The organism is Streptomyces diversicolor (genome assembly GCF_057537855.1).
Genome location: NZ_BAAJXA010000003.1, coordinates 345,615 through 389,735 on the forward strand (window position 1 = coordinate 345,615; position 44,121 = coordinate 389,735).

The following is a 44,121-nucleotide window of genomic DNA, read 5'->3' on the forward strand; positions in this document are numbered from 1 at the left end:
TGGATCCTCACGCTGCGTGACGCTGTCGTACCCGCCGTACTCGCGGACGATCGGGCCGCCCTCGCGCAAGCGGGGGTGGGCCCGGTGCCCCGCGGCGTGGTGTGTCAGCCCTGGGTCAGTACGGCGCAGGACTGGGCGGCAAGGTGCAGGATGCCGTCCGGGCCTGGGGGCCGGGTCGGGGTCCAGGCGGCCAGTACCTGGGCGCCGCGGGTGCCCAGCGGGATCGCCGCGGGGCCGGGCCCGAGGTTCACGGCGACCCGGACGTCACCGCGGCGGAAGGCGAGCCAGCGTGCCTCCTCGTCGTACGCCACCTTGGTGTCGGCGAGGTCGGGATCGGTGAGGTCCGGCTGGTCCCGGCGCAGCGCGATGAGCCGGCGGTACCAGGCCAGCACGCGCGCGTGGGGCTCGCGTTCCGGTTCCGACCAGTCCAGGCAGGAACGCTCGCGGGTCGCCGGGTCCTGCGGGTCGGGCACCTCGTCCTCGGCCCAGCCGTGCGCCGCGAACTCCCGTCGCCTGCCCCGCCGTACCGACTCCGCCAGCGCGGGATCGGTGTGGTCGGTGAAGAACTGCCACGGCGTGCCCGCTGCCCACTCCTCGCCCATGAACAGCATCGGCGTGAACGGCGCGGTCAGCGTCAGCGTGGCCGCGCAGGCCAGCAGGCCCGCGGGGAGGGCGGCCGACAGCCGGTCGCCCTGGGCCCGGTTGCCGACCTGGTCATGGGTCTGGGCGTAGCCGAGCAGCCGGTGCCCGGCCACGCGGGTGCGGTCCAGTGGCCGGCCGTGGTGCCGGCCCCGGAAGCTCGCATACGTGCCGTCGTGGAAGAAGCCACCCGTCAGGGTCTTGGCGAGGGCGGCGAACGGGGCCCGCGCGAAGTCGGCGTAGTAGCCCTGGGACTCGCCGGTCAGCGCGGTGTGCAGGGCGTGGTGGAAGTCGTCGTTCCACTGCGCGTGCACGCCGAGCCCGTGCTCCGCGCGCGGGGTGATGAGCCGCGGGTCGTTGCGGTCGGACTCGGCGATCAGGAACAGCGGCCGGCCCAGCTCGGCGGCGAGGCCGTCCACGGCCGCGGACAGCTCCTCCAGGAAGTGCAGCGCGCGCGTGTCCCGCAGCGCGTGCACCGCGTCCAGCCGCAGCCCGTCGATCCGGTAGTCGCGCAGCCAGGCCAGCGCGCTGCCCACCAGATAGCGGCGCACCTCGTCGGAGCCGGGAGCGTCGAGGTTCACGGCCGCGCCCCAGGGGGTGTGATGGGTCTCGGTGAAGTACGGACCGAACGCGGGGAGATGGTTGCCGGCCGGGCCCAGGTGGTTGTGCACGACGTCCAGGACCACGCCGAGCCCGAGTTCATGCGCCCGGTCGACGAACCGTTTCAGTGCCTCGGGGCCGCCGTACGGCTCGTGCACCGCCCACGGCGACACGCCCTCGTAACCCCAGCCGTGCCGCCCGGGGAAGGGGCACAGCGGCATCAACTCCACGTGGCTCACGCCCAGTTCCGCCAGATGTCCGAGCCGCCCGGCCGCCGCGTCCAGGGTGCCCTCCGGGGTGTACGTCCCCACGTGCAGCTCGTACAGCACGGCGCCCGGCAGCGCGCGGCCCGCCCACGGGGCTCGCCACGGGTACCGCGCGTGGTCCACGACGGCGCTCGGCCCGTCCGGTCCCTCCGGCTGGCGGCGGGAGCGGGGGTCGGGCAGCACCGGGCCGTCGTCCAGCGCGTACCCGTACCGCGCGCCGTCGTCCGCCGCCGCCTGGACCGACCACCACCCCGCCCGGTCCGGATCGCGTTCCAACGCGCGCGTTGCGCCCTCCACATGGAGCGTCACCCGGTCTGCCAGCGGTGCCCACACCTCGAACTGCACGGACGGTTCCCCTTCGTCTGCTCACCGTGATGTAGCCCGTCCATGGTGCCGTGGGCGGGGTGCATCCGCTTTTGAATCTTGGCTTTTCCAGGCGCATGTCGCCCGAAGTACGCGCGCGTGGCGGGCACTTTCCCCTCACCGGGGTCTCCTGGACACCCGGGGTTCACTGCCCGACAATCACCAGCGTGACGTCGTCCTTCGAGCACCACACGTATCCTGCGCGGCTGTCCGACGCCGAGCGCGACAAGGCGTTGAAGGTGCTCCGCGACGGTGTCGTCGCGGGCCGGCTGTCGCACGACACGTTCGTGCGCCGCATGGGACTGGCGCTCGCCGCGCGGCGGCCCGAAGAACTCGCCGTGCTCACCGCCGACCTGCCCCGGGAGGGTCGCCTCACCCGCGGCGTCCTCGGCGCCGTCGAAGCGGTCTCCGGGTTCACGGTACGGCTGCGCAGGGCCTGGCACGCGGAGCGGCTGCCCAAGCTGCTGCTGCCCCACCCGGCGGCCGGCCACCCGCTGCGCATCGGCCGTGATCCGGCCAACGGGCTGCGGCTGAACCATGAGACGGTCTCCCGGGTGCACGCCGAACTCAGCCGGCAGGGCGGCATGTGGGTGCTCAGGGATCTCGGCTCGACCAACGGTACGAGCGTGAACGGGCGCCGGGTGCTCGGCGCCGTCGTGGTCCGCGCGGGCGACCAGGTCTCATTCGGCCGGGTGGCCTTCCGGCTCACGTCGGGCTGAACGGGGCCCGGGCGGGGGCGGGCGCCCCGGGCTCCGGACGTCCTGAGCTTCACTCGCCCTGGGCTTCACATGCCCCGGCTCCAGACGTCCTGAACTTCACTCGCCTTGGGCTTCACATGCCCCGGCTTCACACGCCCCCGGCTTCACACGTCCCGGTCGCGTGCGTGGTGGGCCGCGGCCAGCACCGTGCGCGACTGGTGTTCCACCTGGTGCTCCAGGGGCACCCAGCGAGCGCGGAAACGTTTCGCGAAGGCGTCGCACCAGACCGCGACGAGCTGTTCAAGGCCGGGCGCGGCACGGTCGTCGGCGGCCCGGAGCACCCGCAGCAGCATGGCCGCGGCCCGCAGCGGCAGCCGCCGCCCGAACGCGTCGACGCTCCCGACGTACGCCATCGTCGTGTCGACCGGCGGTGTGTCGATCCAGTCCGCGGCCAGCCCCGGGATCAGCTCCAGCGCCCACCGGGCGGACCGCAGCAGCGGACCCCCGGCGCCGTCCAGCCGCGGCAGCGCCTCGGCCAGCACCCGCTCCACCTGGAGCGCGTCCCGCCGCAACCGGTGCGCCAGCCGGCGTATCGCCGCCGCCGGGGCGGGATGCGGCGCCGGGTCGTCCACCAGGTCGCTCGCCCACATCGGCACCTCCACCACGGCCGTCAGACCGCCGTACCGGTGCGCGTGGTACCAGGTGCTGCGCCGCGCGTCGTCCGGCATGCTCGGGTACGCGGCACCGGAGTCCGGTCCCGGCATCACCCGCACCCCGGGTCCCGAGGCGGGCCACCCGGCCGCGTCCGAGGCGCCCGTCTCCACCGGTATGCGCAACTCCGCGGCCGACTTCGCGAACGGCTCGGCGAGCCCGGGTACGTCCCTGGTCAACTGCACCCAGCTGCCGCCCAGATCGGTGCCGTGCAACGTCACCTGGAGGTAGGGCCGCAACTCGTCGATCACCCCGGTCAGGGTCCGGGTCTCGGGCGGCAGCCGGTCCGGCGGCAGCGCCGCGGGCGACCACTCCGGCTGCTCGGGCCCGGCGGGGCGGTAGAAGCCGAGGTGGTAGTCGAGCAGGCTGCGCGGCGCGGGCGCCACATGCAGACTGGCCCCGTCGGGGTCCGCGCACAGCAGGAAGTGCCAGGAGGTGGTGGACCGCAACTCCCGCTCGTGCAGCACCCGTTCGGCGAGGGCGAGGAGGGTGGAGCCACCGGTCGGCTCGTTGGCGTGGGCACCCGCCACCACCAGGACGGCACGTCGGGCATGCCCCACGGACAGCAGGTGCAGGGGTCTGCCCGCGCTGGAGACACCCACCTGTCGCAGCGCGCACAGGCCGGGCCGCTCCCTGGCCAACGTCCGTGCGACCGCGGTGAGTTCGGAAACGCTGGGGTAATGCAGCTCCGGCAGCAGACCCACCCCCGACTTGTCCGCCTGACTTCGCCATCCCCAGTGCCGCACGCCGGGAAGCAACTGTCAAGCAGGGCGCTGCGGAGCCACCGAGTCCGCGGTCGCCACCGCCGGCGCGGCTGCCGCACCAGGCGTGCCCCACCCGACGGGCCGCACCACCCGGCCGCCCGCCCTGAACGCGCTGCCCCGTGGAACGCCTGGCCCTGAACGCGCCCCCTGCCGAACGCGCCGCCTGGCACTGAACGCGCCGCTCGCCGTGTCGCACAGGACCACCGCACGGGGCCCGCGCCGAGGGGCCGACCCCGAGGCGAGGCTGCCCGGCCGACTGGGAGCACCCGTGTCTTCCCGTTGTCGGCGCTCGGGTCAGCCCGTCGCCGCGGCTCGCTCCAGCAGGGCCACCGGGCGGGGGGCGAACAGTTCGGTCACGCGCGCGTGGTGCTCGAACGTGCGCTCCGGGTCCAGTACGTCCACCCAGCGGCCCGGCGGGAGCGCGAGCCGCGTGTCGCGCCAGCCGCCCGCCTCCGCGAGCCGCAGCGACAGCCGCGTCACCGCGGTCACCACCTCCCCGGACCGCGCGAACGCCAGACAGTGCGCCGCGGCCGGGCCCTCCGCGGTCAGCGGCGCGTACGTCCCGGCCGCCCCGAAGACGTCCGGCCGACGTGCGCGCAGCCGCAGCGCCGCCGCCGTCACCGCGGCCTTCTCCCCGGACCGCCCCGGCTCCGGCGCCACCCCCGACCCGCCGACTGCCCCGGACCCGCCGACTGCCTCGGATCCGCCGGTCGCCCCGGATCCGTCGGCCGTCCCGGATCCGTCGGCCGCCTCGGGCGGGAACCGCACCGGTCGCCGGTTGTCCGGGTCCACCAGCGCCCGGTACTCGTCCTGCGTGCCCTGGTACAGGTCCGGCACCCCGGGCATCGTCAGATGGACCAGGGCGGCGCCGAGGACGTTGGCCCGTACGTGCGCCGCCAGCGCGTCCCGGAAGGCGGCCACGCGCTCGCCGGGCGGCCCGCACGGCCCGGCCGCGACGAACTCCGTGACCGCCTCCTCGTACGCCGTCTCCCGCTCCGTCCAGCTCGTGTGCAGGCCCGCCTCGCGCGCGTGCTTCAGCAGGGCCCGCACGACCCGCTCCGGGTCCGCCGGGCCCAGCCCGAACACCGTCTGCCAGGTCGCCCAGGCGAGCTGCGCGTCCGGCGCGACCGCGCCGTCGCGACTCACTTCGGCGAGGACGTCCGCCCAGCGCGAGGGGCACTCGGTGAGCACGGCCAGCGCGGCGCGCACGTCGGCGCTGCGCTTGGTGTCGTGGGTCGACAGCACGGTCCCGGTGCCCGGCCAGTCGCGCTGCACGCGCGCGCAGTGCGCGTGGAAGTCCTGCGGGGACACGGCCGGGCTGCCCGGGTCGCCGCCGACCTCGGTCGCGGACAGCAGCGGCACGTACCGGTAGAACGCGGTGTCCTCCACGGACTTGGCGCGCAGCGCCGACGCGGTCTGCGCGAACCGCGTCCGGAACTCCGCGAGGGCCGGTCCTGCACCGGGCGTGCCGTCCCCGTCCGGCCCCAGCAGCAGACCGCGTACGACGTCCACCGCCTCGCCCTCCTCGGGCACGGCGAAGGCCCGCCGGGCCTCGGCGGCGGCATCCTCGGTGATCACGCGGGCCGCGTCTTCGCAGGCGTACGGCCGGTACACCCGCAGCCGGACCAGCAGCTCCCGCAGCGCGGTGCGCAGCGCCCAGGGCGCGCGGTCGCGCAGGGCGGGGTCCGGCGAGGCGGCGCACAGCCGGCTCACCACCCGGGTCAGCCGGTCCGCCTCGGCGGCCAGCTCATGGGTGAGCACCTGGTGGGCGGCCCGCCGCACCGTGGCCTCCCAGTCGCCGCCCCGGTCCGCGTGCGGCGCCGCGAGGCGCCGGTAGTGGCCGAGCAGTTCCCGCGCGCCCGCCGGGTCCGTGAACACGCCGTCGATGTGCCGGAGGGCGTCGTAGCCGGTGGTGCCGGCGACGGGCCAGGCGGCGGGCAGGCGCTCCCCGTCGGCCAGGATCTTCTCGACGACGGTCCAGTGCCCGCCGGTCGCCTCGTGCAGCCGCCGCAGATAGCCGTCGGGGTCGGCGAGGCCGTCGGGGTGGTCGACGCGCAGCCCGTCGACCACGCCCTCGCGCAGCAGCTGGAGGATCTTCGCATGGGTGGCCGCGAACACCTCCGGGTCCTCCACTCGTACGCCGATGAGTTCGGAGATGCTGAAGAAGCGCCGGTAGTTGAGTTCCGTACGGGCCAGCCGCCACCACACCGGCCGGTACCACTGGGCGTCCAGCAGCAGCGGCAGCGGCAGGTCTTCCGTGCCCTCGCGCAGCGGGAAGGCGTGGTCGTGGTAGCGCAGCACGTCGCCGTCGACCACCAGGTGCTCGGCCTCAGCGCCCAGCGGACCGCCGAGGACCGGCAGCAGCAGCTGTCCGCCCTGCGCCTCCCAGTCGATGTCGAACCAGCGCGCGTACGGCGACTTGGGGCCTTTGCGCAGCACCTCCCACAGGGCGCGGTTGTGCCGCGGGGCCATCGCCATGTGGTTGGGCACGATGTCCACCACGAGCCCGAGCCCGTGCTCCCGCGCGGTGCGCGCGAGTGCCCGCAGGCCCCGCTCACCGCCCAGCTCGTCCCGTACGCGCGCGTGGTCCACCACGTCGTAGCCGTGCGTGGAGCCCGGCACGGCCTCAAGGACGGGGGACAGATGCAGGTGCGACACGCCGAGCGAGGCCAGATGGGGCACGGCGGTCTCGGCCGCCGCGAACGGGAAATCGGGCTGCACCTGGAGCCGGTAGGTGGCCGTGGGCACCACCGGCCCGGGACGCTCGTCTGCCGTGCGGACATCCGTCATGCAGACCTATGTACCCGTCCCACCCCTTTTCGTGTCACGGCCCCCCAACCCGCACCCACGCGCGCGTGGAGCCTTCGGCCTGCGGCGCCAGGTCGGGCGGGGCGTCCGCACGCACCCGCGCGCGGTCGGTGCCCGGTCAGGCCGGGCGTTGCAGCACCGTGAGGCTGCGGTCCGGGAGGGTGAGGCGGGCGCCCGCGGCCACCTTCGGGCCGGGCTGCGGCGGTACGCCGTCCGGGTGGGAGGTGTCGACGATGATCTGCCACTGCCGGCCGTGATCGACCGGCACCACGAAGTCCAGGGTGCGCGGTGAGGCGTTGAACATCAGCAGGAAGGAGTCGTCGGCGATGCGCTCCCCGCGCGGGCCCGGCTCGGAGATCGCGTTGCCGTTGAGGAACACCGTCAGCGCCGAAGCCTGTGCGAAGTCCCAGTCCTTCTGGGTCATCTCGCGGCCCTCGGGGGTGAACCAGGCGATGTCGGACAGGTCGTCGTGGGTGCCCTCGACCGGCCGGCCGTGGAAGAAGCGGCGCCTGCGGAAGACCGGGTGGTCCTTGCGCAGCCACACCATCGTCCGCATGAAGTCGAGCAGTTCGTGGCCGTCCTCGGGCCAGTGCACCCAGGACAGGTCGTTGTCCTGGCAGTAGGCGTTGTTGTTGCCGCGCTGCGTGCGCGCGAACTCGTCGCCGTGGCTGATCATCGGCACGCCCTGGGACAGCATCAGGGTGGCCGTGAAGTTGCGCATCTGGCGGGCCCGCAGTTCCCGCACGCCCGGGTCGTCGCTCTCGCCCTCCACCCCGCAGTTCCAGGACCGGTTGTGGCTCTCGCCGTCCCGGTTGTCCTCGCCGTTGGCCTCGTTGTGCTTGTGCTCGTACGACACCAGGTCGCGCAGCGTGAAACCGTCGTGGCAGGTCACGAAGTTGATCGAGGCGAGCGGGCGCCGTCCGTCGTCCTGGTACAGGTCGGACGACCCGGTCAGCCGGGAGGCGAACTCGGCGAGCGCGCGCGGCTCGCCCCGCCACAGGTCCCGCACGGTGTCGCGGTACTTGCCGTTCCACTCGGTCCACAGCGGCGGGAAGTTGCCCACCTGGTAGCCGCCCTCGCCCACGTCCCACGGCTCGGCGATCAGCTTCACCTGGGAGACCACCGGGTCCTGCTGGACCAGGTCGAAGAACGACGACAGCCGGTCCACCTCGTGGAACTGGCGCGCCAGGGTGGCCGCGAGATCGAACCGGAAGCCGTCCACGTGCATCTCGGTGACCCAGTACCGCAGCGAGTCCATGATCATCTGAAGGACGTGCGGGGACCGCATGAGCAGCGAGTTCCCGGTGCCGGTGGTGTCCGTGTAGTAGCGCGGGTCCTCGGCGAGACGGTAGTAGCTCGGGTTGTCGATGCCCCGGAAGGACAGCGTCGGACCCAGGTGATCGCCCTCCGCCGTGTGGTTGTAGACCACGTCGAGGACGACCTCGATCCCGGCCTCGTGCAGCGCGCGGACCGCCGACTTGAACTCCAGGACCTGCTGTCCCCGGTCGCCCCAGGAGGCGTACGCGTTGTGCGGGGCGAAGAAGCCGATCGTGTTGTAGCCCCAGTAGTTGCTCAGGCCCAGGTCGGCCAGGCGGTGGTCGTCGACGAACTGGTGCACCGGCATCAGCTCAAGGGCCGTCACCCCGAGCCCCGTCAGATGGTCGATCACCGCCGGGTGCGCGAGCCCCGCGTAGGTGCCGCGCAGTTCCTCGGGCAGCGCCGGGTGCCGTATGGTCAGGCCCTTGACATGGGCCTCGTAGATCACCGTGTGGTGGTACTCGGTGCGCGGCCTGCGGTCGTCGCCCCAGTCGAAGTACGGGTTGACCACCACGGACGTCATGGTGTGCGGTGCCGAGTCCAGGTCGTTGCGCTCGTCCGGCGCGCCGAAGTGGTAGCCGTAGACCTCCTCGCCCCAGTCGACGCTGCCGCTGACCGCCTTGGCGTACGGGTCGAGCAGCAGCTTCGCCGAGTTGCAGCGCAGCCCGCGCCCCGGGTCGTACGGTCCGTGCACCCGGAACCCGTACCGCTTCCCCGGCATCACGCCGGGCAGATACGCGTGCCGCACGAACGCGTCGCGCTCGCGCAGTTCCACCGCCGTCTCCGAGCCGTCGTCGTGCAGCAGACACAGCTCCACTCGGTCCGCGGCCTCGGTGAAGACCGCGAAATTGGTCCCGGCGCCGTCGTAGGTGGCGCCGAGCGGATATGCCTCTCCAGGCCAGACCTGCATGGATACGACTCTCGCAGGTGTGCCGTGCCGCCGGGGCCGCCTTGGCCCCGAGTCGCGGCACAAAGTGAGGGAACCCGCCGCCACTTGGCCCCCTCTTACCGGGCGACCAAGGCACATGAGCGACGCATGTGACGCCGTGTGCGAAACCAGTGGGGCAGACATGTACTCCCATGACCACAGGGGGAGTTGGGGGAAGAAGTGCGCGAGACAGTGCACAGACATCTGGGCAAGGTGGTGGCCGGCGCGGCCATAGCCGTGGCGGCGACCGCCGTGATGATCGGGATCACCCTGCCGGGCACGGCGGGAGCCCAGGGGACGGGGAACGGCGCGGCCGGCGACCGGACCACGGGGCAGGCCGCGCCCGGGCAGACCGCGCCCGGGCAGGACGGGGCGGTCGCGCCGGGCGTGGTCGAGCAGGCGCCCGCGCAGGGCGCGCGGGGCAGGGGAGGCGACCCGCTCACCGACGACGAGATCGCCCGGGTCGAACGGATCGCCCTGGACCGGCAGCACTTCGGCGCCGCGCAGGACGTCGAGGGCGAGCGCGGCCCGCAGCGCCTCACCGTCGACCTCGCCGACCCGGACGCCGACGAGGCCGACGACCCGGCCGCGCCGCGCCGCGCGGACGTGACGTACTACGACTACCGGGACGACACCCTCGTCACCAGGACTGTCGACCTGGACGCCGGGAAGGTGGTGCGCACCGGCGTCCAGCACGGCGTCCAGCCGCCGCTGAGCCGTGCCGAGAACGCCGAGGCGGCCCGGCTGCTGATCGCCGACCCGCTGGGCGCGGGCCTGCGCGCCGACTACCGCGACGCCACCGGCCGGGACCTCACCTCCCCGGACCAGCTGCTGCTCAACGGGGCGGTCTACCGTGCCGCGCCGGGTGCCCAGCCCGCGGCCCTGGACCGGTGCGGCGAGCACCGCTGCGTACGGCTGTTCCCGAAGGTCGTCAACGGGCCCTGGATCGACGCCCGTCACCTGGTGGTCGACCTGAGCGCGCGCAAGGTCGCCGCGCTCGACCGCGGCTGAGCCGCGGCCCGCCCGGCGCTTCGGACGCCTCCGTGAATCCCGGTACCTCCTGAATCCCGGTACCTCCCGCACTTTCCTGCAAGGGAGTCATTCCTTCATGCGTGTGAACAGAATCAGCCGTGCCCGCACACGGGCGGCCGTCGGACTGTCCGTGGCCGCGCTGGCCGCCGGCGCCACCACCGGCACGGGCCCGGCCGCCGCCCAGCCGCGCGCCGCGGCGCCGGCCGCGGCCGAGTGCAGCGCCGCCTACCGCATCGAGCAGAAACTCGCCGGCGGCACCACCTGGCGGATGTGCTGGCGCTACGACAGCAAGGCCGGGCTGGTCCTCGACGACGTCTCCTACCAGCCCAAGGGCGAGACCAAGCCGATCAAGGTGCTGAACAGCGCCCGGCTGGGACAGATCCACGTCCCCTACGACGACGGCAGCGTCGAGTACGACGACCTGACCGGCTTCGGCTTCGCGCAGGGCCTGATGAACCTGGCGCCGGGCGAATGCCCCGGCGGCACCATCAAGACCGTCAAGGTGCCGGACGCCTGGGACCCGCGGCACCCGGACGTCAAGGGCCTGTGCACCACCACCCGCACCCGCGGCCACGCCTACCGGATGCAGGGCGACAGCGCGACCAAGGTCTACCAGGCCCAGGGCAAGGACCTGCTGGTCTACACCGTCAACCAGGTCGGCTGGTACGAGTACATCTCCGAGTGGCGCTTCCAGGACGACGGCACGATCACCATGAACGTCGGCGCGACCGGCAGCCTCTCCTACGAGGACTACGACGCGGGCGACGGCCGCGGCTGGCCGATCGGCAAGGGCGCCAAGGCATACGCCACCAGCCACAGCCACAACGTCTTCTGGCGGCTGGACTTCGGCCTCGACGGCTCGTCCAAGACGAAGATCGAGCAGTACGACTCGACCGTCACCGCCCCGGCCCGCGGCCAGGAGGCCCCGACCGCGAAGACCACCCGCACCCAGGTCACCAAGGAACTCGCCGGGGACCACAAGACCTACCGCTGGTGGCGGGTGGTCAGCGCCACCGGCAAGAACAAGGACGGGCACGCGCGTTCGTACGAGATCGTCCCCGGGGCCACGACCAGGTACCCCGGGCGCAGCTACACCCGGCACGACGTCTACTTCACCCAGTACAACAAGTGCGAGCAGTTCGCCAGCAACAACACCGGCAACTGCCCCGCCGGAGCGGGCAAGTCCGTCGACAAGTGGGTCAACGGCCAGACCCTCACCCACCCCGTGGTCTGGATGAACGTGGGCTTCCACCACATAGCGCGGGACGAGGACCAGCAGCCCATGCCCGTCCACTGGCAGGGGTTCTCCCTCGCGCCCCGGGACGTCACCGCCATGAATCCGCTCACCCCCGACCAGCTCTCCTGGCAGAACGGACACTGGCAGCCTCGCAGTTGAGCAACGACCCTGTCCATCCGGCTGCACCGCCGACCGCTCCCGGAGTACCCTTCCTTGATCGTTGGGACGGGGATGCCCGGGGGAAGCGGAAGGCGGTGCACGGGTGGGCTCGGGAGGGCTGGAGCTGCCCCCTGGTGACGAGAGTCACGAGGGGAACTCCACAGACGTCCCGCCCGGCGCGGTGTCCCTGGCCCGGCCGATGGACGCGGCGGGCTCCATCGGACCGGAGCTGGACTGGGACGCCGACGCCTGGCTTGAGGTGCGCACCCGGGCCCAGCGGGCCGGCCGGGCCTACATCTGGCTGAACCTGGTCGAACAGCGGCTGCGCGCGGTCGTGGCCGCCGTCCTGCGGCCCGTCTACGAACCGGTCCACGGCGACGACTGGGTGGTCGCGGCGGCCGGTCCCGCCGGGCAGGAGTGGGTGCAGCGCGCGGTCGCCGTGCGCGAGGTCAGCCGCCGCAAGGGCTATCTGCTCGACCCGGCCGACGACAACGTGCTCAGTTTCCTCACCCTGCCGCAGCTGCGCGAGCTGATGGTCCAGCACTGGCCGTGCTTCGAGCCCTACTTCGACGAGCGCCGTGACGTCGAACTCGCGCTGGACGAGCTGGAGGTCACCCGCAACGTCGTCTCGCGCAACCGCGCGCTGTCCGAGGCCGTCCTCGGCCAGGCCGAACGGGCCTCCGCCCGGCTGCTGGAGATGCTCGGCACGGGCGGTGACATGCCCTCGGCGCGGCGGCTGCCCGTCGACGCGGTGGAGGACCTGGTCGGCGACCGGTACGCGGACGTGGTCGCCGTGCACCCCGACCGGGTGCGGCTGCTGCGCCAGTTCCCCGCCGAGGACATCTTCGGCGGCGCCCGCCGCCTGGACGCCATCGGGATCGGCCTCAACCTGCTCGTGCAGAACTTCTCCGGGCGGCGCCTGGTGCGGATGGCCGAGTCCGGCGGGCGGGTCCGGCTGCTCTTCCTGAACCCGGCCTCCAGCGCGGTCAAGCGGCGGGAGCGCGAACTGGGCATGAAACGGGGCGAGCTGAGCCGGTCGGTGGAGATGAACATCCTGCACATGCGCCGGGTGCGGTCCCGGCTGCGCGACCCGGGCGCCTTCGAGATCCAGGTGTACGACGAGACGCCGCGCTTCACGGCCTATCTCGTGGACGGCGACGGCGCGGACGGCGTCGCGGTGGTGCAGTCCTATCTGCGCGGGGCGCGGGGGATGGAGTCGCCGGTGCTGGTGCTGCGCGGCGGCAGCCGCCTGGTCAAGCCGGACGACGTGGTCGAGGCCGGGCTCTTTCCGACCTATCGCGAGGAGTTCGAGCTGGCTTGGGCGGATTCGCGCCCGGTGTCCTGAACCGTCCCCGTGCACAAGCGGAACGCGGTCCTCGGATTGTCAGTGGCGCATGCGATCGTGAGAACCACTGGGGGAACGCACCATCAGGAAGGGGGACCGCCCATGGGCCGGCACCGGGAGCCGCTGATCGGCTCCGATCTGGAGACGACCGGGAGAAAACCGCGCGAGCGGCACACCGTCACACCTGTCACAGCCGTCGTCGCCGTCAACGCGGCCTTGCGTCCGCGCGCTTCGGCAGGGCACCGGACCCTCCGGGCCGCGGCGGTGAGCGGGGTCCCGCGATGAGCTGGATCAGCGGACCGCTCATCGCCTTCGACCTGGAGACCACGGGGACCGACATCGAGACCGACCGGATCGTCACCGCCGCGGTCGTGGCCGTGGACGCGGACGGACGCCCGCCCGAGCCCCGCACCTGGCTGCTCGACCCGGGCATCACCATCCCGCACCAGGCGTCCGCCATCCACGGCATCTCCACGGAACACGCCCGCAGACACGGAGTGTCGGCGGCTCCCGCGATCGAGGAGATCACCTCGACGGTGGCCGACGTGCTCAACTCGGGAACCCCGCTGGTGGTGATGAACGCGCGGTACGACCTCTCGCTCCTGGACCGCGAATGCCGGCGCCACGGCATTCGGCCGCCCGCGGCCCGGCTGCGGGCAGGGGCGTCGCCCGTCATCGACCCCCTGGTCCTGGACAAGCACGTGGACCGTTACCGGAAGGGGTCACGCAATCTCCGTGCGCTGTGCGAGCACTACGGGGTGCCGCTCGACGACGCGCACAACGCGGTCGCGGACGCGGTGGCCGCGGCCCGCGCGGCGCGCTCCATGGGCGCCAGACACGCGGTCATAGGCACGCTGGCCCCGACGGAGCTGCATGACCTCCAGGTCCGTGCGGCGGCCGAACAGGCGGCCTCGCTCCAGAGATACCTGCGCCGCACCTCGAACCCCGCCGCGACGGTCGAGCCCGCCTGGCCGGTCGTGCCCTACGTCCACTGACACCCGCGCCGGCCGCGGCCGGGGCGAAGCCAGCTGAAGCCCGGTCGGCGGCGGCTCAGAAGGAGTGCCAGCGCACCGTTTCGTCGCCGTCGCGCAGCGACGCCACCCGGCGGCGGAACTCGGCCAGCGCCTTGGGGTTGGCCGGGGCGTGCTGGGCGACCCAGGCACAGCTGGCCGTCTCCCGGGCCCCGCGCAGCACCGAGCAGCCCTCCCAGTCGCGCACGTCCCAGCCGTACGTCTCGGTGAAGGAGTCGTAGGCGGCGGCGGGCAGGCCGTAGCGGTCGTGGGAGAGGGCCATGACCACCAGGTCGTGCTCGCGCAGGTCGGCGGAGAAGGTCTCCAGGTCGACCAGGACCGGACCCTCCGGGCCGATGTGCACATTACGGGGGAGCGCGTCACCGTGGATGGGGCCCGGCGGCAACCGGGGGGTCACCTGTGCGGCGGCCGCCGCGAAACCGTCGCGTCGTGCGCGCAGATACGCCGCGTCCGCCGGGTCGATCGTGTCGCCCGCGAACCGCAGCCAGCGCTCCACACCGGCCAGCAGCTCGCGCGGCGGCAGCTCGAAGGGAGCGGCGGGCAGGGCGTGCACCAGCCGCAACACCTCGGCCAGGTCGTGCGGTTCGGCCGGGCGCAGGGCCGCGGGCAGCCGGTGCCACACGGTGACCGGGTGCCCGTCCACCAGCCGGGCCTCGGGGTCGGCCGCGCGCACCGCCAAAACGCCCTCCTCGGCCAGCCATCCGGCGATCCGCAGCTCGCGCCGCGCCCGCTCCAGCAGGCCGGAGTCCCGGCCCACCTTGACCACCAGATCACCGGCGGCGAACACCGCGTTCTCGCCCAGGGCGAGCAGCCGCGCGCCCCGGGCCGGCTCCGGCAGCACCCCTGCCGTGGCCAGTACGTCCCGTGCGCGTGCCTCGTCCATCGTCCGCCTCCGTGTCGGTGCCAGGGGCGTCGCCCGGTGGCGCCGCCCGTCGGCCAGTCTCGCATCCGTACAGGTCGCGGCCCGTGCGCGATGCCTTGACGAGGCCCGCAGCCATCACGACCATGACGGGGCCCGCACGGGCCGCGCAGAGGGGGGAGACGCCGTGGCAGTGCTGACCGAGGCGAGAGGGCGACCGACGGCGCGGTCCGCGCGGCGGGCCGCGGGGCACGGCGCCTGGTTCCTGGTGCTGCCCGCCCTGATCCCCATCCTCGTGCTGAGCGTGGGACCGCTGCTGTACGGCGTCCTGCTGGCGTTCACCGACGCCCAGTCCGGCCGCACCGCGCCCACGCGGTGGATCGGCGGGCTCAACTTCCGGGACCTGCTCCAGGACACCCTGTTCTGGGAGTCGTTCCGGATCGGCCTCGTGTGGGCCGTCGCGGTGACCGCCGCGCAGTTCCTGCTCGCGCTGGGCCTGGCCCTGCTGCTCGACCAGGACCTGCGGCTGCGCTGGCTGGCCCGCGCGCTGGCCATCGTCCCCTGGGCCATGCCGGAGGTCGTCGTCGGCCTGATGTGGCGGCTCGTCTACAACCCGGACGCCGGCGTCCTCAACGAGACCCTGCGCGACCTGGGCCTCGGCGACGGCCGGGACTGGCTCGGCGGGCTCGGCACCGCCCTGCCCGCGGTGGTCGTCGTCGGGGTCTGGGCCGGCCTGCCGCAGACCACGGTCGCCCTGCTCGCCGGGCTGCAGAACACCCCGCGCGAACTGCACGAGGCGGCGGCCGTGGACGGCGCGGGCGCCTGGCGCCGGTTCCGCACGGTCACCTGGCCCGCCCTCAGACCGGTCGCCCTGGCCATCACCGCCCTCAACCTCATCTGGAACTTCAACTCCTTCGCCCTGGTCTATGTGCTGACCAACGGCGGCCCCGGCGGACGCACCCGGCTGCCCATGCTGTTCGCCTACGAAGAAGCCTTCCGCTACGGGCAGTTCGGCTACGCGGCGGCGATGGGATGCGTGATGGTCGCGGTGATCTCGGTGCTCCTTGCCGTCTTCCTTGCGGGCCGGCTGCGGGGAGGTGACGAGGCATGAGGACCCGTACCGGTGCGCGGCTCGGGCAGTACGCGGCGCTGCTCGGCTATCTCGCCTTCCTCGCCCTGCCGTTCCTGTGGCTGGTCTCCACCGCGTTCAAGTCGCCACGGGAGCTGGGCAGCGCGCACCCCACCTGGATCCCGAGGGACCCCACCCTGGCCAACTTCCGGCAGGCCCTCGACGAGCAGCCGCTGCTGCACGCCGCACTCAACTCCCTGCTCGCCGCGCTCGGGGCCGCGCTGATCGCCGTACTGATCGGGACGCCGATGGCGTACGTGGTCGCCCGCCGCCGCACGGCGCTGTCCCGGGCGGCCACCGGATGGGTGGTGGTCAGCCAGGCGTTCCCGTTCGTCCTGGTCGTCATCCCGCTGTTCCTGGTGCTGAAGAGCCTGCGGCTGATCGACTCCCTGGCCGGGCTGATCCTGGTCTACGTGGTGTGGGCGCTGCCGTTCGCCCTGTGGATGCTCACCGGCTATGTGCGGGCGGTGCCGGCCGAACTGGAGGAGGCCGCGGCGGTCGACGGGGCCGGGCGGCTGCGGACCCTGGTGTCGGTGACCGCGCCGCTGCTGGCGCCGGGGATCGTGGCGACGGCGCTGTTCGCGTTCGTCACCGCATGGAACGAGTTCTTCTTCGCGCTGGTGCTGCTGAAGACACCGGAGAAACAGACCCTGCCCGTCGTCCTCACCCACTTCGTCGGCGCGGAGGGCGTAGCGGACCTGGGGCCGCTGGCCGCCGCCGCGTCCCTCGCGACCCTGCCGTCCCTTCTGGTGTTCGCCCTCATCCAGCGGCGGATCACGAGCGGCATGCTCGCCGGGGCGGTGAAGAGCTGATGCGGACCCGGACGGCGACGCTGCTCGGCGCACTCCTGCTGCTCCTCGCGGGCTGCTCCTTTGCCGGAGGGGACGGCACCGGCCCGATCCGGCTGCGGTTCCAGTCCCTGGCCTGGCAACAGGAGTCCGTGGCCGCCACCAGGGAACTGGTACGGGAGTGGAACACCACGCACCCCGGTGTCCAGGTCGAGTACGTCCAGGGAAGCTGGGACAGCGTCCACGACCAGCTGCTCACCGCCTTCGAGGGCGGCGAGGCCCCGGACATCGTCCACGACGCCTCCGACGACCTCGCGGACTTCGCCTACGGCGGCCATCTCGCCGACCTCACCGGCCTGCTGTCCGACCGGCTCACCTCGGACATCCCGCAACGGAGCTGGCGGACCACCACGTTCGGGGACGGCGTCTATGGCGTGCCGTTCCTTCAGGAGCCACGGGTGCTGATCGCGAACGCGGCCTGGCTGCGGGCGTCAGGCGTGCGCATACCGACGCCCGAACGCCCCTGGAGCTGGGCCGAGTTCCGGCGGGTGACCGCGCGGCTGAGCGGAGAGGGCACGTACGGGGTGGCCTGGCCGCTCAAGGAGCCCGTCTCCGCCACGCTCAACCTGTCCCTGTCCGCGGGCGGCAGGCTCTTCCACCGGGGCGCGGACGGCCGGGTGACGGTGCGGTTCGCAGCGGGCGACGCGGTGGTGCCGCGCACGGTCCGCGACCAGGTCGCCGACCGCAGCGCGCCCGGATCGACGCTGGGCAGCGGCGGCTCGGACACGCTGCCCGGCTTCTTCGGCGGGCGGTACGCGATGGTCCCGCTGGGCTTCTCCTACCGGCAGCAGGTCGCGCAGCAGGCGCCTGAGGGCTTCGAGTGGCAGGTGCTGCCCGCACCGGCCGGCGCCGACGGGCTCACCCAGGGGGTCAGCCCGCAGACCCTGTCCATCGCCGAGGACAGCCCGCACAAGAAGGAGGCCGCCGCGTTCGTCGACTTCCTGCTGCGGCCCCGGAACATGGTGCGGCTGGCCCTCGGCGACTGGATGCTGCCCACCGGCACCCGGGCCCTGCGGGACCCGGCGCTGCACACCGCCGAGGACGGCTGGGCGGTCGGGGCTGCTCTGGCCGCTCACCTCAGCCCGGCACCCGCCCAGTCCGTGCGCGGCTACCCGGAATGGAAGGACAAGGTCGCCACCCCGGCCCTCCAGGAGTACTACAGCGGAGCCATCGACCTGGCCGAACTCCGCCACCGTCTGGAACACGACGGAAACCTGATCCTCTCCCGCTACCAACGCTGACCCGCGCCACAGGGCCACGGACCGCAGGCCGGCGGGGACGCAGGGCCGCAGGTCGCGGGCCCGTGCTCCCGCGAGCCCCGGGCTCGGGGGCGTATGTCTCGGCGCGGCGCCGCCTCGGGGCGGCCCGCGCACGCGGGGCGGTTTCGCGGGCGGTGGGCCGGCCCCCTCGGACGGGTGTCCGGCCGCGCCGGCATGCTGCCGAAGGCCCGGTGGCGCGGGGCGCCCTGGCTCGCGGCACGTACGGGCGTCCCGCGTGAGGTGCGGTGTCTTGTATCAGCGGCATCGAGCTGCCCCGCGCCACCGCCGGTGCCCCGCTGGGCATCGGTGGCGGAGCAGGGCGGCGGAAACCTCGTTGCACGAGACGTATCGTCTTGTTTAGCCTCGCGGAATGACCACTCCCGCGCATATCGCCATGTTCTCCATCGCCGCCCACGGCCATGTGAACCCCAGCCTGGAGGTGATCGGCGAACTCGTCGCGCGGGGGCACCGGGTGACCTATGCGATCCCGCCGGTCTTCGCCGAGAAGGTGGCCGCGACCGGGGCCCTGCCGGTGCGCTACACCTCCACGCTGCCCGGCCCGAACGCCGACCCCGAAGCCTGGGGGAGCACCCTGCTGGACAACGTGGAGCCGTTCCTGAACGACGCGATCCAGGCGCTGCCCCAGCTGATCGAGGCGTACGAGCACGGCGGGCACGGCGTACCCGACCTCGTCCTGCACGACATCGCCTCCTACCCGGCCAGGGTCCTCGCCCACCGGTGGGGCGTGCCCGCGATCTCCCTCTCACCGAACCTGGTCGCCTGGGACGGCTACGAGGAGGAGGTCATGGAGCCGCTGTGGGCCGAGCCGCGCAGGACCGAGCGCGGCCGGGCCTACTACGCCCGCTTCGAGTCCTGGCTCGCGCAGAACGGGATCACCCAGCACCCCGATCCCTTCGTCGGCCGCCCCGCACGCTCCGTCGTCCTGATCCCGAAGGCGCTCCAGCCGCATGCCGACCGGGTCGACGAGCGCGTCCACACGTTCGTCGGCGCCTGCCAGGGCGACCGCTGCGCCGAGGGCGACTGGCAGCGGCCGGCCGGCGCCGAGAAGGTGGCGCTGGTCTCGCTCGGCTCGGCGTTCACCAAGCAGCCCGCGTTCTACCGTGAGTGCGTCGCCGCGTTCGGGGACCTGCCCGGCTGGCACCTGGTGCTCCAGATTGGCCGGCATGTCGATCCCGGCGAGCTGGGGGTCGTACCGGCGAACGTGGAGGTGCGCAGCTGGGTTCCGCAGCTGGCGATCCTGAGGCGGGCCGACCTGTTCGTCACGCACGCCGGCGCGGGCGGCAGCCAGGAGGGACTGGCCACGGCCACGCCGATGATCGCCGTACCGCAGGCCGTGGACCAGTTCGGCAACGCCGATGTGCTCCAGGGGCTGGGGGTGGCCCGGCGCCTGGACACCGAGCAGGCGGACGCCGCGACGCTGCGGGCCACGGCCCTCGCCCTGGTCGACGACCCGGAGGTGGCCAGGCGGCTCAAGCGCATCCAGTCCGACATGGCCCAGGAGGGCGGCACCCCACGAGCGGCCGACCTCATCGAGGCCGAACTCCCCACCCACCGCCGGTGACATCTGCCCCCGCCCACCTCGACCGCGTCCCGACACGGGCTCCGGACGCTGCACGGCGGACGCAGAGTCCCTGCCGGGTCGCTGCCGGGTCCCTGCCGGGGCGCGCGTGCGCGATCCGGTGCCGGTCCGAAGAACACGCGCGGCGCAGATGCCGGTACGGCTGACCGGGTGCGGGGTCGGTGGCGCTCCGGCGGACGGTGCACGGCGGACGCCGGGTCCCTGCCGGGTCGCTGCCGGGGCGCGCGTGGGCGATCCGGTGCCGGTGCGAAGAATACGCGCGGCGCAGATGGCGGTGCGGCTGACCGGGTGCGGGGTCGGTGGCGGTCCGGCCACGGGGTGCGGGGGTCGCCGTCGGTCGTCCGCGACGGCGAAGGCGGGCGCCGCGGCGGCCATGGCGGCGCTGACTGGCGGGAGCCCGCGGTGGTCCCGCTTCGGCGCGGGCCGGGGGCCGCGGCGCCTCGCCTCGGGCGCAAGACCGGCCCGTACGGCTCACGCGGGCCCTGATGGGGGACCGCGGGTTCTCGCTCCGGGGCCGGCCCCGGCACCCCAGCGGGACGCCGCATGGATTTCCGCGACCCGGGACGGCGGCTTCGGCGACGGGGCGGGGGAGGGCCCGCTGCTCCCCCGGGGGGAACGGCGGGCCCTCGTGGAGGGGGCGGGGTGGGGTCAGACCCGTACGGGTTCGCCCTCGGCGCGGTGTGTCGGGGCCGGTGGCTCCGGGGACTCGTCGTGGGTGAGGTCGGGCAGCCGGTGCAGCCACTTCGGCAGGTACCAGTTCCGCTCGCCCAGCAGCGCCATCACGGACGGCAGCAGCACACCGCGGATCACGGTCGCGTCGATGAGCACCGCCGCCGCGAGGCCCACACCCATCTGCTTCATGGACTGCATGGACAGCGTGCCGAAGATCGCGAACACGGCGACCATGATGACCGCGGCACTGGTGACCACCCCCGCCGTGGTGACCACGCCGTGCTGGATCGCCTCCTTCGTGCCGCGCCCGCGCAGCCGTGCCTCGCGGATCCGGGAGACCACGAACACGTGGTAGTCCATGGACAGCCCGAACAGGATCACGAACAGGAACAGCGGCAGCCAGGTGACGATCGCGCCGACGCCCTCCGCGCCCACCAGCGAGGCACCCCAGCCGTGCTGGAAGACGGCGACGAGAATGCCGTAGGCCGCGCCCACCGACAGCAGGTTCAGCACGATCGACGTGATGGCGACGGTCAGCGAGCGGAACGACAGCAGCATCAGCAGGAAGGCGAAGACGACCACGAACGCGAAGACCGGGACGACGGAGCCGGCCATCTGGTCGTTGAAGTCCTTGGACCCGGCGACCTGTCCGGTGATCGGCGCCTTGAGGCCGTCGACCTTGCCGAGCGTGGCCGGCCGCACCTCGTCGCGCAGCTTCTCCAGGCTCTTGCCCGCCTTGTCCATGTCGGAGCCGCCGACCAGCGGCACGGACACCAGGGCGACGTTCTGCGCGTCGTGCAGCGTGATGTCCACCGGGCCGCGCGAGGCGCCCGAGTCGACCGCCTGCCGCTTGAAGTCGGCCAGCGCCTGCTTGACCTCGGGCGCGTTGATGTCCCGAGCCTTGACGACCACCTCGGCCGGCTCGGAGCCGCCCGGGAACGCCTCGTTGACCCGGTTGTACGTCTGCACGATGGGCAGCCCGTCCCCGAACTCCTGGTCCAGCGTGAGCTGCGAGGTCTTCATGCCGAGCGCGGGCGCCGCGAGGGCCAGCAGCGCGCCCGCCGCGACGACGACGGACACCACGGGCCGGGCGAGCACGCCGCGCAGCACGGCGGTCCAGAACCGGCTCTCGGCGGGAACGCCGCGGCTGCGCCGGCGCAGGAACGGGATCCGCCCCTTCTCGACCCGCTCGCCCAGCAGCGACAGCAGCGCGGGCAGCACCGTCACCGACCCGACCATGGCGACCGCGACGACCATCAGCGAGGCCAGGCCCATCGCCTTGAACTCGGCGATCCCGGTGAAGAGCATGCCCGCCATCGCCACGCACACCGTGACACCGGAGACGATGATCGCGCGCCCGCTGGTTGCGGCGGCGATCCTGAGCGCCGTGCCCGCGTCCCGCCCGGCGTCCCGCTCCTCGCGCTCCCGGCGCAGATAGAACAGGCAGTAGTCGACACCGACCGCCAAGCCGACCAGCAGCATCACGGAGTTGGCGGTGTCGCTCATCGGCTGGAGGTGGCTGACGAGACCCATCAGACCCATCGTCGCCATGATCGCGGTGAGTGCGAGCGCCACCGGCAGCAGCGCGGCCACCAGCGCGCCGAAGGCGATCAGCAGGATGCCGAGGGCGACCGGCACGGCGGAGTACTCGGCCTGCTGGAAGTCCGACCCGAAGGCGTCCTGGTACTGCTTGTTCATGCTGGCGCCGCCGATCTCCTCGATCCGCAGCGACCCGTGGTCCTTCTGTACGCCCTCGACGGCCTTCAGCACCGGCTCGACCCGGTCGGCGGCGGTCTCCGCGTCGCCCCGCATGTCGAACTGCACCAGCGCGCTGCGGCCGTCCTTCGAGATCGTCCCCGTGTCGTAAGGGGACGTCACATCGGTGACCTTGCCGGTGGCCCCGACCGCCTCGACGACATCGGCGACGGCTGCCTTGAACGCGGCGTCGGTGGCCTTGACCGAGCCGTCCCGGGCCTGGATCAGCACGGTCTCGCCGGCCGGCTCCTTGATGCCCGCGTCGTCGATGATCTGCGCCGCGGTGTGCGTCTCGCCCCCCATCTGATCGCTCGCGTCGACGTCGACCCGTCCCGCGGCCGAACCGAGTCCCGTGGCCAGGACGACGAACAGCACCCAGATGCCGACGGCAGCCCATCGGTGGCGCGCGCTCCAGCCGCCGGCCCGGGCGGCCAGGCCCCGCACCCGCGAATCTCCGTTCCCCATGACGGGCTTGCCCCCTCGTGTGCGGTGACGGCCCCGGCCGCCACACGTCCGCTACGTGTCGCTTCGAAGGTAGGGGCGCGATGAGCGCGTCTCGTCGTGCTGCCCGGTGAACTGCGGCCGGCCCGGCTCATTCCGTGGGACCCCGGGGGCTCATCGCCCAGGAGTACGGTTGTCCCCTACACCTGTCCGGGGCCGCGCGGAGCGGGATCAGGGTCGCCGAACGCGCCGCGTCCGATCCGGGCCGAGGACCCGCTCTGTGACCGCGCAAGCATGTCGGACACGTCCGTCGTGCCCGCCCCCACGGGGCACGACGGACGCCCGTCGCTGTCGTCGCTATCGTGTGTGGATGACGACGTACGCGGCGCTGCTGCGCGCAATCAACGTGGGCGGCAGAAAGCTCCCGATGGCCGAGCTGCGCGGGCTCCTGGAGGACCTGGGCCATGACCGCGTGCGGACCTATCTGCAGAGCGGTCAGGCGGTCTTCGCGGCGGACCACGGCGACGAGGAGTCGCTGGCCGCGGAGATCGGCCGGGCGTCGAGGGAGCGGTTCGGCTTCGCCGTGGACGTGATCGTGCGCGACCACGCCTATCTGAAGGCGGTCGTCGACGCCTGCCCGTTCCCGGCCGCCGACCTCGAAGGAAGACAGCTGCACGCCACCTACTTCTCCGCCCCCGTCGACGCGGCCCGCTACGCGGACATCGACGCGGCCGCCCACCACCCCGAGGAGTTCCGGCTCGGCGACCGCGTCCTGTACCTGTACGCGCCGGACGGCCTCGGCCGCTCCAAGCTGGCCGAGGCCCTGTCCCGGCCCCGCAGGACCAGGGACGTGATCGCCACCAGCCGCAACTGGAACACCGTCCGCAAACTCGTGGAGCTGACCGCCGCGGCCAAGTGACCCGGCGCGGCCCGAGGAACCCTCGACCCCGGGCCGAGGTCACCCCGCCGGCCGGTGGCGCTGTCGCGTTTGTTCAAGAGGCCCGCGCCGGGCGCTCCCTAGCGTGGCCGCATGACGTACGACGCCCTGTACCCGTACCTGACCGAATGCGCCGCCGAGGCGGCCCGCGTCGCGCGGGGGGTGCCCGAGGACCGGCTCGACGACCGCACCCACTGCCCCGACTGGACCGTCCGGGCCCTCGTGAACCACTGGGTCCTCTACACCTCCCACGGCCTGGAGCACCGCGCCCTGCGCAAGCCGCTGCCCGAGGAGTTGACGGCCCGCGACTTCACCGCCGACGCCGACTGGGCCGAGGCGTACGCCGCCCAGCTGGACCGCGCGGTCGCCGCCTGGGCGGACCCCTCGGTGTGGGAGGGCGAGATCGACCTCGGCCTGGCGAAGATGCCCGCCGTCGAACTCGCCGGCATGATCATCAAGGAGACGGCGGTGCACGGCTGGGACGTGGCGGTCGCCACCGGCCAGGAGTTCCGCGTCTCGGCCGGCGCCGCCCGCCTGGTCCTGGACGTGGTGGAGAAGCACGGCGACCTCTACCGGCAGTACGACGGCTTCGCCGACCCGGTGCCGGTGCCCGAGAACGCGCCCGTGTTCGAGCGGGCGCTGGCCGCGAGCGGCCGGGACCCGCGGCAGCGGGCGGTCGGCCGCTCCTCCACCGCCATGTGATCTTCCGCCCGGCACGGCGGGTTTCGTATCCTTCGACGGTCCGGACCGCCCGGACGGGGGAGGAAGCACGGACGGTGAACGAGACCACGGGCGAAGCGGGCCGGCTGGCGGCGCGTTTCGAGCAGGACCGGCCGCATCTGACGGCCGTGGCACGCCGGCTGCTCGGCTCGGCCGCCGAGGCGGACGACGCGGTGCAGGAGACCTGGCTGCGCGCGGCCCGCACCGACCTCGGCGAGGTCGAGAACCTGACCGGCTGGCTCACCACCGCGGTCAGCCGGGTGTGCCTGAACCTGCTGCGGGCACGCCGCACCCGGCGCGAGGAACCGCTCGCGGACGAGCGGCCCGACGAGCAGGCGCCGGGTGACGCGGAGGCCGCGGACCCGGCCCGGGAGGCACTGCTCGCCGACGAGGTCGGCGTGGCCCTGCTGGTGGTGCTCGACGCGCTGGGCCCGGCCGAACGGGTCGCGTTCGTGCTGCACGATCTGTTCGCGGTGCCGTTCGACGAGATCGCCCCGGTGATCGAGAAGTCGCCGGCCGCGACCCGGCAGCTCGCCAGCCGCGCCCGCCGCCGGGTCCGGGGCCGCGCCCCCGGGCCCGGCGACGACCAGGGGCGGCGCCGGGCGGCCGTCGAGGCGTTCCTGGCCGCCACCCGCGGCGGGGACTTCGCGGCGCTGTTCGCGCTGCTCGACCCTGACGTGGTGCTGCACGCCGACCGGTTCGTCGTGCCCACCCCGGAGCCGATCACGGTACGCGGCGCCGAGCCGGTCGCGCGGGGCGCGATGGCCGCCGTGGCACGCGCCCGCTTCACCGGCCTCGCCCTGCTGGACGGCACCCTCGGCCTGGTCATGGCCCCACACGCCCGCCCGCGCCTGGTCCTGACCTTCACCTTCGACGAGGCGGACCGCATCACCGAGATCCAGCTGACAGCAGACCCCCGACACCTCCAGCAGATCGAGATCACCCTGCTCCCCGAGAACCCCCCATAGCGCCGCGAGATCAGCGCCACATAGGGGCGCGGGGAACTGCGCGACAAGCCGCGACGCACCCGCACCCGACGGCCAAGGTGTTCCGCGCCCATAGGGGCGCGGGGAACTGCGCGACAAGCCCCCACGCACCCGCACTCGACAGTCGAGGCGTCGCGGCGTTCTGGCATGAAGCCGACGGCAGATCCGCGCCCTACAGTTACAGGGGCGCGGGGAACTGCGCGCCGAGCCACGACGCACCCGCACCCGCACCCGCCCCCGACAGCCGAAGCCCCGCAGGGGACCCCGCTGACCCGGCGGAGCCGTACCGCTCCAGCACGACCCGGGCCACCTCCGCCCCCGCCCCCAGCACCTCGGCCAGAACATCCGCGTCCGCGTCCCGCGCGCCCCGCGCGATCCGGTCCGGCAGAAAGCCGGGCGCGAGGACGTACGGCGCGACAGCCACCCGTGCGCAGCCCAGCCCGCGCAGCTCCCGCACCACCTCCTCGGTGGGCGGGAACCCCGCGGGCGATCCGGCGGAGGCGAACGCGGGCCGCACGGCGCGCCATCCGCTGCGCCGCCACTGCCGCGCGATGGAGGCGATCACCGCGATCGCCTCCGGGTCCGTGGACCCCGCCGAGGCCAGCACGACCCCGGTCGAGGGCTTGTCGCCGGGCGCGACCCCGGCCTCCCGCAGCCGCCGCTCCAGCGCCGCGAGCAGCAGCGGCGACGGCCCGAGCACATCGGCCTGCCGGATCCGCAGCCGCGGCGGGGCGTCCCGCAGCACCGCGGGCACGTCCGCCTTCGCGTGGAAGGCGCGGGTGAGCAGCAGCGGCAGCGCCACCACGTCCCGTACGCCCTCCGCCGCCAGGGACTCCAGCACCGCGTGCACGGACGGCGCGTCGAAGTCCAGGAAGCCGGTCGCCACCCGCAGCCCCGGCCTGAGCGACCGCACCCGCCGCACCAGGGCGTGCACGGTCGCGGCATGCCGCGGATCGCGGCTGCCGTGGGCGATCACCACGAGCGCGGGGCGGACCGGTGTGCGCATGCCACCTCTCAGCCCTTCACCAGCAGCCCGCGGCTGCGCAGCACCCACCGCTCAAGCGGACTGAAGATCAGCAGGTCGATGGCGATGCCGACGAACAGGATGAGCAGGATGGCCTCGAACACCATGGCCATGTCGCTGGCGTTGCGGCCGTTCTCCAGCAGCTGACCGAGGCCCACGCCGAGGTCCGGGAACGACGCGATGATCTCGGCGGCCATCAGCGAGCGCCAGGAGAACGCCCAGCCCTGCTTCATGCCGGCCACATAGCCGGGGAGCGCGGCGGGCAGCGTGATGTGCCAGGTGCCCTTCAGACCCGTCGCGCCCATCGTGCGGCCCGCGCGCAGGAACAGCGGCGGCACCTGGTCCACGCCGGACACCAGCCCGTTGGCGATGGACGGGACCGCGCCGAGCAGGATCACCGCGTACATCATCGAGTTGTTCAGGCCCAGCCAGATCACGGCCGGCGGCACCCACGCCACCGACGGCAGCGACTGGAGCCCGGACAGGATCGGACCGATGGCCGCGCGCACGAACCGCACCCGCGCCACCAGCAGTCCGAGCGGGGTGCCGATGAGCAGCGCGAAGCAGAAGCCGAGCAGACCCCGCGAGACGCTGGTCCAGATGTAGTCCAGCAGCGTGCCCTGCAGCCAGGCGTTCTGGATCTCGTGCCACACCGCCGTCGGGGAGGGCAGCTTGGTGGGGTCGTCGACGATGCCGAGGGATATCAGGCCCTGCCACACCAGCAGGACCACGGCGATCGCGGTGACCGGCGGCACGACCTTGTCGACGAGGGTCTTGCGCAGCGGTGTGCGGCCCGCGGTGGAGGTCTCCAGCGCGTCGAGGCCCGCCTCGATGCCGGGCAGTTCGGCGGAGTCCGCCGTCTTCGTCTCAGTGCTGGCCATGGCGGCGGATCTCCCCACGCAGTACTTCGGTGATCTCGACGGACAGTTCCGCCACGGGAGCGTCCTCGATGCGCCGCGGCTGCGGAATGCCGACGGTCCACTGCCGGGCCACCCGGCCCGGCCGGGAGGACAGCAGGACGACGCGCTGGGCGAGCCGTACGGCCTCGCGCACATTGTGCGTCACGAACAGCACGGACAGGCCGGTCTCGGCCCAGATGCGGGTCAGTTCGTCGTGCAGCACGTCCCGGGTGATGGCGTCGAGCGCCGCGAACGGCTCGTCCATCAGCAGCAGTTTGCTTTCCTGGGCGAGCGCGCGGGCCAGCGCCACACGCTGCCGCATACCGCCGGACAGTTCGTGCACGCGTTTGCCGTGCGCGCCCTTCAGACGGACGAGTTCGAGCAGTTCCTCGGCCCTGGTGCGGCGCTCGGCCTTGGCCAGGCCCCTCAGTCTGAGGGCGAGTTCGATGTTCTTGCCGGCGGTCAGCCAGGGGAAGAGGGCGTGCTCCTGGAACATCAGGGCCGGGCGGCCGTCCGTCGTGATCGCACCCGCGGTGGGCTCGTCCAGGCCCGCCACCAGGTTCAGCAGCGTGGACTTGCCGCAGCCGGAGGCCCCCAGGAGGGTGACGAACTCGCCCGGCGCGACATCGAGGCTGATGTCGTCCAGGACGAGCTGCTGCCCGCCCGGCCCCGCGAAGGACTTCGAGACATGCTCAAGGCGTGCCGCGTGCTCGACGGCCTCGGCGGCCTTGGCGTACGTCGTGGCCATGGTCGTCACCTCCTGGGAACTCGTCGGAGCGGGTCAGCTGGTGCCGAGGCCGGCGGCGTCGACGGGGCTCTCACCCGCGGCCTTGAGCACCTTGTTGAGGATCGTCAGGTCGTAGATGCCGGCCAGGTCGGGCTTGTCCAGCAGTCCGGCCTTGACCGCGTGCTCCGCCTCGGTGTCGAGCGTCGCGGCCAGCGGGTCGTCGGTGATCTGGATCGACTTCCACGCCGGGTCCAGCACCTCGGCCGGCAGCGCCTTGCCGGAGTCCCGCTCCAGCTGCTTGTTGGCCGCCGCCTTCGCCTCCTGTGGGTTCGCGTTGATCCACTTGTTGGTCTCGACGGACGCCTTCAGCACCGCCTCGACGGCCTTCGGGTGCTGAGCGAGGAACTTCTGCGACACGATGATGTTCGTGATCACGAACTTCTTGTCCGGCCACAGCGTGGCCTCGTCGAGCAGCACCTTGCCGCCCTCGGCGACCAGCTTCGACGCCGTCGGCTCCGGCACCCAGGCGCCGTCGATCGAGCCGGCCTTGAACGCGTCCGGGGTCACCTTGTTGTCGCTGCGGACGACCGTGACGTCGCCCTTGCCGCTCTGCGCGTCGACCTTCCAGCCCTGGTCCGCGATCCAGTTGAGGAACGCCACGTCCTGTGTGTTGCCGAGCTGAGGGGTGGCGATCCGCTTGCCCTTGACGTCCTTCAGGGAGGTGATCTTGTCCGGGTCGACCACGAGCTTCACCCCGCCCGAGGCCGAACCCCCGATGATCTTCAGGCTCTTGCCGTCGGACTTGGTGTAGCCGTTGATCGCCGGGGAGGGGCCGATCCAGCCGATGTCGAGGGAACCGGCGTTCAGCGCCTCGATCTCGGAGGGCCCGGCGTTGAAGGTGGCGTACTGCGCCTTGGTGGCCCCCAGCTCCTTCTGGAAGAAGCCCTTCTGGTTGCCGACCAGCGCGGTGGCGTGGGTCAGGTTCCCGAAGTAGCCGATCCGGACGGAGTCCAGGCCGTCGATCTTCTCGGCGCCCGCGGCGACCTTCTGGTCGGACGAGCTGTCCTTGGACTCGGAGCCGTAACCGCAGGCGGCGAGTGCGAGCAGGGGGAGCGCGGCGGCCACGGCGAGCCCGCGGCGGCGTGCGAAGGAGCGGTTGGCAGGCACGGGAGGTGTTCCTCTCGTTGGCCCGGCGGTCACGGTCTCTCAGGGCGTGGCCGGGAGTTCGGCAGGTCTTCGGTCAGGGGAGTGGGGGGTGAGGGCGCGCCGGCAGTGCGCGTACGTCAGCGCACACATCGCGCCACTCCGCCCTGCCCGCTGCCGAGGGCGCCGCTGCCGACACGGCCGCCCTCCTTGGCGAACGTCGAGAAGAAGTCCGTCGTGGTCATGGTCAGAAGTCCCAGCCGTCGTCCTCGTCGGCGTCCTTGACCGGCTCGGGCGCGGCGAAGGACTCGCCGACCATGCCGGCGGTGAGGGTCGTGCCGTCGCCCGGGTCGATCAGGATGAACGAGCCGGTGCGGCGCGAGTCGGCGTACGAGTCGAGCGGGAGCGGTTCGGCGGTGCGGATCTTGACCCGGCCGATGTCGTTGGCGACGAGCTGTCCCGGGTGCGGGTGCAGGGAGAGGTCGTCGAGGGTGAGCCGGGACGGGATGTCCTTGACGATCGCCTTGACGGTGCGGGTGCCGTGCCGGAGCAGCACCCGGTGGCCGACGGTCAGCGGCTGGTCGGCGACGTGGCAGACGGTCGCCTCGACGTCCTGTGTGGTGGCCGGGGCGTCCTTGCTGGGCACGATCAGGTCGCCGCGTGAGATGTCGATGTCGTCCTCCAGCAGGATCGTCACCGACTGGGTGGTCCAGGCCGTCTCGACCGGGGTGCCGAGCAGGTCGATGCCGCTGATCCTGGAGGTCAGGCCCGCGGGCAGGATCGTCACGTCGTCGCCGACGCGGAAGGTGCCGGCCGCGATCTGTCCGGCGTAGCCGCGGTAGTCGGGGTGCTCGGCGGTCTGCGGGCGGATGACGTACTGGACGGGCAGCCGGGCGTGGCAGTGCGCCAGGTCGTGGCTGACCGGGACGGTCTCCAGGTGCTCCAGGACGGTGGGGCCGCCGTACCAGTCCATGGTGGCCGAGGGCTCCACCACGTTGTCGCCGGCCAGCGCCGAGATCGGGATGGCGGTGACCTCCGGGACGCCCAGTTCCTTCGCGTACGCGGTGAACTCCTCGGCGATCGCGGCGAAGACGGGCTCGCGGTAGTCGACGAGGTCCATCTTGTTGACGGCGAGGACGACGTGGGGGACGCGGAGGAGGGCGGCGATCGCGGCGTGGCGGCGGGTCTGTTCGACGACGCCGTTGCGGGCGTCGACGAGGATGACGGTGAGTTCGGCGGTGGAGGCGCCGGTGACCATGTTGCGGGTGTACTGCACATGGCCGGGGGTGTCGGCGAGGATGAAGCGGCGGCGGGGGGTGGCGAAGTAGCGGTACGCCACGTCGATGGTGATGCCCTGTTCGCGTTCGGCGCGCAGTCCGTCGGTGAGCAGGGCGAGGTCGGGGGCGTCCTTGCCGCGGCTGAGGGAGGCGTGTTCGACGGCTTCGAGCTGGTCGGCGAGGACCGACTTGGAGTCGTGCAGCAGGCGGCCGACGAGGGTGGACTTGCCGTCGTCGACGGAGCCGGCGGTGGCGAACCGCAGCAGGGTGGTGGCTTGACGTTCCTCGGTGGTCGTCGTGGTCATCCTAGAAGTACCCCTCGCGCTTGCGGTCTTCCATCGCGGCTTCGGAGAGTTTGTCGTCGGCGCGGGTGGCGCCGCGCTCGGTGAGCCGGGAGGCGGCGATCTCGGCGATGACCTTGTCGATGGTGTCGGCGTCGGAGTCGACGGCACCGGTGCAGGACATGTCGCCGACGGTGCGGTAGCGGACCTGCCGTTTCTCCACCCGCTCGCCGTCCTTCGGCCCGCCCCACTCACCGGCCGTCAGCCACATGCCGTCGCGCTGGAAGACTTCGCGTTCGTGCGCGTAGTAGATCTGCGGCAGGCGGATGTTCTCGCGGGCGATGTACTGCCAGACGTCGAGTTCGGTCCAGTTGGACAGGGGGAAGACGCGGACGTGTTCGCCGGGTGCGTGCCGGCCGTTGTAGAGGTTCCAGAGTTCGGGGCGCTGGCGGCGGGGGTCCCACTGGGAGAAGGCGTCGCGCAGGGAGAAGACGCGCTCTTTGGCGCGGGCCTTTTCCTCGTCGCGGCGTCCGCCGCCGAAGACGGCGTCGAACTTCTGCTGCTGGATGGTCTCGGTGAGGGGGAGGGTCTGCAGGGGGTTGCGGGTGCCGTCGGGACGCTCTTTGAGCACACCGCGGTCGATGTAGTCCTGTACGGAGGCCACATGGAGGCGCAGGCCATGTGCGGCGGCCACATGGTCGCGGTAGGCGAGGACTTCGGGGAAGTTGTGTCCGGTGTCCACATGGAGGAGGGCGAAGGGCACGGGTGCGGGGGTGAAGGCTTTGAGGGCGAGGTGCAGCATGACGATGGAGTCCTTGCCGCCGGAGAAGAGGATCACCGGCCGTTCGAACTCGCCCGCGACCTCGCGGAAGATGTGCACCGCCTCGGACTCCAGGGCGTCCAGATGCGACAGCGCGTACGGCGTGCCCGTGCCCTCGCCGGCCTTCGCGACGGTCGTCATGCCAGTCCCCTCTCGCTGAGCAGGGCGTACACCGACGCCGCGGACTCCTGCACGCTCTGGTGCTGCGACTCGATCCGCAGATCGGGCGCCTCGGGCTCCTCGTACGGGTCGTCGACCCCCGTCAGGCCGGTCAGTTCGCCCGCCGCCTGCCGGGCGTACAGGCCCTTCACATCGCGCTCGGAGCACACCTCGACCGGGGTCGCCACATGCACCTCGACATACGACGTGCCGTTCTCCTCGTGACGCTTGCGGACCGCCTCGCGGCTGTCGGCGTAGGGCGCGATCACCGGGACGAGCGCCTTGACGCCGTTACGGGCCAGCAGTTCGGCGACGAAGCCGATGCGCTGCACATTGGTGTGCCGGTCCTCGCGGCTGAAGCCGAGCCCCGCCGAGATGAACTCGCGGATCTCGTCGCCGTCGAGCACCTCGACGAGGTGTCCCGCCGCGCGCAGCCGGCCGGCCAGTTCGTACGCGATGGTGGTCTTGCCGGCACTCGGCAGACCCGTGAGCCAGACGGTGGCTCCGGTCGTCACGTGCGTCTCCTGGGTCTCGGTGGTCGTCATTCGTGCAGCCCGCACTCGGTCTTGGCGCGTCCGGCCCAGCGGCCGGCGCGCGCGTCCTCGCCCGCGAGGACCCGGCGGGTGCAGGGCGCGCAGCCGATGGAGGCGTAGCCGTCCATCAGCAGCGGGTTGGTGAGTACGCCGTGCTCGGCGACGTACGCGTCCACGTCGTCCTGGGTCCAGCGGGCGATCGGGGAGACCTTGACCTTCTGCCGTTTCTCGTCCCAGCCGACGACCGGGGTGTTCGCCCGGGTCGGGGACTCGTCGCGGCGCAGCCCGGTCGCCCAGGCCAGATAGCCCTTCAGGCCCTCCTCCAGCGGCTGCACCTTGCGCAGCCGGCAGCACAGGTCGGGGTCGCGGTCGTGCAGTCTCGGGCCGTGCTCGGCGTCCTGTTCGGCGACCGACCGGCGCGGGGTGAGGGTGATGACGTTGACGTCCATCACCGCCTCGACCGCGTCCCGGGTGCCGATCGTCTCGGGGAAGTGGTAGCCGGTGTCGAGGAACACCACGTCGACGCCCTTCATGACCCGCGAGGCCAGATGGGCGACCACCGCGTCCTCCATGGAGGACGTCACACAGAAGCGGCGGCCGAACGTGTCCGCCGCCCACTGGAGGATCCGGAGCGCGGACGCGCTCTCCAGCTCATGCCCCGCCTGCTCGGCGAGCGCCCGCAACTCGTCACTCGTACGCTCTTGCTGAGCGGTCGTCATATGCGATCGTGCCCTCCGTCGTCGGCATGCCGAAGGCCGGCCGCGTCAGGGGCGTGCGCAGCAGAGCCGGGGCCGGCACTCCTGCTGACGCCCCGGGCGAGCAGCCCGAGGAACTTCAGCTGGAAGGCGCGGTTGCACGCCGCGCATTCCCAGGCGCCGTGGCTCTGCTCGCTGGGACGCAGATCCTCGTCGCCGCAGTACGGGCAGTAGAAGGGGGCGGCCCGCTCGCTCATGACAGGGCCTCCTCGTCGGCGCGGGCGGCCCAGGCGGCGAACCGCTCGCCGTCCTCGCGTTCGGCCGCGAAGCGCTTGAGGACCCGCTCCACATAGTCCGGCAGTTCCTCGGAGGTCACCTTGAGGCCGCGCACCTTGCGGCCGAACCCGGCCTCCAGGCCGAGCGCGCCGCCCAGATGCACCTGGAAGCCCTCGACCTGGTTGCCGTCGGCGTCGAGGACCAGCTGGCCCTTGAGACCGATGTCCGCGACCTGGATGCGGGCGCACGCGTTCGGGCAGCCGTTCAGATTGATGGTGATCGGCTCGTCGAAGTCGGGGAGACGGCGCTCCAGTTCGTCGATGAGCGCGCTGCCGCGCGCCTTGGTCTCGACGATCGCCAGCTTGCAGTACTCGATGCCGGTGCAGGCCATGGTGCCGCGCCGGAACGGAGACGGGCGCACCGTGAGGTCCAGCGACTCCAGGCCCGCGACCAGCGAGTCGACCTGCTCCTCGGTGACGTCCAGCACGATCATCTTCTGCTCGACGGTGGTCCGCACCCGGCCCGAGCCGTGCGCCTCGGCGAGGTCGGCGATCTTGGCCAGCGTGGCGCCGTCCACCCGGCCGACCCGCGGGGCGAAGCCGACGTAGAACCGGCCGTCCCGCTGCCGGTGCACCCCGACGTGGTCGCGCCAGCGCTCCACGGGCTGGGCGGGCGCGGGGCCGTCGGTCAACCGCCGCTTCAGGTACTCGTCCTCCAGCACCCGCCGGAACTTCTCCGCGCCCCAGTCGGCGACCAGGAACTTCAGCCGTGCCCTCGTGCGCAGGCGCCGGTAGCCGTAGTCACGGAAGATCGACAGGACGCCCTCGAAGACGTCCGGGACCTCGTCGAGCGGGACCCAGGCGCCCAGCCGCTGCCCGATCTTCGGGTTGGTGGACAGTCCGCCGCCGACCCACAGGTCGAAGCCGGGTCCGTGCTCGGGGTGTTCGACGCCGACGAACGCGACGTCGTTGATCTCGTGCGCCACGTCGAGCAGCGGCGAACCGGAGATCGCGGTCTTGAACTTGCGGGGCAGGTTCGAGAAGGCCGGGTTGCCGATGACCCGGCGGTGGATCTCCTCGATGGCCGGGGTGCCGTCGATGATCTCGTCCTCGGCGATGCCGGCGACGGGCGAGCCGATGATGACGCGGGGCGTGTCACCGCAGGCCTCGGTGGTGGACAGCCCGACGGCCTCCAGGCGGTTCCAGATCGCGGGGACGTCCTCGATCCGGATCCAGTGCAGCTGGACGTTCTGCCGGTCGGTGATGTCCGCGGTGCCCCGCGCGAACTCCTGTGAGATCTCGCCGATGACCCGCAGTTGCCGGGTGGTGAGGCGTCCGCCGTCGATCCGCACCCGGAGCATGAAGTAGGAGTCGTCCAGCTCCTCCGGCTCCAGGATCGCGGTCTTGCCGCCGTCGATCCCTGGGCGGCGCTGGGTGTACAGACCCCACCAGCGCATCCGGCCGCGCAGGTCGTTGGGGTCGATCGAGTCGAAACCGCGCTTCGCATAGATCGTCTCAATGCGCGTCCGCACATTGAGACCGTCGTCGTCCTTCTTGAACTGTTCGTTGCCGTTGAGCGGGGTGAAGTGCCCCGCGGCCCACTGACCCTCTCCGCGGTGACGGCTCACCTTGCGGCGGGGCGCGGAGGCAGCAGGGTTCGGCGGAGTGGCGGCCATGGTGAGTACGTCCTTCGGGACAGGCGGAAACGGCTCTGACCTGCGCTGCGGGCGCGTAGCGGCATGCGTGCGCATCATTGCGCACGAAGCGGGGGAAAGCGGGGGATCTCGGCTTCGCTGGGGCGCTCAGCTCGCCGGACAGATGGCGCTGGACATGCGGCCGAGGTCGACGTGCCGCCGACTCACCAAGGCGATTCCAGTTCCAGACATGACGGAAGCGTGTCACGGCGTTCTGGACACAGTCCAGCTTCGTCCGTCATGCGGACACCCTGGTCCCGACATGCGAGACGAGGGTGTCATCGGTCACACGTTCCGCGGGGACCCTTGTCGACGCAGGTCAGACAGGGTAGGCGCCGGGCCAGGGCCCGGGTGTGGGGACCTCCCGTTCCTCCTCGACCTTGGTGTCGAACAGCCGGAACCCGCGGCGCAGATAGTTGTCCATCGCGTACGCCCCGTCCTTGCTGCACGTGTGCAGCCACACCCGCTTCGTCGGGGCCCGCCCGGGCCAGCGCTCGGCGAGGTCCCAGGCCCGGCCCGCGCCGTACGACAGCAGATGGCCGCCGATCCCGCGCCCCCGGAACGCCGGGATCAGCCCGAAGTAGCCGATCTCCACGACACCGTCGTCCTGCGGGTCCAGCTCCACATAGCCGGCCGGCGTGCCCCGGTCCAGGGCGACCCAGGTCTCCACGCCCGGCCGGTCCAGGTGCTCCAGCCAGCGGGCGTGGCTCCAGCCGAGCCGGTCGGTCCAGCGGATGTCACCGCCGACCGAGGCGTACAGGAAGCGGCTGAACTCGGGGGAGGGGACCTCGGCTCGGACGATCCCGACATCGCCTTCGGGCGCGGCGGCGGGCAGCAGATCGGCCGGGGAGGTCTGTTCCAGGGACCAGGTGGTGACGGTGACGGTGCTCATGCGGGTCAGCGAATCATCTAACCCAGGGACCTGTCGATGGAGGTCAGCGGGACGGCGAAGAGCATCCGGTCGGTCACCGACCACACCTCGCCGGTCGGCTGGGCGTAGGACAGCGACCCGGCGTGCTCCGCCCAGCAGTGGTGCGCCGCGTCCGAGCCGCAGCGCGCCGCGCGCGCCCCCTCGGTGTCCTGGCGCCACAGGCTGCCGTGTCCGTCCAGGTCGCCCGGCGGGTGCCCGAGGTACCAGGCGGTGCGGGCCGCGCCCGGCGGCCGGTGGGACAGCACCCCGCGGATGCCGGCGGCCCGGGTCGTGTACGCCTCCACCGCGTCCGCGCGGCCCGCGGCATCGGTGGCGAGCAGTCCGCTGCGGGCCGGGTCGGAACTGAACGAGTAGCGCCACAGCCGGGCCCGCCGGTCGCTGCCGGCCGCGGTCTCCTCGCCGACGACCAGGCTGTCCGGCGCCGTGCCGCGGTCCAGGGAGATCGTGCCCGGACACGGGGAGCCGGTCGCGGTGCACCGCCCCGCCGGGTAGCGGTAGGCGGCGACGGCGGGCATCACATACCGGTGGCCGTCGGCCGACCAGCCGCCCGGTACGCGCCCGATCGCCGTGCCGTCGACCGTGGTGCGCTGGATCCGGTTCACGTCGTACACGTAGAGCGCTTCGGTGCTGTCGTCGTCCGTGGTGACCAGCAGCTTGTTCTGGTACCAGACCATGCCGGAGACCGGCGAGGACAGGCCGCGGTAGTCGCGACCGTCGGCGGTGGGGACCACGAGGAGCACCCAGCGGTAGGCGGGCCGTGCCCGCTCGTCGGCGTCCACGAACGCGACCCGGGCCAGGCCCCGTTCGGCGGCCGGCCCGTCCGTGGTGCTGTGCGTCGCGCCGGCGAGCAGCACGCGGTGCCGGCCCCACAGCCCGTCGTCGTCCGCGTCCGCCGAGGTGGTCACCGAGGCGGCCCGCCAGTCCGGCACGGCGGTGTCGGCGGCGTCCCAGCAGTACGCGCGCCGGGGTGCCGGCGCGACCGGCAGCGCGTCCCGCGCGCCGGCCGGGCACTCGGCCGCGGTGCGCAGCGTGCGGTCGGCGCTCCTGAGGACGGCGTCGACACCGACCGGACGGCCCATCGCCGAGGCCAGCCGGTCCAGGGTCCGGCGCGGCACCTGGCGCTCCTGGAGCCGCAGCTTCGCGGTGTCGGCGGAGGCCAGCGGCTTGAGCGCGCCCGGGTCGTCGGCGACCGTGGCCTGCGAGGCGCTGATCAGGGTGGCGGCCGCGGTGAGGGCGAGCGCGGCCCCGGCCAGGGCGGCGCGCAGCGCCTGACCCCGCCTGCGCCGGCGATGTCTGCCGCGATGCTTCATAGTTCCTCCCGAGGCGGGCCAACTGCGCCTGATGGTCCGTACGTTGACCAAGGAGCAGGTGGGGAGCCCGTAGGGGGATGCTACGGCAGGAGCGGGCCGCGGCGGCCGAAGACCCTGCAAATATGCGGAAGATACCGCCGGATGTGCCGAATCGGATGCGCCGCATATGCCACCGGCCGTACCCTTCTGATAGGTCTCATCGGGCTCATCGCTTTCACCGCCCGCGTGCCGCCGTGACCGCCGGGGCCGTCGAGTGCGGCAGCAGGTCGTGGCCGCGGTCAGGGAGCAGCATCTCGACCTCGGCGTCCTCGCAGAAACGATACGGCCGATGGCACAGGAGCGCCCCGAGATAGCGCCGTATCCGCGACAGCTCCGCGCGCACCGTCACCGTGCGGGACGGATCGCCGAACACGTCCTCGGCCAGGTCCGCCGCGCTGCGCCCGTCCCGGTGCACGGCCAGCAGATACAGCAACTCGGCGTGCCGCAGACTCAGTTCCCGCGACCAGGAGGCCGCACCCGCGGACACCGTCACCGACCGGCGGTGCGGCCGCGCCAGATCCAGCACCACCCGGGTCGCGGTGGGAGACGGCCGCCCGTCGACCGCGCGCACCAGCCAGCCACCCGCCAGCGGCTCCACCGAGCAGGCGCCGAGCCCCGGCAGCCAGCGCCGCCCCGCCGTCAGCGACTTGGGCAGCGCCACCCGCCGGGTGTACGGCATCCCCGTGACCGCCGCCGTCCAGCCGTTCCCGTCCACCACCAGGGCCCGCTCCGCCAGCCGCGCGAGCACCGGCGCCGCCACCGCGCGCAGCCGCTCCAGCGACCCGTGATGCTGCTCGCGCAGCCGTGCCTCGGCCAGCTTCGCCACCGAGGCGACCCATGCCAGCGTGGCCGGGTGCATGGTCTCCAGCGGGCCGCTGACGTCCACCACACCGAGCGGCCGGCCGTCGCGCGGATCGATGATCGGGGCGCCCGCACAGGTCCAGGAGGCGTGCGTGCGCACGAAGTGCTCGGCGCCGAACACCTGGACCGGCCGGCCCACCACCGCCGGGGTGCCCACGCCGTTGGTGCCGACGACGTCCTCCCGCCAGTCGGCACCCAGGTCGAAGCCGAGGCCGTCGGCCTTGCGCAGCACCGACGCGGACCCCTCGCGCCACAGCACCCGGCCGTCCGCGTCCGCCACCACCATGATGTGCTGGGCGGTGTCCACGGCCGAGAGCAGCCCCTCGCGCAGCACCGGCAGGATCTGCGCGAGCGGCGAGCCCTCCCGGCGGCACCGCACCTCGTCGGCGCTGAGCGGCTCCGGCTTGAAACCGCGATCCGGGTCGACGCCGCCGCGCAGCATCCGCCCCCAGGACTGCTCGATCACCGGACGGGGCGCGAGCCGCGCACGCCGGCCCGTCAGCGTGGCCTCGCGCACCTCGCTGAGTAAGCGCGCGGCCTGCGCGGCGTCCAAGGCGGCGAGCTGGGTCACATTCATCGGCGGGTTCGCCACTGGGATCCTCCCCGCGAGCGTCGAGCGGTCGTCGGCAGGTCACCCGGTCGTTCGTTTCCGGTCCGACTGCCGTTTCCCATACTGCCGGTTCGCCCGTGCCGGAGGCATACACTCCGCGCACAGCCGCCGACAAGTTGCAACCCCCTGCAACCCTGGTGGACGGCCCGAAGGTGAACAAAACTTGAGGTGCGTCGCCCAGAGTGGCGCTCGCGGCCCGAGACGGGCCCGAGACGGGGGTGGTGCCGTGTCGGCGCAGCACCACCCCCGCGATGCGTGCCCGCCGCTCAGGACGACGGCCGCGCCCGGTCCACCACCGACGCCAGGTCCAGCGAGGGCGGCAGGGTCCCGAAGGCGGAGCCCCAGTCGCCGCCCAGCCGCGACGCGCAGAACGTGTCCGCGACCTCGGGCGGCGCGTACCGGACCAGCAGCGACCCCTGGAGCACCAGCGCCATCCGCTCCACCAGCCGCCGCGCCCGGCCCTCCACGCTCTCCAGGTCGCCCAGTTCGGTCAGCAGGGCCTTCACCGCCCCGTCCAGCCGATGGTCCGCGCCGCGCGCCCGGCCGACCTCCAGCAGGAAGGCGTCCAGCGCCTGCGGTTCGCGGCGCAGCGCCCGCAGCACGTCCAGCGCCTGCACGTTCCCGGCGCCCTCCCACACGGAGTTGAGCGGCGACTCGCGCACCAGCCGGGGCAGCCCCGACTCCTCGACATAGCCGTTGCCGCCCAGGCACTCGGCCGCCTCCACCACCACCGGCGCACAGCGCTTGGTCACCCAGTACTTGGCGGCCGGCACCGCGAGCCGCAGCAGCGCCCGCTCCCGCTCGCCCCCGTCGTCACAGGCGGCGGCCAGCCGCAGCCCGAGCGCCGTCGCGGCCTCCGACTCCAGGGCGAGGTCGGCCAGCACATTGCGCATCAGCGGCTTGTCGACCAGCTTGCCGCCGAACGCCTCGCGGTGCTCGCAGTGGTGCACCGCCTGGGCCACCGCCTGCCGCATCAGCCCCGCCGAGCCCAGCACGCAGTCGATCCGGGTCGCGGCGACCATCTCGATGATCGTCGCCACCCCGCGCCCCTCCTCGCCCACCCGGCGCGCCCAGGTCCCCGCGAACTCGACCTCCGCGGACGCGTTCGAGCGGTTGCCCAGCTTGTCCTTGAGGCGCTGGAGGAGGAAGACGTTGCGGCTGCCGTCGGCCAGCACCCGCGGCACGAGGAAGCAGGTCGGACCCTGCGGGGCCTGCGCCAGCACCAGGAAGGCGTCGGACATGGGCGCCGAGCAGAACCACTTGTGCCCGGTCAGCTCGTACGTCCCGGCCTCGGCGAGCGGCCGGGCCCGTGTCGTGTTGGCCCGTACGTCGCTGCCGCCCTGCTTCTCGGTCATGCCCATGCCGAAGACGGCGCCCGGTTTCTCCCCGGCCGGCCGCAGCTCCCGCTCGTAGACCGTGGACGTCAGCCGGGGCTCCCACTCCGCCGCGAGCGCGGGATCGGCGCGCAGCGCGGGCACCGCGGCATGGGTCATGGACAGCGGACAGCAGGTGCCGGCCTCCGCCTGGGTCCAGACCAGGAACCCGGCGGCCCGCCGCACATGCCCGGCCGGACGGACCCAGGCCGTGGTCAGCCCCGCCGAGATCCCCTTGCCCAGCAGCCGGTGCCAGGCCGGGTGGAAGTCGACCTCGTCGATCCGGTGGCCGTAGCGGTCGTGCGTGCGCAGCCGCGGCGGGTTCTCGTTCGCCTGCGCCGCCCACTCCTGCACCTGGACCGAGCCGGCGGACCGGCCGAGCGCGGACAGTTCGGCGCGCACCTCGTCGAGCAGGGCGGGGTCGGTGTGCCGCTCGACCGCCTCCGCGAGGGCGCGGTCCGCGGTGAACAGGTCGTAGCCGACCAGCGGGGGAGGCTGGTTCGTCACGGTGTGGGTGGTGATGCCTGCCATGTCTGCGAACCTATCCGGGACGACGGCGGAGGGCACCACAGTGACACAAGGGCGGAGCCGGACGCCCTGCCCGGCCGTCGCCCGCCCCGGCCGCACCCCCGGAAGGTGAGGGCGGCACGGCGCGGCGGATACCTTTGGGTCGTGCAGCCAGCAAGTGAGATCCCCGAGCGGCCTTCTGGGCGCCTCCACCGGGCACGCGCCCTCTACCGGAACGTCTCCAAGCGGAGGACCGCCTGGCTGCTGCTCAAGGACACCGTCAACTCGTGCCTGGAGTACCGCATCCTGGGCCTGGCGGCCGAGGCGGCGTTCTTCACACTGCTGTCGGTGCCCCCGCTGCTGCTGAGCCTGATCGGACTGCTCGGCTACGTCGACGACTGGACCGGCGCCGACACCATCCAGAGCCTGGAGACCAATCTGCTGGACGCCTCCCGCACGGTCCTGTCGGACAAGGGCGTCAAGGAGATCGCCGAGCCGATCCTGCACGACGTGATGCGGGGCGGGCGGCCCGACGTCATCTCCATCGGCTTCCTGTTCGCGCTGTGGTCCGGCTCCCGCGCGGTGAACGTCTTCATCGACACCATCACCGTGATGTACGGCCTCGACGGCGTCCGGGGCATCGTCCGTACCCGGCTGATGGCGTTCCTGCTGTTCATCGTCGCGCTGCTGATCGGCTCGGTGGCGCTGCCGCTGATGGTGGCGGGGCCGGACGCGGTGGTGCGGATCGTGCCCTGGTCGGAGACGGTGGTGCAGGTCCTGTACTGGCCCGTCGTGATCGTGCTGTCGATCGCCTTCCTGACCACGCTGTACCACGTCTCCGTGCCGGTGCGCTCGCCGTGGATCGAGGACGTGCCCGGGGCGCTGGTGGCCCTCGCGATGTGGGTCCTCGGCAGCTTCCTGCTCCGCATCTATCTGACGCACACGATCGAGGGCGCCACCATCTACGGCTCCCTGGCCGCCGCGGTGGCGGTCCTGCTGTGGGTCGGGGTGTCGGCGTTCGCGGTGCTCGTCGGCGCCGCCGTGAACGCCGCGATCGACCGGGTCTGGCCGGCCGCCGCCACGGCCGCGGCCCGCGCCGCCAACGAGCGCCAGCGCGAGGCCCAGGTCGCCGAGTACGTGGCCCGGGCCGCCGCCGTCCGGGACCCCGACGACCCGGACGACCCCGACATGCCGTCCGAGTTCCCCGAACGCTGGTCCCGCTTCCTGCCCCCGGAAGACGTGACCGCACGGCTGCGTACCCACCCCAAGCACACCCCCCACCCCAAACCGACCGAGCCCACCTCCCCCCAGGACAAGTAGCACGCCCCCACACCGTGGACCCCAGCCCCGGAGGGCTCTGCGGCCGGGGGCCGGGGAGCCCCCGTGGCTGAGGTCGCCCCGGGTCCGGCGGTGTCGTCGGCGGTGCGCTGTTGGGGCCGCGGTTCCGGTGTTGCGGGCCGGTTCTGGATGCTTCCGCGACGGGGGCCGGGGATGCGGTGCGGCTGGGGTTTGCCCCGGGTCCGGCGGTGTCGTCGGTGGGGCGCTGTTCGGGGCCGGTCCGGGTGTCGATGAGCGGCCTCGGGCCCCCGCGACCGGGGGCCGCGACCGCTGGATGTCCTCGTGGCCGGGGCTCGGCCGGGATGGTCCTGGGACTGGGAGGGCGGCGCGTGGCCGGGTGTGCCGGCGGCGGTGGCCCCTTTCCGGGAGCGGGGCCGGCGGCGGGCGCCGGGCGGTCTACGGACACCCCGTCGCCACCGGCACGCCGCGTCAACTCCCCTGTGCCGAGGGCGGACAGCCGGTGTCGCCCGGCCGGCCGAGCGGCGCGTCTACGCTGGGCCCATGGACGCACTCGCCGGACTGCTGGAGGGCCCACGCGCGCGAGGTGCCTTTATGATCCGCGCGTGCTTCGACCCGCCGTGGGCCGTGCGGGTGGCCGACCGGGCGCCGCTGACGGTGATGCTGATGGTCCGCGGCGACGCCTGGATCACCCCGGACACCGGCGAGCCCGTGCGGCTGCGCGCCGGGGACCTGGCCATCGCCCGCGGCCCGGCCCCGTACACCTGCGCCGACGACCCGGACACCCCGCCACAGGCGCTGATCCTGCCGGGCGGCGAGTGCCACTACCCCGACGGGACCTCCCTCCAGGGCTCCATGGACCTCGGCGTCCGCACCTGGGGCGACCGCGTCGACGGGGCCGCGGTGATGCTGATCGGCACCTACCCGGTGCTCGGCGAGATCGGCGCCCGGCTGCCGGCCGCGCTGCCGCCGCTGCTCACCCTCACCGCCGACGTGTGGGAGTGCCCGCTCACCCCCTTCCTCGCACAGGAGATCGTGCGCGACGAACCGGGCCAGGAGGTCGTCCTGGACCGGCTGCTCGACCTGCTGGTCATCGCCGCGCTGCGGGCCTGGTTCGCCCGCCCGGACGCCGCGGCCCCGGCCTGGTACCGGGCGCTCGCCGACCCGGTCGTCGGCCGCGCCCTGCGGCTGCTCCAGGACGAACCGGCCCACCCCTGGACGGTCGCGTCGCTCGCCGCCAAGACCGGGGTGTCCCGGGCGGCGCTCGCCCGCCGCTTCACGGACCTGGTCGGCGAGCCCCCGATGTCCTACCTCACCGGCTGGCGGCTCGCCCTCGCCTCCGACCTGCTGCGCGACACCGACGACACCCTCGCCGCCATCGCCCGCAAGGTCGGTTACGGCAGCTCGTTCGCCCTGTCCACCGCCTTCAAACGGGTCTACGGGGTCAGCCCGCAGGCGCACCGGGAGCGGCCGGCGTAGCCTGACCGGCGTGTACGAGGAACGGGCGTCACGGCTGACCGGCGCGGTGGTGTGGCACATCGCCCCGGACGGCGCCGCCGGCCGGCCCGTGCTGCCGGACGGCTGCATGGACCTGCTGTGGAACGAGGGCCGGCTGCTGGTCGCCGGCCCGGACACCCGTGCGTACACCTCCCAGGGCCCGGCCCGCCGCTGGGCCGGCCTCCGCTTCCGGCCGGGCACCGCGCCCGCGTTCTTCGGCGTGCCCGCACACGAACTGCGCGACCAGCGGGTGGAGTTGGCCGACCTGTGGCCCGCCGCGCGGGTGCGCGGCCTGGCCGCCCGCGTCGACGCGGCGGCCGACCCGGTGACGGCGCTTGAGGACATCGCCCTGGAGCGGGCGGCGGACCTGGCGCCCCCCGAGCGCTGGGTGACCCGTCTGGTCGAGGCGCTGGAAGCGGGCCGCCCGGTGGCCGCCACCGCCGACGAACTCGGTGTCGGCGCCCGCCAGTTGCACCGCCGCAGCCGCAACGCCTTCGGCTACGGCCCGAAGACGCTGGCCCGTGTGCTGCGTCTGCAACGGGCCCTGCGGCTGGCCCGGTCCGGGGTGCCGCCGGCCGAGACCGCGATCCGGGCCGGCTACGCCGACCAGCCCCATCTGTCCCGGGACGTACGGGAGTTGGCGGGGATGCCGCTGGGGCGGCTACTCGGCGGCGGGTAGCGGCGCGAACAGGTCGACGCCGTTGCCGTCGGGATCGTGCACGGTGGCGTACCGCTGCCCCCACAAGGCGTCCCACGGCTTCAGCTCGCCGTGGTAGCCGGCGTCCACCAGGTCCTGGTACACGGCGTCCACCTCGGCCGGCGAGCCGCACCGGAAGGCGAGCGCGACCCGGCCCCCACCGGCCGGCGGGCGCCATCCGGGGTGGAAGGAGCGGATCGTCTCCTCGGTGTCCAGGGCCAAGGTCGACCCGCCGGGCAGCTCCGCCTCGACATGCGGCTGCTCCTCGGCTCCCGCGGGGAAGTCCAGGCCGAGGCGGCGGTAGAAGGCGAGCGAGGCGGCGAGGTCGGAGGCGACCACGCCGATCACGGCGAATCGTGGAGTCATGCC

Annotated in this window: 37 protein-coding genes; 15 read left to right on the forward strand and 22 right to left on the reverse strand. The window is 73.1% G+C overall.

Annotated elements, in window-relative coordinates; all coding sequences use genetic code 11:
- Nucleotides 1-104 precede the first annotated feature (104 nt).
- Entirely contained in the window at nt 105-1,850 is a 1,746-nt protein-coding gene (gene treZ / locus AC27LF_RS05215) for a malto-oligosyltrehalose trehalohydrolase (RefSeq protein WP_479659669.1), read from the reverse strand.
- A gap of 185 nt (nt 1,851-2,035) precedes the next feature.
- Between treZ and AC27LF_RS05220 the strand changes: the two genes are divergently transcribed.
- Entirely contained in the window at nt 2,036-2,587 is a 552-nt protein-coding gene (locus AC27LF_RS05220; RefSeq protein WP_479659668.1) for an FHA domain-containing protein, read from the forward strand.
- Between the two features lie 143 nt (nt 2,588-2,730).
- Here the strand turns inward: AC27LF_RS05220 and AC27LF_RS05225 are convergent, their stop codons facing one another.
- The 3 genes from AC27LF_RS05225 to glgX all read right to left on the reverse strand — a co-directional run bounded on the left by AC27LF_RS05225 (nt 2,731) and on the right by glgX (nt 9,076).
- Nucleotides 2,731-3,981, reverse strand: a complete 1,251-nt coding sequence (locus AC27LF_RS05225; RefSeq protein ID WP_479659667.1) for a M14 family zinc carboxypeptidase — start codon at nt 3,979-3,981, stop codon at nt 2,731-2,733.
- A gap of 354 nt (nt 3,982-4,335) precedes the next feature.
- Nucleotides 4,336-6,831 carry a malto-oligosyltrehalose synthase gene (gene treY / locus AC27LF_RS05230; protein ID WP_479659666.1) on the reverse strand — a complete coding sequence of 832 codons (2,496 nt, stop codon included), beginning with the start codon at nt 6,829-6,831 and terminating at the stop codon, nt 4,336-4,338.
- A 136-nt stretch (nt 6,832-6,967) separates the two neighbouring features.
- Nucleotides 6,968-9,076 carry a glycogen debranching protein GlgX gene (gene glgX, locus AC27LF_RS05235; RefSeq protein WP_479659665.1) on the reverse strand — a complete coding sequence of 703 codons (2,109 nt, stop codon included), beginning with the start codon at nt 9,074-9,076 and terminating at the stop codon, nt 6,968-6,970.
- A 198-nt stretch (nt 9,077-9,274) separates the two neighbouring features.
- Here glgX and AC27LF_RS05240 point away from each other — a divergent pair, with 198 nt between their 5' ends.
- The 4 genes from AC27LF_RS05240 to AC27LF_RS05255 all read left to right on the forward strand — a co-directional run bounded on the left by AC27LF_RS05240 (nt 9,275) and on the right by AC27LF_RS05255 (nt 13,862).
- A complete protein-coding gene (locus tag AC27LF_RS05240) occupies nt 9,275-10,105 on the forward strand; it encodes a Tat pathway signal sequence domain protein (protein WP_479659664.1) in 831 nt (276 codons plus the stop codon).
- A gap of 97 nt (nt 10,106-10,202) precedes the next feature.
- Entirely contained in the window at nt 10,203-11,522 is a 1,320-nt protein-coding gene (locus tag AC27LF_RS05245; protein WP_479659663.1) for a copper amine oxidase, read from the forward strand.
- A 103-nt stretch (nt 11,523-11,625) separates the two neighbouring features.
- Nucleotides 11,626-12,867, forward strand: coding sequence for an SAV2148 family HEPN domain-containing protein (locus AC27LF_RS05250; protein ID WP_479659662.1), 1,242 nt, complete (start codon nt 11,626-11,628; stop codon nt 12,865-12,867).
- A 281-nt stretch (nt 12,868-13,148) separates the two neighbouring features.
- Nucleotides 13,149-13,862 carry an exonuclease domain-containing protein gene (locus AC27LF_RS05255; protein ID WP_479659661.1) on the forward strand — a complete coding sequence of 238 codons (714 nt, stop codon included), beginning with the start codon at nt 13,149-13,151 and terminating at the stop codon, nt 13,860-13,862.
- 55 nt (nt 13,863-13,917) lie between these two features.
- Here AC27LF_RS05255 and AC27LF_RS05260 read toward each other — a convergent pair whose 3' ends face one another.
- Complete coding sequence (locus AC27LF_RS05260) at nt 13,918-14,781, reverse strand: phosphotransferase enzyme family protein (protein WP_479659660.1); 864 nt, start codon at nt 14,779-14,781, stop codon at nt 13,918-13,920.
- A gap of 172 nt (nt 14,782-14,953) precedes the next feature.
- Between AC27LF_RS05260 and AC27LF_RS05265 the strand changes: the two genes are divergently transcribed.
- The 4 genes from AC27LF_RS05265 to mgt all read left to right on the forward strand — a co-directional run bounded on the left by AC27LF_RS05265 (nt 14,954) and on the right by mgt (nt 19,575).
- The gene (locus AC27LF_RS05265; protein ID WP_479659742.1) at nt 14,954-15,868 is read left to right on the forward strand and encodes a carbohydrate ABC transporter permease; all 915 of its coding nucleotides are present in this window, start codon (nt 14,954-14,956) and stop codon (nt 15,866-15,868) included.
- On the forward strand, nt 15,865-16,698 hold the full coding sequence (locus AC27LF_RS05270) for a carbohydrate ABC transporter permease (protein ID WP_479659659.1): 834 nt from the start codon (nt 15,865-15,867) through the stop codon (nt 16,696-16,698). The genes AC27LF_RS05265 and AC27LF_RS05270 overlap by 4 nt, the downstream gene beginning before the upstream one ends.
- Entirely contained in the window at nt 16,698-17,975 is a 1,278-nt protein-coding gene (locus tag AC27LF_RS05275; protein WP_479659658.1) for an ABC transporter substrate-binding protein, read from the forward strand. The genes AC27LF_RS05270 and AC27LF_RS05275 overlap by 1 nt, the downstream gene beginning before the upstream one ends.
- Before the next feature lie 388 nt (nt 17,976-18,363).
- On the forward strand, nt 18,364-19,575 hold the full coding sequence (gene mgt / locus AC27LF_RS05280; protein ID WP_479659657.1) for a macrolide-inactivating glycosyltransferase: 1,212 nt from the start codon (nt 18,364-18,366) through the stop codon (nt 19,573-19,575).
- A gap of 666 nt (nt 19,576-20,241) precedes the next feature.
- On the opposite strand, the gene AC27LF_RS05285 is transcribed toward mgt, so the two are convergent.
- Nucleotides 20,242-22,485: an MMPL family transporter gene (locus AC27LF_RS05285; protein WP_479662110.1), complete on the reverse strand. Its 2,244-nt coding sequence runs from the start codon at nt 22,483-22,485 to the stop codon at nt 20,242-20,244.
- A gap of 346 nt (nt 22,486-22,831) precedes the next feature.
- On the opposite strand from AC27LF_RS05285, the gene AC27LF_RS05290 reads away from it, so the two are divergent.
- The 3 genes from AC27LF_RS05290 (at nt 22,832) to AC27LF_RS05300 (ending at nt 25,086) form a co-directional block, all read left to right on the forward strand.
- Nucleotides 22,832-23,380: a DUF1697 domain-containing protein gene (locus AC27LF_RS05290; protein ID WP_479662111.1), complete on the forward strand. Its 549-nt coding sequence runs from the start codon at nt 22,832-22,834 to the stop codon at nt 23,378-23,380.
- A 111-nt stretch (nt 23,381-23,491) separates the two neighbouring features.
- Complete coding sequence (locus AC27LF_RS05295; RefSeq protein WP_479662112.1) at nt 23,492-24,100, forward strand: TIGR03086 family metal-binding protein; 609 nt, start codon at nt 23,492-23,494, stop codon at nt 24,098-24,100.
- Nucleotides 24,101-24,174: 74 nt separating this feature from the next.
- The gene (locus AC27LF_RS05300; RefSeq protein WP_479662113.1) at nt 24,175-25,086 is read left to right on the forward strand and encodes a sigma-70 family RNA polymerase sigma factor; all 912 of its coding nucleotides are present in this window, start codon (nt 24,175-24,177) and stop codon (nt 25,084-25,086) included.
- Between the two features lie 196 nt (nt 25,087-25,282).
- Here AC27LF_RS05300 and AC27LF_RS05305 read toward each other — a convergent pair whose 3' ends face one another.
- The 15 genes from AC27LF_RS05305 to AC27LF_RS05375 form a co-directional block, all read right to left on the reverse strand.
- On the reverse strand, nt 25,283-26,110 hold the full coding sequence (locus AC27LF_RS05305) for a sirohydrochlorin chelatase (protein ID WP_479662114.1): 828 nt from the start codon (nt 26,108-26,110) through the stop codon (nt 25,283-25,285).
- Between the two features lie 8 nt (nt 26,111-26,118).
- Nucleotides 26,119-27,009: an ABC transporter permease gene (locus AC27LF_RS05310; protein ID WP_479662115.1), complete on the reverse strand. Its 891-nt coding sequence runs from the start codon at nt 27,007-27,009 to the stop codon at nt 26,119-26,121.
- Complete coding sequence (locus AC27LF_RS05315) at nt 26,996-27,775, reverse strand: ABC transporter ATP-binding protein (RefSeq protein WP_479662116.1); 780 nt, start codon at nt 27,773-27,775, stop codon at nt 26,996-26,998. The genes AC27LF_RS05310 and AC27LF_RS05315 overlap by 14 nt, the downstream gene beginning before the upstream one ends.
- Nucleotides 27,776-27,808: 33 nt before the next feature.
- On the reverse strand, nt 27,809-28,921 hold the full coding sequence (locus AC27LF_RS05320) for an aliphatic sulfonate ABC transporter substrate-binding protein (RefSeq protein WP_479662117.1): 1,113 nt from the start codon (nt 28,919-28,921) through the stop codon (nt 27,809-27,811).
- Between the two features lie 223 nt (nt 28,922-29,144).
- Nucleotides 29,145-30,479, reverse strand: a complete 1,335-nt coding sequence (locus AC27LF_RS05325; protein WP_479662118.1) for a sulfate adenylyltransferase subunit 1 — start codon at nt 30,477-30,479, stop codon at nt 29,145-29,147.
- 1 nt (nt 30,480) lies between these two features.
- Complete coding sequence (gene cysD / locus AC27LF_RS05330; RefSeq protein WP_479662119.1) at nt 30,481-31,416, reverse strand: sulfate adenylyltransferase subunit CysD; 936 nt, start codon at nt 31,414-31,416, stop codon at nt 30,481-30,483.
- Nucleotides 31,413-31,949 (reverse strand): adenylyl-sulfate kinase, encoded by a 537-nt coding sequence (gene cysC, locus AC27LF_RS05335; RefSeq protein WP_479662129.1) that lies wholly within the window; start codon nt 31,947-31,949, stop codon nt 31,413-31,415. The genes cysD and cysC overlap by 4 nt, the downstream gene beginning before the upstream one ends.
- A gap of 26 nt (nt 31,950-31,975) precedes the next feature.
- Complete coding sequence (locus AC27LF_RS05340; RefSeq protein WP_479662120.1) at nt 31,976-32,686, reverse strand: phosphoadenylyl-sulfate reductase; 711 nt, start codon at nt 32,684-32,686, stop codon at nt 31,976-31,978.
- A complete protein-coding gene (locus AC27LF_RS05345) occupies nt 32,683-32,919 on the reverse strand; it encodes a hypothetical protein (RefSeq protein WP_479662131.1) in 237 nt (78 codons plus the stop codon). Before AC27LF_RS05345 ends, AC27LF_RS05340 begins: the two co-directional genes overlap by 4 nt.
- Entirely contained in the window at nt 32,916-34,613 is a 1,698-nt protein-coding gene (locus AC27LF_RS05350; RefSeq protein ID WP_479662121.1) for a nitrite/sulfite reductase, read from the reverse strand. The genes AC27LF_RS05345 and AC27LF_RS05350 overlap by 4 nt, the downstream gene beginning before the upstream one ends.
- A 126-nt stretch (nt 34,614-34,739) precedes the next feature.
- Nucleotides 34,740-34,823 carry a putative leader peptide gene (locus tag AC27LF_RS05355; protein ID WP_309486338.1) on the reverse strand — a complete coding sequence of 28 codons (84 nt, stop codon included), beginning with the start codon at nt 34,821-34,823 and terminating at the stop codon, nt 34,740-34,742.
- Nucleotides 34,824-34,950: 127 nt separating this feature from the next.
- A complete protein-coding gene (locus tag AC27LF_RS05360) occupies nt 34,951-35,523 on the reverse strand; it encodes a GNAT family N-acetyltransferase (protein ID WP_479662122.1) in 573 nt (190 codons plus the stop codon).
- Between the two features lie 17 nt (nt 35,524-35,540).
- Complete coding sequence (locus AC27LF_RS05365) at nt 35,541-36,872, reverse strand: hypothetical protein (protein ID WP_479662123.1); 1,332 nt, start codon at nt 36,870-36,872, stop codon at nt 35,541-35,543.
- 214 nt (nt 36,873-37,086) lie between these two features.
- Complete coding sequence (locus tag AC27LF_RS05370) at nt 37,087-38,349, reverse strand: GAF domain-containing protein (protein ID WP_479662130.1); 1,263 nt, start codon at nt 38,347-38,349, stop codon at nt 37,087-37,089.
- Nucleotides 38,350-38,648: 299 nt separating this feature from the next.
- The gene (locus AC27LF_RS05375; RefSeq protein ID WP_479662124.1) at nt 38,649-40,286 is read right to left on the reverse strand and encodes an acyl-CoA dehydrogenase family protein; all 1,638 of its coding nucleotides are present in this window, start codon (nt 40,284-40,286) and stop codon (nt 38,649-38,651) included.
- Nucleotides 40,287-40,427: 141 nt separating this feature from the next.
- Between AC27LF_RS05375 and AC27LF_RS05380 the strand changes: the two genes are divergently transcribed.
- From AC27LF_RS05380 to AC27LF_RS05390, 3 genes are all read left to right on the forward strand, one after another.
- Nucleotides 40,428-41,582, forward strand: a complete 1,155-nt coding sequence (locus AC27LF_RS05380; RefSeq protein WP_479662125.1) for a YihY/virulence factor BrkB family protein — start codon at nt 40,428-40,430, stop codon at nt 41,580-41,582.
- Nucleotides 41,583-42,101: 519 nt separating this feature from the next.
- The gene (locus AC27LF_RS05385) at nt 42,102-43,037 is read left to right on the forward strand and encodes an AraC family transcriptional regulator (RefSeq protein WP_479662126.1); all 936 of its coding nucleotides are present in this window, start codon (nt 42,102-42,104) and stop codon (nt 43,035-43,037) included.
- A gap of 10 nt (nt 43,038-43,047) precedes the next feature.
- Nucleotides 43,048-43,734 carry a helix-turn-helix domain-containing protein gene (locus tag AC27LF_RS05390; protein WP_479662127.1) on the forward strand — a complete coding sequence of 229 codons (687 nt, stop codon included), beginning with the start codon at nt 43,048-43,050 and terminating at the stop codon, nt 43,732-43,734.
- On the opposite strand, the gene AC27LF_RS05395 is transcribed toward AC27LF_RS05390, so the two are convergent.
- Nucleotides 43,717-44,118: a VOC family protein gene (locus AC27LF_RS05395; protein ID WP_479664818.1), complete on the reverse strand. Its 402-nt coding sequence runs from the start codon at nt 44,116-44,118 to the stop codon at nt 43,717-43,719. The genes AC27LF_RS05390 and AC27LF_RS05395 overlap by 18 nt on opposite strands.
- Nucleotides 44,119-44,121: the final 3 nt, after the last annotated feature.

Bases quoted from the DNA above. Each gene is read 5' to 3' on its own strand.
- treY (WP_479659666.1), bottom strand. From the start codon at position 6,831: ATGACGGATGTCCGCACGGCAGACGAGCGTCCCGGGCCGGTGGTGCCC.
- glgX (WP_479659665.1), bottom strand. From the start codon at position 9,076: ATGCAGGTCTGGCCTGGAGAGGCATATCCGCTCGGCGCCACCTACGAC.
- AC27LF_RS05245 (WP_479659663.1), top strand. From the start codon at position 10,203: ATGCGTGTGAACAGAATCAGCCGTGCCCGCACACGGGCGGCCGTCGGA.
- AC27LF_RS05255 (WP_479659661.1), top strand. From the start codon at position 13,149: ATGAGCTGGATCAGCGGACCGCTCATCGCCTTCGACCTGGAGACCACG.
- AC27LF_RS05260 (WP_479659660.1), bottom strand. From the start codon at position 14,781: ATGGACGAGGCACGCGCACGGGACGTACTGGCCACGGCAGGGGTGCTG.
- AC27LF_RS05270 (WP_479659659.1), top strand. From the start codon at position 15,865: ATGAGGACCCGTACCGGTGCGCGGCTCGGGCAGTACGCGGCGCTGCTC.
- AC27LF_RS05275 (WP_479659658.1), top strand. From the start codon at position 16,698: ATGCGGACCCGGACGGCGACGCTGCTCGGCGCACTCCTGCTGCTCCTC.
- mgt (WP_479659657.1), top strand. From the start codon at position 18,364: ATGACCACTCCCGCGCATATCGCCATGTTCTCCATCGCCGCCCACGGC.
- AC27LF_RS05285 (WP_479662110.1), bottom strand. From the start codon at position 22,485: ATGGGGAACGGAGATTCGCGGGTGCGGGGCCTGGCCGCCCGGGCCGGC.
- AC27LF_RS05290 (WP_479662111.1), top strand. From the start codon at position 22,832: ATGACGACGTACGCGGCGCTGCTGCGCGCAATCAACGTGGGCGGCAGA.
- AC27LF_RS05295 (WP_479662112.1), top strand. From the start codon at position 23,492: ATGACGTACGACGCCCTGTACCCGTACCTGACCGAATGCGCCGCCGAG.
- AC27LF_RS05305 (WP_479662114.1), bottom strand. From the start codon at position 26,110: ATGCGCACACCGGTCCGCCCCGCGCTCGTGGTGATCGCCCACGGCAGC.
- AC27LF_RS05310 (WP_479662115.1), bottom strand. From the start codon at position 27,009: ATGGCCAGCACTGAGACGAAGACGGCGGACTCCGCCGAACTGCCCGGC.
- AC27LF_RS05315 (WP_479662116.1), bottom strand. From the start codon at position 27,775: ATGGCCACGACGTACGCCAAGGCCGCCGAGGCCGTCGAGCACGCGGCA.
- AC27LF_RS05325 (WP_479662118.1), bottom strand. From the start codon at position 30,479: ATGACCACGACGACCACCGAGGAACGTCAAGCCACCACCCTGCTGCGG.
- cysD (WP_479662119.1), bottom strand. From the start codon at position 31,416: ATGACGACCGTCGCGAAGGCCGGCGAGGGCACGGGCACGCCGTACGCG.
- AC27LF_RS05340 (WP_479662120.1), bottom strand. From the start codon at position 32,686: ATGACGACCGCTCAGCAAGAGCGTACGAGTGACGAGTTGCGGGCGCTC.
- AC27LF_RS05345 (WP_479662131.1), bottom strand. From the start codon at position 32,919: ATGAGCGAGCGGGCCGCCCCCTTCTACTGCCCGTACTGCGGCGACGAG.
- AC27LF_RS05350 (WP_479662121.1), bottom strand. From the start codon at position 34,613: ATGGCCGCCACTCCGCCGAACCCTGCTGCCTCCGCGCCCCGCCGCAAG.
- AC27LF_RS05355 (WP_309486338.1), bottom strand. From the start codon at position 34,823: ATGTCTGGAACTGGAATCGCCTTGGTGAGTCGGCGGCACGTCGACCTC.
- AC27LF_RS05360 (WP_479662122.1), bottom strand. From the start codon at position 35,523: ATGAGCACCGTCACCGTCACCACCTGGTCCCTGGAACAGACCTCCCCG.
- AC27LF_RS05365 (WP_479662123.1), bottom strand. From the start codon at position 36,872: ATGAAGCATCGCGGCAGACATCGCCGGCGCAGGCGGGGTCAGGCGCTG.
- AC27LF_RS05370 (WP_479662130.1), bottom strand. From the start codon at position 38,349: ATGAATGTGACCCAGCTCGCCGCCTTGGACGCCGCGCAGGCCGCGCGC.
- AC27LF_RS05375 (WP_479662124.1), bottom strand. From the start codon at position 40,286: ATGGCAGGCATCACCACCCACACCGTGACGAACCAGCCTCCCCCGCTG.
- AC27LF_RS05385 (WP_479662126.1), top strand. From the start codon at position 42,102: ATGGACGCACTCGCCGGACTGCTGGAGGGCCCACGCGCGCGAGGTGCC.
- AC27LF_RS05395 (WP_479664818.1), bottom strand. From the start codon at position 44,118: ATGACTCCACGATTCGCCGTGATCGGCGTGGTCGCCTCCGACCTCGCC.